Annotated in this window: 41 protein-coding genes and 2 pseudogenes (2 of these 43 running past the window's edge); 12 read left to right on the forward strand and 31 right to left on the reverse strand. The window is 64.7% G+C overall.

Going from position 1 to position 57,671, the window contains the following annotated elements:
- Both IPM49_15805 and IPM49_15810 read right to left on the reverse strand, forming a co-directional pair.
- Positions 1 to 1,036 carry the 5' portion of a class I fructose-bisphosphate aldolase gene (locus tag IPM49_15805; GenBank protein ID MBK9275987.1) on the reverse strand. It extends 38 nt beyond the left edge of the window, so only the first 1,036 of its 1,074 coding nucleotides appear in the window; it begins with the start codon at positions 1,034 to 1,036; its stop codon lies beyond the left edge, outside the window.
- A 66-nt stretch (positions 1,037 to 1,102) separates the two neighbouring features.
- Positions 1,103 to 3,502, reverse strand: coding sequence for a BamA/TamA family outer membrane protein (locus IPM49_15810; GenBank protein MBK9275988.1), 2,400 nt, complete (start codon positions 3,500 to 3,502; stop codon positions 1,103 to 1,105).
- A gap of 84 nt (positions 3,503 to 3,586) precedes the next feature.
- Here IPM49_15810 and IPM49_15815 point away from each other — a divergent pair, with 84 nt between their 5' ends.
- Entirely contained in the window at positions 3,587 to 4,333 is a 747-nt protein-coding gene (locus tag IPM49_15815) for an RNA methyltransferase (protein ID MBK9275989.1), read from the forward strand.
- Here IPM49_15815 and IPM49_15820 read toward each other — a convergent pair.
- The 5 genes from IPM49_15820 to IPM49_15840 are packed head-to-tail and all read right to left on the reverse strand — an operon-like array spanning position 4,324 to position 9,567.
- Positions 4,324 to 5,892, reverse strand: coding sequence for an FAD-dependent oxidoreductase (locus IPM49_15820; protein MBK9275990.1), 1,569 nt, complete (start codon positions 5,890 to 5,892; stop codon positions 4,324 to 4,326). The two genes, IPM49_15815 and IPM49_15820, sit on opposite strands and share 10 nt — an antisense overlap.
- Entirely contained in the window at positions 5,889 to 6,620 is a 732-nt protein-coding gene (locus tag IPM49_15825; protein ID MBK9275991.1) for a PorT family protein, read from the reverse strand. Before IPM49_15825 ends, IPM49_15820 begins: the two co-directional genes overlap by 4 nt.
- 42 nt (positions 6,621 to 6,662) lie before the next feature.
- Positions 6,663 to 7,376 carry a bifunctional demethylmenaquinone methyltransferase/2-methoxy-6-polyprenyl-1,4-benzoquinol methylase UbiE gene (gene ubiE / locus IPM49_15830; protein MBK9275992.1) on the reverse strand — a complete coding sequence of 238 codons (714 nt, stop codon included), beginning with the start codon at positions 7,374 to 7,376 and terminating at the stop codon, positions 6,663 to 6,665.
- The gene (locus IPM49_15835) at positions 7,376 to 8,377 is read right to left on the reverse strand and encodes a D-glycero-beta-D-manno-heptose-7-phosphate kinase (protein ID MBK9275993.1); all 1,002 of its coding nucleotides are present in this window, start codon (positions 8,375 to 8,377) and stop codon (positions 7,376 to 7,378) included. Before IPM49_15835 ends, ubiE begins: the two co-directional genes overlap by 1 nt.
- Positions 8,374 to 9,567, reverse strand: coding sequence for a pyridoxal phosphate-dependent aminotransferase (locus IPM49_15840; GenBank protein ID MBK9275994.1), 1,194 nt, complete (start codon positions 9,565 to 9,567; stop codon positions 8,374 to 8,376). Before IPM49_15840 ends, IPM49_15835 begins: the two co-directional genes overlap by 4 nt.
- A 109-nt stretch (positions 9,568 to 9,676) precedes the next feature.
- Between IPM49_15840 and IPM49_15845 the strand changes: the two genes are divergently transcribed.
- Positions 9,677 to 10,198, forward strand: a complete 522-nt coding sequence (locus IPM49_15845) for a hypothetical protein (protein ID MBK9275995.1) — start codon at positions 9,677 to 9,679, stop codon at positions 10,196 to 10,198.
- Here the strand turns inward: IPM49_15845 and meaB are convergent.
- From meaB to IPM49_15915, 14 genes are all read right to left on the reverse strand, one after another.
- Positions 10,170 to 11,159, reverse strand: a complete 990-nt coding sequence (gene meaB, locus IPM49_15850) for a methylmalonyl Co-A mutase-associated GTPase MeaB (GenBank protein MBK9275996.1) — start codon at positions 11,157 to 11,159, stop codon at positions 10,170 to 10,172. The genes IPM49_15845 and meaB overlap by 29 nt on opposite strands.
- Before the next feature lie 6 nt (positions 11,160 to 11,165).
- On the reverse strand, positions 11,166 to 11,750 hold the full coding sequence (locus IPM49_15855; protein MBK9275997.1) for a hypothetical protein: 585 nt from the start codon (positions 11,748 to 11,750) through the stop codon (positions 11,166 to 11,168).
- Positions 11,751 to 11,921: 171 nt separating this feature from the next.
- Positions 11,922 to 13,832, reverse strand: coding sequence for a hypothetical protein (locus IPM49_15860; protein MBK9275998.1), 1,911 nt, complete (start codon positions 13,830 to 13,832; stop codon positions 11,922 to 11,924).
- A gap of 27 nt (positions 13,833 to 13,859) precedes the next feature.
- Positions 13,860 to 15,755: a hypothetical protein gene (locus IPM49_15865; GenBank protein ID MBK9275999.1), complete on the reverse strand. Its 1,896-nt coding sequence runs from the start codon at positions 15,753 to 15,755 to the stop codon at positions 13,860 to 13,862.
- Between the two features lie 8 nt (positions 15,756 to 15,763).
- Positions 15,764 to 17,713, reverse strand: a complete 1,950-nt coding sequence (locus IPM49_15870; protein ID MBK9276000.1) for a hypothetical protein — start codon at positions 17,711 to 17,713, stop codon at positions 15,764 to 15,766.
- Positions 17,714 to 17,748: 35 nt separating this feature from the next.
- A complete protein-coding gene (locus tag IPM49_15875; GenBank protein MBK9276001.1) occupies positions 17,749 to 19,872 on the reverse strand; it encodes a hypothetical protein in 2,124 nt (707 codons plus the stop codon).
- A 219-nt stretch (positions 19,873 to 20,091) separates the two neighbouring features.
- Positions 20,092 to 22,362, reverse strand: coding sequence for a hypothetical protein (locus tag IPM49_15880; GenBank protein ID MBK9276002.1), 2,271 nt, complete (start codon positions 22,360 to 22,362; stop codon positions 20,092 to 20,094).
- A 7-nt stretch (positions 22,363 to 22,369) separates the two neighbouring features.
- On the reverse strand, positions 22,370 to 22,699 hold the full coding sequence (locus IPM49_15885; protein MBK9276003.1) for a hypothetical protein: 330 nt from the start codon (positions 22,697 to 22,699) through the stop codon (positions 22,370 to 22,372).
- 75 nt (positions 22,700 to 22,774) lie between these two features.
- Entirely contained in the window at positions 22,775 to 25,126 is a 2,352-nt protein-coding gene (locus IPM49_15890) for a hypothetical protein (GenBank protein ID MBK9276004.1), read from the reverse strand.
- Between the two features lie 42 nt (positions 25,127 to 25,168).
- A complete protein-coding gene (locus IPM49_15895; protein ID MBK9276005.1) occupies positions 25,169 to 25,633 on the reverse strand; it encodes a hypothetical protein in 465 nt (154 codons plus the stop codon).
- Positions 25,634 to 25,733: 100 nt separating this feature from the next.
- On the reverse strand, positions 25,734 to 27,686 hold the full coding sequence (locus IPM49_15900) for a hypothetical protein (GenBank protein MBK9276006.1): 1,953 nt from the start codon (positions 27,684 to 27,686) through the stop codon (positions 25,734 to 25,736).
- Positions 27,683 to 28,051: a hypothetical protein gene (locus IPM49_15905; protein ID MBK9276007.1), complete on the reverse strand. Its 369-nt coding sequence runs from the start codon at positions 28,049 to 28,051 to the stop codon at positions 27,683 to 27,685. Before IPM49_15905 ends, IPM49_15900 begins: the two co-directional genes overlap by 4 nt.
- 224 nt (positions 28,052 to 28,275) lie before the next feature.
- Positions 28,276 to 29,502, reverse strand: coding sequence for a pyridoxal phosphate-dependent aminotransferase (locus IPM49_15910; GenBank protein ID MBK9276008.1), 1,227 nt, complete (start codon positions 29,500 to 29,502; stop codon positions 28,276 to 28,278).
- A 107-nt stretch (positions 29,503 to 29,609) separates the two neighbouring features.
- Complete coding sequence (locus tag IPM49_15915; protein ID MBK9276009.1) at positions 29,610 to 30,074, reverse strand: DUF1573 domain-containing protein; 465 nt, start codon at positions 30,072 to 30,074, stop codon at positions 29,610 to 29,612.
- A gap of 199 nt (positions 30,075 to 30,273) precedes the next feature.
- On the opposite strand from IPM49_15915, the gene IPM49_15920 reads away from it, so the two are divergent.
- The 4 genes from IPM49_15920 (at position 30,274) to IPM49_15935 (ending at position 35,685) form a co-directional block, all read left to right on the forward strand.
- A complete protein-coding gene (locus tag IPM49_15920; protein MBK9276010.1) occupies positions 30,274 to 32,907 on the forward strand; it encodes a valine--tRNA ligase in 2,634 nt (877 codons plus the stop codon).
- Between the two features lie 98 nt (positions 32,908 to 33,005).
- Positions 33,006 to 33,890, forward strand: a complete 885-nt coding sequence (locus tag IPM49_15925; GenBank protein MBK9276011.1) for an exopolyphosphatase — start codon at positions 33,006 to 33,008, stop codon at positions 33,888 to 33,890.
- Positions 33,856 to 34,959: an acyloxyacyl hydrolase gene (locus IPM49_15930; protein ID MBK9276012.1), complete on the forward strand. Its 1,104-nt coding sequence runs from the start codon at positions 33,856 to 33,858 to the stop codon at positions 34,957 to 34,959. The genes IPM49_15925 and IPM49_15930 overlap by 35 nt, the downstream gene beginning before the upstream one ends.
- Before the next feature lie 246 nt (positions 34,960 to 35,205).
- Positions 35,206 to 35,685: a DUF2807 domain-containing protein gene (locus IPM49_15935; GenBank protein MBK9276013.1), complete on the forward strand. Its 480-nt coding sequence runs from the start codon at positions 35,206 to 35,208 to the stop codon at positions 35,683 to 35,685.
- 4 nt (positions 35,686 to 35,689) lie between these two features.
- Here the strand turns inward: IPM49_15935 and acs are convergent, their stop codons facing one another.
- The 3 genes from acs to IPM49_15950 all read right to left on the reverse strand — a co-directional run bounded on the left by acs (position 35,690) and on the right by IPM49_15950 (position 41,273).
- A complete protein-coding gene (acs, locus tag IPM49_15940) occupies positions 35,690 to 37,603 on the reverse strand; it encodes an acetate--CoA ligase (protein MBK9276014.1) in 1,914 nt (637 codons plus the stop codon).
- A 136-nt stretch (positions 37,604 to 37,739) separates the two neighbouring features.
- Positions 37,740 to 39,587, reverse strand: coding sequence for a hypothetical protein (locus IPM49_15945; GenBank protein ID MBK9276015.1), 1,848 nt, complete (start codon positions 39,585 to 39,587; stop codon positions 37,740 to 37,742).
- 99 nt (positions 39,588 to 39,686) lie between these two features.
- The gene (locus IPM49_15950; protein ID MBK9276016.1) at positions 39,687 to 41,273 is read right to left on the reverse strand and encodes a bifunctional GNAT family N-acetyltransferase/carbon-nitrogen hydrolase family protein; all 1,587 of its coding nucleotides are present in this window, start codon (positions 41,271 to 41,273) and stop codon (positions 39,687 to 39,689) included.
- A 28-nt stretch (positions 41,274 to 41,301) separates the two neighbouring features.
- On the opposite strand from IPM49_15950, the gene IPM49_15955 reads away from it, so the two are divergent.
- Positions 41,302 to 41,949 carry an NAD-dependent epimerase/dehydratase family protein gene (locus tag IPM49_15955; GenBank protein MBK9276017.1) on the forward strand — a complete coding sequence of 216 codons (648 nt, stop codon included), beginning with the start codon at positions 41,302 to 41,304 and terminating at the stop codon, positions 41,947 to 41,949.
- A 1-nt stretch (position 41,950) separates the two neighbouring features.
- Here IPM49_15955 and IPM49_15960 read toward each other — a convergent pair whose 3' ends face one another.
- Complete coding sequence (locus IPM49_15960) at positions 41,951 to 42,847, reverse strand: T9SS type A sorting domain-containing protein (GenBank protein MBK9276018.1); 897 nt, start codon at positions 42,845 to 42,847, stop codon at positions 41,951 to 41,953.
- 213 nt (positions 42,848 to 43,060) lie between these two features.
- On the opposite strand from IPM49_15960, the gene IPM49_15965 reads away from it, so the two are divergent.
- Positions 43,061 to 46,591: a methylmalonyl-CoA mutase family protein gene (locus IPM49_15965; protein ID MBK9276019.1), complete on the forward strand. Its 3,531-nt coding sequence runs from the start codon at positions 43,061 to 43,063 to the stop codon at positions 46,589 to 46,591.
- A gap of 55 nt (positions 46,592 to 46,646) precedes the next feature.
- Here the strand turns inward: IPM49_15965 and IPM49_15970 are convergent, their stop codons facing one another.
- From IPM49_15970 to IPM49_15995, 6 genes are all read right to left on the reverse strand, one after another.
- Positions 46,647 to 47,018, reverse strand: coding sequence for a DUF3703 domain-containing protein (locus IPM49_15970; GenBank protein ID MBK9276020.1), 372 nt, complete (start codon positions 47,016 to 47,018; stop codon positions 46,647 to 46,649).
- Positions 46,970 to 47,395 carry a heavy-metal-associated domain-containing protein gene (locus IPM49_15975; protein ID MBK9276021.1) on the reverse strand — a complete coding sequence of 142 codons (426 nt, stop codon included), beginning with the start codon at positions 47,393 to 47,395 and terminating at the stop codon, positions 46,970 to 46,972. Before IPM49_15975 ends, IPM49_15970 begins: the two co-directional genes overlap by 49 nt.
- A 33-nt stretch (positions 47,396 to 47,428) precedes the next feature.
- Positions 47,429 to 49,309 carry a cadmium-translocating P-type ATPase gene (gene cadA, locus IPM49_15980; GenBank protein MBK9276022.1) on the reverse strand — a complete coding sequence of 627 codons (1,881 nt, stop codon included), beginning with the start codon at positions 49,307 to 49,309 and terminating at the stop codon, positions 47,429 to 47,431.
- Between the two features lie 4 nt (positions 49,310 to 49,313).
- On the reverse strand, positions 49,314 to 50,693 hold the full coding sequence (locus IPM49_15985; protein ID MBK9276023.1) for an efflux RND transporter periplasmic adaptor subunit: 1,380 nt from the start codon (positions 50,691 to 50,693) through the stop codon (positions 49,314 to 49,316).
- Positions 50,694 to 50,705: 12 nt separating this feature from the next.
- The gene (locus tag IPM49_15990; GenBank protein ID MBK9276024.1) at positions 50,706 to 55,028 is read right to left on the reverse strand and encodes a CusA/CzcA family heavy metal efflux RND transporter; all 4,323 of its coding nucleotides are present in this window, start codon (positions 55,026 to 55,028) and stop codon (positions 50,706 to 50,708) included.
- 113 nt (positions 55,029 to 55,141) lie between these two features.
- Positions 55,142 to 55,507, reverse strand: a complete 366-nt coding sequence (locus IPM49_15995) for a hypothetical protein (protein ID MBK9276025.1) — start codon at positions 55,505 to 55,507, stop codon at positions 55,142 to 55,144.
- A 266-nt stretch (positions 55,508 to 55,773) separates the two neighbouring features.
- On the opposite strand from IPM49_15995, the pseudogene IPM49_16000 reads away from it, so the two are divergent.
- The 4 genes and pseudogenes from IPM49_16000 to IPM49_16015 form a co-directional block, all read left to right on the forward strand.
- Positions 55,774 to 56,061 (forward strand): annotated as a pseudogene (locus IPM49_16000) (methylmalonyl-CoA mutase).
- Between the two features lie 447 nt (positions 56,062 to 56,508).
- Positions 56,509 to 57,210 (forward strand): annotated as a pseudogene (locus IPM49_16005) (methylmalonyl-CoA mutase).
- A gap of 148 nt (positions 57,211 to 57,358) precedes the next feature.
- Positions 57,359 to 57,622, forward strand: a complete 264-nt coding sequence (locus tag IPM49_16010; protein ID MBK9276026.1) for a hypothetical protein — start codon at positions 57,359 to 57,361, stop codon at positions 57,620 to 57,622.
- 22 nt (positions 57,623 to 57,644) lie between these two features.
- Positions 57,645 to 57,671: the 5' portion of a putative toxin-antitoxin system toxin component, PIN family gene (locus IPM49_16015; protein ID MBK9276027.1), read on the forward strand. It continues 345 nt past the right edge of the window; 27 of the gene's 372 nt are visible here — the first part of the coding sequence; it begins with the start codon at positions 57,645 to 57,647; its stop codon lies beyond the right edge, outside the window.

The following is a 57,671-nucleotide window of genomic DNA, read 5'->3' on the forward strand; positions in this document are numbered from 1 at the left end:
GGATGGCGTTGAGCAGCTGCACGCCTTCGCCCATGGGGCGCTGGAAGGCCTTGCGGCCGCTGATGAGGCCCTGGCCACCGGCGCGTTTGTTGATCACGGCGGTCCGCACGGCCTCCGCCAGGTCGCTCTCCCCGCTGCTGGCCCCGCCGCTGTTGATCAGTCCGATGCGGCCCATGTAGCAGTTGGCCACCTGGTAGCGGCACAGGTCGATCGGATGCTCGGTGGTGAGGTCGCTGTACACCTTCTTGTGGGTCTTGCCGTAGCCGCTCAGTGCGGTGTACCCGCCGTTCACCTCGGGCAGCTTCTGCTTGATGATGTCCGCCTGGATGGTGACACCCAGATGGTTGGCCTGTGCGGTGAGGTCGGCGGCGGTGTGGTAGTCGACCCCGTCCTTCTTGAAGCCCGGGTTGCGGAGGTAGCACCACAGGATGGTGGCCATGCCCAGTTCATGCGCCAGTTGGAAGGCCTCGGCGATCTCGGTGATCTGCCGGGTGCTTTCGTCGCTGCCGAAGTAGATGGTGGCGCCCACGGCCACGGCCCCCATGTCCCATGCGCTCTCCACGGTGCCGAAGAGCACCTGGTCGAACTTGTTCGGCAGGGTCATGAGCTCATTGTGGTTGATCTTCACGATGAACGGGATGCGGTGGGCGTACTTGCGCGCCACGCTGCCGAGCACACCGTAGGTGCTGGCCACCGCATTGCAGCCGCCTTCGATGGCCAGCTTCACGATGTTCTCCCCATCGAAGTAGATGGGGTTGGGCGCGAAGCTCGCGGCGGCGCTGTGCTCGATGCCCTGGTCCACCGGCAGGATGCTCATGTACCCGGTGTTGGCCAGGCGGCCGCCACCATAGAGGGCCTGGATGCTGCGCAACACCTGGGGGCTGCGGTTGCTGCCCGCGAAACAGCGGTCCACGAAATCGGGACCGGGCAGGTTCAGCTGGTCCTTGCTGATGGTGGTGCAACGGTGTCCGAGGAGGCGGTCGGCGTCCTGGCCGAGCAGCTCCTCGATGCGGCCGGTCTTGGTGGTGGTGGGCATGCGGTGCGTGCGGATGGGCGGCAAAACTACGGAAAGCGGACAGGGGTGTCGAGCCGCCGGGGGCGGTCAGAAGGGATACCCGATCCCAAGGTTCAGGTTGGCCAGGTCGCTGAGGGCACGCTCCTCGCGGGTGCGTTCGAAGATCCAGCGTTCGCCGGAGGGGAGCGCGGGGTCCTTCGTCTGGAACCCCAGGTCGAAGCGGACCAGGAAGAAGTCGAAGTTCAGGCGCAGCCCGGCCCCCACGCCGATCGCCAGGTCGCTGAGGAGGTCGCTGTCGATCCCGCTTCCGGGTCGCTGGGGGTCCTCCTTCAGATACCAGATGTTGCCGGCGTCCACGAACAGGCCCATCTCGAAGAAGCCCACCAGCTTGAAGCGGTATTCGGCGTTGGCCTCGATGCGCACTTCGCCGATGCGGTCGTAGGCGACCAGCGGTGCCGCGTACGATCCGGGACCCACCGACCGTGCGCGCCAGGCCCGAAGGCCGTTCGCGCCGCCCACGAAGAAGCTCGATTCAAAGGGCAGCACGCCGAGGTTCCCGAACGGCACGCCCACCCCGGCGGCGGCCCTGAACACGAGCTGGCTCTTCTCGTGCAGGCGCCGGTAGTAGCGCAGGTCCGCATCCAGCTTCACGAACTGGGCGAAGCGCACCCCGTCGATGGTGTGGAAGCTGTTCCCGCTGGTGTCCGTGGTGCGCTCCCAGCCCAGCAGGCCCGCCACTCCACTGAGCAGGTTGCCGCTGGTCTCCAAGGTGGTGCGGAGGAAGACCACATCGCGGCCCTTGGCCGTGCCCTGCGTGTTCAGGGTGTAGAACGCCCGGGCGCCGATGATCAGGTGGTCCGTGTAGCTGTCGGTGAGCACCGGGTCGTTGGCCTGCTGGAGATAGGTCCGGAAGGCTTGGGTGAGGAAGGGGATGCGGATGATGTTCAGGTCCACGGGAAAAATGCCCACCGTGGCCCGCGGGCTCTCGGTCCATTCGAGCCCCAGGCTCGTCCGTGCCAGGGTGCGGTTGTAGTCCGGGCGCCGCTGGTAGTTGTACAGGGCGGTCCAGGTGGTGCGCGGCGCGGCGGATTTGGTGAACCAGCGGGCGGGCACGAAGGGGCGAGGGAACCGCAGGGTGAGCTCCGGACCGATCTCCACGGTGTTGAACAGCACGTCGCGGCCCACCGCCGTGCTGGTCTCGCCCGTGCCCGTCTCCTGACCGGTGATGCTCTGCTGGGCCTCCAGGCCCAGGGTCACCTGCGCTTGAAGGGACCCCATGTTGCGGAACACGTTGCGATGGCGGTAGGCCAGGCTGATGGAGGTGCCCAGGAAGCCCCCGCGGTTCGTTCCGAAGCCCTCCACCGTGAAGCCCTGCTGCTTGGCCGGGGTCAACCGCATGGTGCAGTTCACCACGTCCCGTGCCCCGGTGCCCACCGTGTCGTACAGCATGTCCACACGGTCGAAGACCCGCAGGTTGGTCAACCGCCGGAAGGTCCTGTCCGCCATGCTGGCCTGGTAGCGGTCGCCCGGATGGAAGTACACCGTGCTCAGCAGTGCCTGAGGCCGATAACGCGGTTTGTTGCCTTGGTAAAGAAAGGTGTAGCCCTCCCGCACCAGCGTGTCAACAGGCAGGGCCGACCGGCCCGCGAACGAGCCCGTGGCATCGATGGTCACCTGACCGATATGGTGGATGGTGCCCTCCCGGGAGCCTCGAAGGCCGGCATCCCTGTCCGCCATCGGTCTGGTCAGTCGCATCATCACATCCACCTGATGGTCACCCGCCGCGGTATCAGCGTCGAAGCTCACCAGGTCGCGATGGAAGTAGATGTAGCCCAGTTCCCGCAGCACTCCGGTCACACGGTCGCGCTCGGCCTCCAGATCGTCGGCATCGAACCGCGCACCACTGCGCAGTCGTGAACCGTCCCAGGTCTTGGTCAGGTAATCCTCGATGCTGGGGTCGTCCACGGAGAACCGGATGTGGCGCAGGCGATGCGGTTCGCCGGGGATCACGTGGTAGCGCAGTCGGGCCCTGCGCCCGCGATGGGCGACGGAATCGGTGACCTCGCCCTTGAAGAAGCCCTCCCGGAGGAGGTACATGCGCATCTGCGTCACGGTGCGGGCCGTCAAGGTGCTGTCCAGCACTACCGGCGGTTCACCGACCACCTCGCGGAGCCATTCGCCGAAGGTGCGCCCGGCTTCCTTGGGGGGCTTGCCCTGCTGCGCGCGACGGGCATTGGTCCTGGCGGTCCGCTCCGCGCGGTGGGCCTTCCGGCGGGCCAGTCGTTCGGGCGACGGGAGGTTGTACATCGCCAGATAGAAACGCAGTCCCAGGATCCGCTTGTTGGGCCGCTGCTTCATCAGCGACGCCAGCTCGTCCTTCTCCACACGCTTGTCCTTCACCTCCACCTTCGATCGCACGAGCAGATGGCGACCGGCCGGCACGCGCCGCGCCGGGTCGCACGCGGAAAGGACCAGCAAAAGGACCACCGGTAGCACGATATGCGTGGTCCGCGGATGCACGGAGGTGTCGCTGGTCCCTAGTTTTGGCGAAGGCCAAAGATATCCGACAGGTTGACCGAGGCGGAGTACAAGTTGACGCGGGCGCTGCTGGAACGACGGCATCGCCGGACCGAAGGGGCGTTCCTCGTTCAGGGACGCAAGCTGGTGGACGAAGCCCTGCGTTCCGGATGGACGGTGCGTTTCGTGGTGGCCACGGAAGAAGTGGCGCGCGCCGCGGACATCCCGGACCACTTGGTGCGCATCGCCCCTCCGCACCGGCTGGAGCGCTTGGGCACCTTCGAGCAGGGCAACGAGCTGATCGCCGTGGTGGACCTGCCCCGGCCCGGCACCGATGGGCCGTTGGGGGACGGTGAGCTCGTGCTCGCCCTGGACGGGGTGGCCGATCCGGGGAACCTCGGTACGATCATCCGGTTGGCGGACTGGTTCGGGGTCCGCCGCATCTGGTGCGCCGAGGGTTCGGTGGACCCGTTCAATCCGAAGACCGTCCAGGCCAGCATGGGTTCCGTCCTCCGGGTGGAGGTGTTCACCGTGCGCCTGCCGGACAGGCTGGCCCAGGCCCGGCGCGAAGGAGCGTCGGTCTATGCGGCGGACATGGCGGGTGCCCCGGTGTTCGAGGTGGGGCTGCAGCGCCCGGCGGTGCTGGTGCTCGGCAGCGAGTCCCACGGGCTCTCCGAAGCGGTGAAGGAGCAGGCCGGTGTGCGGTTGCGCGTGCCGGGGGGTGGGGGCGCGGAGTCGCTGAACGTGGCCATGGCCGCCACCGCCCTCTGCATGGAGTTCGAGCGCCGCCGTCAGCCCTGATCGACGGAACGTCCCATCCGCGCGGCGATGCGCTCGGCCACCCGCATCCCGTCCATCGCCGCGCTCACGATACCGCCGGCGTAGCCCGCGCCTTCCCCGCAGGGGTACAGCCCCTCCACTTCCGGGTGCTCGAGGGTGTCCGGATCGCGCGGGATGCGGACCGGGCTGCTCGTTCGGCTCTCCACCGCCACCAGGACGGCCTCGTTCGTGCGGAAGCCCCGCATGCGCTTCCCCACGCGCACCAAGGCTGTCCGCAGCCGCTGCATCACCGGCGGGGGCAGCAGCTCGTTGAGCGGTGCGCTGACGATGCCCGGGGGATAGCTGCACGCGGGAAGGTCGGCGCTCAGCCGTCCGGCGATGAGGTCCTCCATGCGCTGCGCCGGTGCGCACTGGGTGCCGCCGCCCATCCGCCAGGCGAGGTGCTCCACCGCCCGCTGGGTCTCCATGCCGGCGAGGGCGCCCGGGCCAGTGCGGAGGCTTCGCGTGTCGACCACCAGGCCCGAGTTCGCGAAGGGGTTGTTGCGCTTGCTCGGGCTCCAACCGTTGGTCACCACTTCGTCCGGCGCGGTCGCGCACGGGGCGATGATGCCGCCCGGGCACATGCAGAAGCTGTATACGCCATGGCCGTCCACCTGTTCCACCAGGCTGTAGCTCGCCGGAGGCAGCAGGGGGTCACGCGTGGCACAGTGGTACTGCATCGAATCGATCACGGTCTGCGGGTGCTCCACGCGCACACCGATGGCGAAGTCCTTGCGCTCGATGCGGATCCCCTTCGCGTGCAGCATGCGGAAGATGTCCCGTGCGCTGTGCCCGGTGGCCAGCACCACATGGTCCGCGGGCATCTCGGTGCCATCGAGCGTGCGAAGGCCCCGCGTCCTCCCGCCCTCCATGATCAGGTCGGTGACGCGACGGCCGAAATGCACTTCGCCGCCGGCGGCCAGAATGGCATCGCGCATGGCCGTGATGATGCCCGGCAGCTTGTTGGTCCCCACATGCGGATGAGCGTCCACCAGGATGTCGGGCGAGGCCCCAAAGGCCACCAGCCGGTCGAGGACGCCCCGCACGTCGCCGCGTTTGGTGGAGCGCGTATAGAGCTTCCCGTCGCTGTAGGTGCCGGCACCTCCCTCGCCGAAGCAGTAGTTGCTGTCCGGGTCGACCAGATGAGCCCGGTTGATCGCGGCCAGGTCGCGTCGCCGGGCGCGCACATCCTTGCCGCGTTCAAGCAGCACCGGTCGGATGCCGAGTTCGATGGCGCGCAGGGCGCAGAAGAGCCCTGCCGGACCGCAGCCCACGATGTGCAGGGTCGGGGCCTTGTGCACATCGCGGTGCACGAAGGCGGGTGGCCGCTCCGTGCTGCCATCGCCGGTCACCAAGGCCACGCGGAGCCGGATGCGCGGAGGTCGGCTGCGCGCATCGATCGACCGTCGCAGCACCTGATGCGTCAGGCCGGTGGCCGGTCCTTCACCGGCGGCCTCCAGGGCCGCGGCGCGCACGATCACCGGGTCGGCGGCTTCGCCGGGCGACAGCACCAGCTCCACCGTCCGCGCATCGCCCGTCATCCCTCGAAGGTGAAGGTCAGCACGTAGGTCTTCGTGCGAATGCTCTGCAAGGGCGTGCTGAACCGGGTGCCGTCATCGATCAGCAGGTTCGGGATGCCGATGCCGGTCTTGAGCTCGATGCCGAACTTGAAGTAGGGCAGGAAGAAATCGAACCCACCGCCCACCTCCGCGGCATAGTCGAACTTGTTCAACTTCACCACCACCTCCTCATCGATCGCATTGTTCACGTCCTTCTGGCTGGCCATGTCGATGGCGGCCTTGCCGCCCGCCACCACGTAAACCGCGAAGTTGTTGATGCGGTCGCTGCGGAACTTCAGCAGCAGCGGGAACTCCAGGTAGGTGCTCTCCACCGGCTTCTCGTACACCACCTCGGTGCCGTCGCTCCGCCGGAAGCGATACCGGAGCACCCGGTCCTGGAACGAGAGCGAGGGGATGAAACGCACGCTCAGGTTCGTGGTCATGTTCAGCGAACCGATGATCCCGAGGTTGAACCCCGGCTTGCGCAGGTGGTCGATCGCCATCACACTGTCCCGCGTGTAGGCCTGCGGGTCGAGCTTCATGAAGAAGTCGGAGGTGTTGTAGGCGAGCAGGAAGCCGAAGTGGAAGCGCCGGAGATCGAAGTTGGGCAGATGCTCGGTCTTGATGCCTTTGACCGGTCCGGTCATCTGCGACAGGGCATCACCCGACGCGAGCGCGCACAGCAGCAGGAGCGGGAGGAGGCGCTTCATGGATGCGCAACGAAGGTAGACAGCGATCCGTGCCCGTGGGCTTCAGGAGCGCGCGGTGTAAAGGGTGGCGATACCGCCGGACAGACGATCCGACGTGACCGCGCTGAAGCCCGAGGCGCGCAGGCGTTGCTCGAACACGGGTCCCTCGGGGAACGCCTCCACGGACCGCGGCAGATAGGTGTAAGCGCTGCTGTCGCCGCTCACCCATCGGCCGACCATGGGCATCACGCGGTGGAAGTAAAGGCGGAAGAGCGCCCCCATGAGGCCACGGGCCTTGGAGAACTCGAGCACGAAGACCCGTCCGCCCGGCCGCAGCACCCGCTTCATCTCGCGCAGGCCGCGGTCAAGGTCATCGAAGTTGCGCACACCGAAGGCCACCGTCACCGCATCGAAATGACCGTCCGGGAAGGGGAGGGACTCGGAGGCCGCGCGCACCAGCTCCACCCGGTCGGCCAGCCCGGCCCTGTCCACCTTCGTCCGGCCGTGGGACAGCATGCCTTCGCTGATGTCGGCCCCCACCACGGAACGGGCGTGTCGAGCACAGAGCAGGGCCAGATCGGCGGTCCCTGTGGCCAGGTCCAGGAGACGGTCCACCGGCTCCCTGCGCAGGATGCGCAGCACGCGCCGGCGCCAGGCCCGGTCCACACCCAGACTGAACAGACGGTTCAGCAGGTCGTAGCGCGGGGCGATGGCATCGAACATGCGCTCGACCTGCTCACGCTTCGAGCCATCCGGGGAGTACGGCTTCACGCTCATCACGCGCGGTCGGCTTCCGGCAGCGCGAGGCACTCCGCCAACAACAGGTCGCGATCGATGGGCACCACGCCCACCTGCTCGCAGACCAGCCCGCCGGCCAGGTTGGCCCAGGCCGCCAGGGTGCGCGCCGGGGCCTGCTGGGCGAGCAACAAGGCCGCCACGGCGATCACCGTATCGCCGGCACCGCTCACATCGGCGATGGTGCGCACATGGGCCGGGATCAGGTGGTCCTCGGCGTCCCCATGCACCAGCACGCCGTGCTCGCTCAGCGTCACCAGGGTCAACCGATTGCCCAGGGCGTTCTCCAGCGCTTTCACCGCACGACGCAACTGCCCCGCATCGCTGGCGTGCACCTCCATGCGCAGGCCTTCGCGCAGTTCCTTCAGGTTCGGTTTGAAGAGGTCCACCCCTTGGTACGCCATGAAATTGCGCTTCTTGGGGTCCACGGCCGTGGGGATGCCTTCGGCCTGGGCCAGGCGCACCACTTCGCGGATGAACGGGGGGCTGAGCACGCCCTTGTCGTAATCCTCGAACACGATCACGCCCGGTCGGGCGGACCTCACCCGGGCCTTCACGGCCTCCAGCAGGCGTTCGCTGTCACCGTCCGTCAGCACATGGTCGTCCTCCTCGTCCACGCGTACGATGTGCTGATGGCCGCTGATGACGCGTGTTTTCACCGTGGTGCGGCGGTGGGCACTGCGCAAAAGGCCTTCGGCGGGCAGGCCGAGCCCGCCGAACAGCTGGTCCAGTCGGGCCGCGTGCTCGTCATCACCCACCACGGTCATCACCACGGGGGTGGCGCCGAGGGCGCGGAGATTGAGGGCCACGTTGGCGGCTCCTCCAAGCCGTGCGCTGCGTTCCTGCACATGCACCACAGGCACGGGAGCCTCGGGGCTGATGCGGTCCACGCGGCCCCACAGGTAGGCATCGAGCATCACATCACCCAGCACAAGGGCGTTGGTGCGGGCGAACGCCTCGAAGCGGTCGTGGACCTTCTTCATGCCTGCAGGCGTTCCCCGAAGGAGCGCAGACGACGGAGGGCCTCGGTGAGCTTGTCGTCCGCGGTGGCGTAGCTGATGCGGATGGTGCCTGGGGCGCCGAAGGCATCGCCATCCACCACCGCGACACCGGCCTGCTCCAGCAGCGTCGTGCACAGCTCCACGGTGGAGGTGATCGACCGGCCGTCGACGGACCTGCCGAGCCAGGCGGACACATCGGGCAGCACGTAGAACGCCCCCATGGGCCGGTTGCATCGCAGCCCGGGAACGTCGGCGAGGCCGCGGACCACCAGATCGCGGCGCCGCAGGAAGTCGGACCGCATCGGAGCCAGCAGGGCAGGGTCTGCCTGCATGCAGGCCAGGGTCACCCGTTGTGCGATGCTGTTGGCCCCGCTGGTGAACTGCCCCTGTATGGTGTTGCAGGCCTTGGCGATCCAGGCCGGTGCGGCGAGGTAGCCCACCCGCCAACCGGTCAGCGCGAAGGCCTTGGAGAGCCCGTTCACCGTCACCGTCCGGTCCATCATGCCCGGGAACGTGGCGAAGGAAACGTGGCGGCCATCGAACACGATGTGCTCGTAGATCTCATCGCTGATGACCAGAAGGTCCGGGTGGGCGGAAACGACCCGGGCGAGTTCCTCGAGCTCCTCAGCGGTGAACACCGAGCCGGACGGGTTGCAGGGTGAACTGAAAAGCAAAAGACGCGTGCGTGAGGTGATGGCCGCGGCGATCCGGGCGATGGGCGGCTTGAACTCCTCCTCCAAGGAGGAGGGCACGATCACCGGGATGGCCCCGGCCATGCGCACCTGCTCTCGGTAGGTCACCCAGTAGGGCGCGGGGATGACCACTTCGTCGCCGGGGCCCACCAGGCCCAGAACGGCGTTCATGATGGCCTGTTTGGCACCGGTGCTCACCACCACCTGGTCGGGGTGATAGTCCAGCCCGTTGTCCCGGCGCAACTTGTCGGCGATGGCCTGGCGCACATCGGCGAAGCCGTTCACCGGGGGATACTTGTGCCAGGGACCATCGATCGCCCGATGGGCGGCCTCCAGCGCGAACGCGGGCGGGTCGTGATCGGGTTCCCCGAGGCTGAGGTCGATGATGTCCCGTCCCTGCGCACGCAGTTCGCGGCATCGCCGGGCCATCATCAGGGTGGCGGGTTCTTCGATGGAACGGACGAGCGCGGAAGGACGCATGGGCGCGGGACCTGCTTGGGCAGAAGCGGCAAAACTAGGCATGCGGCCCGGGGGTGGGCCGGGGCGGGCGGCCATCGATGCCGATATTCGTCAACATCTTTGTCCACGCATGGAGCCCTTCACCCTGTTGCTCATTGCCGTGCTGCCCTCCGTGGTGGTGTTCCTCACGGCGTTCTACCTGATCCGCCAGTTCATGCAGGCCCGTCAGGGCGAGCGGGCGGCCGAACAGCGGAAGGAGGACCGCCGGCACACGCTACCGCTCCGGCTGCAGGCCTATGAACGGCTGGTGCTCTTTCTGGAGCGGATCTCACCGGGCGGGTTGGTGCTGCGCGTGCACAAGAGCAACATGACGGCGCGGATGCTGCATGCGGAGCTCACGGCCACCATCCGTGAGGAGTACGAGCACAACGTCACCCAGCAGGTCTATGTGTCGGACAAGGCATGGACGCGGGTGAAGCAGGCGAAGGAGGAGACGATCCGCATCATCAACATCGCGTTCGAGCAGTGTGCCGAACAGGCACCGGGGACCGAACTCAGCCAGCGGGTCTTCGAGACCGCGTCCCGGTTGAGCCATCTGCCGTCCCAGGAGGCGGTCCTGATGCTCAAGGAGGAGGTGCGCCGCCTGTTCTGAGCAGGCCCATCAGCCGGTCCACGGCCACGGCCGGATCAAGGGTGCCCGCGGACACCTGGGCCTCGAGCCCGGGAAGCGCGCCGGCCAGGCGAGGGTCCTGGAGGGCGCGATCCAACAAGGCCTGTCGGAGGCCGGTGTGCAGCCAGTGCGCGGCCTGCGCGTTCCTGCGGTGCTGGAGGGCGCCCGTGGACCCGCATCGATGGCCAAGCTCCTCGAGCAGGCCCGCCAGGTCGGCGATGCCCTCGCCCGTGAGGGCCGAGCACCGCAGCACCGGCGGACGGCGGCCATCGCGCAGCGGCATCAAGTGCAGGGCGTGCTCCAGGTCGCTCACGGCAGCGTTCACCAAGGCCGGTGGGGCCGCATCCGTCTTGGTCACCACCACCATGTCCGCCGCTTCCATGATGCCGCGCTTGATCCCCTGAAGCTCGTCCCCCGCACCGGCGATGAGCAGCAGCACGGTCAGGTCGGTGACACGGTCCACATCGGATTCGTTCTGACCGGCACCGACGGTCTCCACCAGCACGCGGTCGTATCCGGCCTCCTCGCACAGAAGCAGCGTTTCGCGGGTGCGAAGGGCAAGGCCACCCAGGGTGCCACCGGTCGCCGTAGGCCGCACAAAGGCCCTGGGGTCGGTGGCGAGGCGGTGCATCCGTGTCTTGTCGGCCAGGATGCTGCCACCGCTCCGCTGGCTGCTGGGGTCCACCGCCAGCACCGCCACGCGGTGGCCACGGTCGATCAAGGCCGCACCCAGCGCATCGATCAAGGTGCTCTTTCCCGCACCGGGGATGCCGGTGATGCCGATCCTGAGGCTTCCACCGTGGTCCGTGAGCATGGCGAGCAGCGCCATCAGCCGGGACCTGTCCTCCGGCCTCCGGCTCTCCACAAGCGTGATCGCACGGGCCAGTGCGCTCCGGTCACCGCTTCGCAGTGCGGTGATCAGGTCCTCATCCTCGGTCCGCATGGTCGGTCAGAGCCCTTTCCGGTAGTTGTCCACCCATTCCGGGTCCGACACGTCACGCAACAGCCGGAACATCGCCTCCCCATGGCAGAGGTCGGTGGGATGCCGGAGGCCGTAGTTGCTCAGCAGCAGCATCTGTCGTGGAGACGGGTTCAGGGGTTGTTCCGCCCAGCCCTTGCCCACGCGCTGCCCGTCCTGCACGTGCAGCGGATACTCCCAGAAGCGCAACTTCCAGAGGTCGTCCAGCACCTCGCAATAGGGCACGATGCGGCGGCCATCCTCGGCCAGCTGCACCTTGCAGGCGTCCACACCATGCTCGGCGAACAGGTCCGCGCCGTGGGGATTGGCCTTGCTCGGCACCAGGCCCCGCACCTGCTGCAGGAACTGGTCCCTCGTCACCGGTTCGGTCCCGATCACCTCGCCCTCGAAGACCTTCACCACGAAACAGCTCATCAACTGGCTGTTGAGGCTGGTCGCCAGGCTGATACCGAAGGTGAACGAAGCATAGGCCGGGGGAGGTACCGCCTGACCCGCCGAGCCGGGCTGGGCCATCAGCGTTAGGGTGAGCGGGATGACCAGCAGGGCTCGGTTCATCGGGAGCGGCGAAGGACCGCAAAGATACCCCCACCGCCCAGGGCCATCAAGACCAGCGCACCCACCCACCACGCCCCGGAGGTCCAGCCGAGCAGGACGGACAAAGGCACGGAGGCGATGACGATCAGGTGGAGAAGCCCCTGATGACGAGGCGCGTTGATCGACATGCCATCACCGGATGGGCGCGGCCGTACCCTGGGTGCGCTGCCGCAGCAGGTGCTGGCGCAGGAGGTTCATGCGTTCGTTGAGCTCCTTGATGTAAAGCGCCTGCTCCTCCACGGTGACCCAGAGGCGGGTGTTGAGGTCGTCCAGGCTGAAGGGCCCCTGCATTTCCCAGTCGCTGCGCCCGGGGATGGTAGGCAGGTGACGTTCGCGCTCCACGTAGTTCACCATCTCCGCGATGGGCATGCGGCTGTAGCCGGCACCGCGCTGGCCGTCCTCCTCGCGGGCCTTGCCGTCGTAGTAGGCGTCGAACACGTGGTCGCTCAGGAGCAGGTTGCCGCCCCACACCCCGATCTCGGCGCTCAGGGTGCCGGGACCCTTGAACTTCTGGTCGGGCGATACGCCACTGGTGGCCCAGCCCGCGGTCTTCTCCACCATCACGGCCGTGGGGCTGTAGATGAAGTCGCCCTGGGTGAGCACCGGCACGATGGAATTGATCTGGGCGTTCAAGCGGAGCAGGGGACGGCGGTTGGCCGATCCGGTCTGGCCCACCCACTGAAAGGTGCCGTCACAGGTGACCAGGCTGGAGTTGGCCTGGAGCGCGCAGCCCGGGGAGTGGCTGTAGCCCAGGCAGAGCACGCCCGGGAAGTTCTGCGGGGAGGTGTTCGGGCAGGAGGCGAAGTAGCACGTTCCGCTGCCCGGTGTGAAGAGGTGACCGCAGGCGTCACAGTAAATACCGAAGAGCGCGGTGTAGTTCGTCGTCTCGGCGTTCACACCGATGTTGGAGGTCCAGCTGTTCAGGTCGAAGCAGTACTCCACCAGCAGGTTGCTTGCGCCATTCCACTGGAAGTTGGACACGTTGAAGTTGTGCGCGTTCCAACCCACCACGGGAACGAAACTGGCCGATGTGTGGCACACCACCCAGCCGGGTCCCATGTCGAGGGTCGTCAAGGCCGCCAGGGGTGTGTTCTTCATGCTCAGCTGGCCGTTGGTGATGGCCTGTCCGCCGCTTCCGGTGGCCTGGAAGGCCGCGCCGGTGATGTTGGTGTTCGCACAGATGTTCAATGCGGCAAGGTCGCTGGCCAGGTAGAGGTATTGGTGCCGGCCATCCTCCCAGCCCCTGCTGTAGGGGGTCTCGATCGTACTGAAGAGGCCGACGTTCGCGAAGGAACCGTTGTCGATGATGGGCCCGCCGGTGGAGGGCCAGCCGGTCTGGTAGGCGCAGGCGGGCACCGGACTGCTCAGGTATACCCGGTTCTTCTCCAGGATGAAGGCGTTCTCCAACTGGTACCAGTTGGCCGAGTTATCGATGTTGCCCTCGTGGGCGCCGGTGGTGGCGTTGAGGCGGATGCTGCCTTCGGTGTTCGTGGCCGAGGTGCCGCCGATCAGCAGGCCACCGTTCACCTCCAGTTGTTCGGTGTAGGTGGCCGGGGCGTTGACGCCGACGAGCCCCCCGGTCGACAGGGCTCCATTGGTGATCCGCATGCGCTCCAGTCCATTGGTGCGGAAGGCCAGGTCCACGTTGTCCGTGGTGCCCACGTGATCCGTGGCCGGGTTCGTGCCGGTATTGCCACCCAGTTGCCACGCTGCAGTGCTTGATACGAAGACCCAGCCTGGTGCGGGCAGCAGGTCGGTATCATAGTACCAGTAGCCCTTCGGGGCGGTCGCGGTGCTGTTGTTCTGGAAGACCATGAGGCCCTCGGCGGTGGCCAGGGCGGTCCGCTGGGCGTCGGTCATCCGGGGTGCAAGGAAGGCGCGGCCGATCTGGTTCAGGTCCAGCATGGCGTTCGTGCCGGGCGCTGCGCCGGTGTTATTGATGCCGATCTGCCCGTTACCGGACAGGCTTGCGAGCAGCGAGGCGATCAGCCCGAGGTACCGGGAAAGCCGAACCCCTGAACGGTGGAGGGGAAATGCCTGCATCGCTCAGGGGTTCGGGCCGAAGAACGGTCAGTCCTGCTTCAGCCCATCCAGCCGCTGCCGCAGCAGGTGCTGGCGCAGGAGGTTCATGCGTTCGTTGAGCTCCTTGATGTAAAGCGCCTGCTCCTCCACGGTGACCCAGAGGCGGGTGTTGAGGTCGTCCAGGCTGAAGGGGCCCTGCATCTCCCAGTCGCTGCGTCCGGGGATGGTGGGCAGGTGGCGTTCGCGCTCCACGTAGTTCACCATCTCCGCGATGGGCATGCGGCTGTAGCCGGCACCGCGCTGGCCGTCCTCCTCGCGGGCTTTGCCGTCGTAGTAGGCGTCGAACACGTGGTCGCTCAGGAGCAGGTTGCCGCCCCACACCCCGATCTCGGCGCTCAAGGTGCCGGGGCCCTTGAACTTCTGGTTGGGCGATACGCCACTGGTGGCCCAGCCCGCGGTCTTCTCCACCATCACGGCGGTGGGGCTGTAGATGAAGTCACCCTGCGTCAGCACCGGCACGATGGAGTTGACCTGGGCGTTCAAGCGGAGAAGGGGACGGCGGTTGGCCGAACCCGTCTGACCGGTGAACTGGAACGTACCGTCGCAGGTGGTCAGGGAGGAGGTGGGCAGGAGTTGGCAGCCCGGGGTGTGGCTGTATCCCGTACAGAGCACCCCAGGGAAGTTCTGCGGGGAGTTGTTCGGGCACGACGCGAAGTAGCACGTTCCGCTTCCGGGGGTGAACAGGTGGCCGCAGGCGTCGCAATAGATCCCATAGAGCGCCGTGTAGTTCGTCGTCTCCGCGTTCACGGTCACGTTGCTCGTCCAGTTGTTCTGATCGAAACAGAACTCCACCAGCAGGTTGCTCGCGCCGTTCCACTGGAAGTTGGACACGTTGAAGTTGTGCGCGTTCCATCCCGCCACAGGAGTGAAGCTCGCGGCCGTATGGCACACCACCCAGCCACCGCCCACGTCCAGGGTCGCCAGAGCGGCCAGGGGGGTGTTCTTCATGCTCAGCTGGGTGTTCGTGATCGCCGTTCCACCGCCGCTCGTGGCGCTGAACGCGGCCCCGGTGATGTTCGTGTTCGGGCAGATGTTCAAGGCCACCAGGTCACTGGCGAGGTAGAGGTACTGGTGGCGACCGTCCTCCCAGAACCGGCTGTACGGCGTTTCGATCGTCGAGGCGATGGTGGTGTTGGCGAAGGCCCCATTGTCGATGATCGGACCACCGGTGGTGGGCCAGCCCGCCTGGTAGGCGCAAGCCGGGACGGGGTTGCTCAGATACACCCGGTTCTTCTCCAGGATGAAGGCGTTCTCCAACTGGTACCAGTTGGCCGAGTTGTCGATGTTGCCCTCGTGGGCGCCGGTGGTGGCGTTGAGGCGGATGCTGCCTTCGGTGTTCGTGGCCGAGGTGCCGCCGATGAGCAGACCGCCGTTCACTTCCAACTGCTCGGTGTACGTCGCCGGGGCGTTGATGCCCACAAGGCCGCCGGTGGACAAGGCACCGGCCGTGATCCGCATGCGCTCCACCCCATTGGTGCGGAAGGCCAGGTCCACGTTGTCCGTGGTGCCCACGAAATCCGTGGCCGCATTGGTGCCGGTATTGCCGCCCAGTTGCCAGGCTGCCGTGCTGGATACGAAGACCCAGCCTGGTGCGGGCAGCAGGTCGGTATCATAGTACCAATAGCCCTTCGGGGCGGTCGCGGTGCTGTTGTACTGGAAGACCATGAGGCCCTCGGCGGTGGCCAGGGCGGTCCGCTGGGCGTCGGTCATCCGGGGCGCAAGGAAGGCGCGGCCGATCTGGTTCAGGTCCAGCATGGCGTTCGTGCTGGGCGCTGCGCCGGTGTTGTTGATGCCGATCTGGGCATGCACGGGCAGCAGGGCCGTGAGGACCGTGCCCAGCACGACCGGACGGAACAGCAGGATCGTGGTACGGGTCGAACGCATGCGCATGATCAATGGGTGGTTCGAGATTCGGTGGCGGCACGTCCCTTCAGGTCGGAGACCATCCGGGCCTTCTGGGCATCGGTCAGCTCAGGCAGCGCCTGCACGGCCGAGGTCATCGGTACTACTTCGTCGGGGCGCAAAGGCCGGTCCGTGCTCAACACCTCGAGCAGATGGGCCTGCCGGTTCAGCTCGGCCAGGTACAAGGCGTGGGTCTCCGTGGTCGTCCACAACTGGTTCGTCAGGTCCCCGAACGAGAAGCCATGCTCCCGCTCCCATGCAGCCCGGCCCTTCATGGTGGGCAGATGCCGGTTGAGCCGGGTGAACTCGGCCATCTCTTCCATGGTGAGGGTCCGGTGCGTGCCTGCGGCCTCGGCATCCGAGGGGGCCACCCGACCGTCGAAGTGCCGGTCGAACACATGGTCGTTCAACCGCACGCCATTGTCATACACGCCGTTCTGCGCATGGATGGTGCCCGGACCCTTGAAGGACCGGTACGGATCCGGCGGGTTCACCCACAACCGCCAGCCGGGGGTCTCCTCCACCATGAAGCCACCGTCGTACACCACGTAGTTGCCATTGCCGGAAACGATCGGTCCCGGGGTCGTGCTCACGGTGCCGCCAAATCGGATGACCGGGCGCAGGGTGCTCGCACCACCGAGACCGCAGGTATTGTCCATTCCGCTGCCGGTTACTGTGCCTGCGCAGGCAGGAGAAATGTTGTTACATGTACCACCAACAATCGCCACATAACGGGTGTAGCTCAAGTTTGAGCCCGTGTTCGAAACTTTAACAGGAACGTGTCCTGGCCCTGAGGGAGAACCGCTCATCACGACCTCAACAATTATGTTGCGTGCGCCGTCCCAAACGAAAGGGGTGCTTAGATTGAACACATCCCAGGCACCCGCACCAGCAATAGGCCGAGACTGGGCAGCTCCACTAAAGCCACAACCGGCACCCGGATCGGTGTTGGCCACGAACCCCCCGGCGAGGTCGTTCAGGCCCGGTGGAGCATGGAATACCGACACTTGCCATGTCCACATTTTACCCAATCCGGATTGGCCGATAAAAAAACCAATCTCATCAATCTCTTCCCCCGGGCACAGCCCCTGGGTCCAAGTGGTGTTTCCGTTCAACTGGGCCAGTTCCACGTTCAGCTCGTTCACCAAGAACATCATCTGCTTGCGCATACGAGCGCTGCCAATCCCGTTGTGATATGGGGTCACAGTTTGAACATTCGACCACTGGGGTCCTGGAGGCAAAGGGGCATTGGGAATGTTGTTGGAGATCTCCGCGAAACCGGCTCCGCAGGTCGCCTCCGCGTGATGGGAATAGGGCACCGGGCCGAAGACCTGATAATCGTTCGGCAGCTTCCGCCAGCCGGAGGCCGGCCCCATATAGCCCTCGTGCCACAGGTCCGTGGCGTTCCAACGGATGGTGCCCACGTTGGTGTTCGCGGTGGTCCCGGTCAGGCGCACTGCACCGCTGACCTCCAGGAGCTGCTGCGCGGCAGGAAGCGGGGTGGGCGCGCCCATGGCCACGCGGCCACCGGCCTCCACCACCATGCGCTCGATGTTGTTCGTGCGGAAGTTCAGCTCCGTGGCGTCCGTGGTGCCGAGGTAGTCGTTGATCGGGTTCACCAGGTCATTGCCCGTAAGGCCCCAGGCGGCGGAGCCCACGCTCACGCGCACCCACTGGGCGAGCGTGCCGTCGTAGTAGTAATAGCCGGCCACACCATCGGTCTGGTAGATGGTCATGCCATCCACCCCTGCGGGGCGCTGCGCCGTGGTCATCCGCGGCACCAGGAAGCCCTTCTTGGCGTTCGCCGGCAGGGCGCTGACGTCGATGTCCAGGATGGCCGTGGGGCTGGGGGCGGCACCATTGGCGTTGATGCCGATGTTGTTCTGGGCGGCCAGGCCCATGCTCAGGCCCAGCGTCAGTACCGTCAGGGAGGTCCTCATGGCCGTGCGGTTCTTGGGTTGCGCGTTGGTCATGGTCAGGGCTTGCTGCGTTGGTTGAGCTGCTCCAGGCGGTCCAGCAGCGCCTTGCGTTGATCATCGGTCAGGCGTGGGCTTCGCTCCACATCCTGTCGCATTCGTTGCCATTCCTCCTGGGTGAGACCATTGGAGAAGGTCATTTCCTCCAGGACGCGCAGGTCGCGCTCCAGTTCGGCGATGTACAGGGCCTGCTCCTCCACGGTGCGCCAGAGGCCGGTGCTCAACTCACCCAGGGAGGTGCGTTCCCCCGTCTCCCAATCCGTCCGTGAGGGCATCGACGGAAGGTGGCGGTTCTCGGCCAGGTACTGTTCCAGCGCGTTGAGGGGGACGAAGCGATGGTCCGCGGCGCTGCTGGCATCCTCGGGCTTCACGGCATCATCGAAGTAGCGGTCGAACACGTGGTCCGAAAGCTGCAGACCGCCGTCGACCACCCGGTCCTGGGCGCGGATGGTGCCCGGACCGCGATACACGCCTGCGGTGGCCGCCCATTGCGGGGTGCCCACCATCAGCGCGTGACCGTTCAACAGCGTGTAATCACCCGTGTTGTTGAACGGGGTCGGTTGCTTCACCTCCCCCCAGACCTTGAAGACCGGTCGGGTGGTGTTCAACCCCCAGAGCAGACCCGTGGGGAATACCGCCGGGGTGGTGTAGTGGGTGGACCCGGGGTTCACACTGGAACCCGGCATGTAGGACCAGATCGTGCTTTGGAAGGTGAGGCCGGAGGTCAGCAGGACACGGGGGCTGACCCCTAACACGGCAGACTTGAGGTAGTTGATCTCGATGATGATGTTGTCCGTGCCGTTCCAGAAATACGGCGGATTGAGCGGGAAGACCACGTCGCCGGCACCGACCCGCAAGTTGCTGGAGTTGAAGCGCACCGGGGAGGCGTTCATGCCATTGCCGGTGGCCTGGTCGATGCCCGTGGCCGGAAGGGACGCGAGCGCGGTGCTGGCCACCTTGACGTTGATGTTGAGCACGCAACCGGGCACCGGTGAGTTCGGGTCATCATCCAGAGAGGTCACCGCCAGCTGGGTGATGTTGCCCGCGCACAGGTTGAACGGCGGGTTGGCCAGTTCGCTGCCAAGGATGAGGTACTGCACCCGGCTTCCGGCGGATTGGGCCGTCTGGCTGGTGGGGAAGGGCGTCTCCCGCAATCGCTGAGGGGCGGCGGCACTGGTCTGGAAGTTGGCCACCCCGCCTTGCGTCTGGCCCGGAGCACCGCACACCAGGTTGAAGTCGGTGTAATCCTGTCCGGTCACCACGGTCTCGATGTTCTCCAGCCGCGTGAAGAGAGGCCCCACGCGCAGGAACTGGTTCTGATTGGTGGCGGTGCAATTGGCGCTGAGTTGCAGGGTGGTGGCGTTCACCACGTTCAGGATGGTGGCGCCGACGGGGATGCCCGTTCCGCTCACATACATGCCGGCGGAAAGCCCCGCCGTGGACGGGATGGTGATGTTGGCGCTGCCGTTGGTGGTGTTCATGCCTTGGATGGCGCGCACCCCGCCACCCTCGTGGTAGTTGAGCGCATCGTTGTACCGCAACACCCCGTTCGCCGTGGTGAGGCTGTACGAACTGCCCGGATAGACCGGCGCCTGCTTGAAGAGGCGCATGGCCCCGTTGACATGCAGGGCCTCCGCGGGCGTGGTGGTGCCCACTCCCACAAAGCCGTTCGTTCCGCTGATGGTGATCCTCGGGTTGGCCGCACCGTTGGTGTTGATCCGCATGTCATCGTTGCTGCCCGCCACCGTGCCGATGAAGTTGGTGGCCACGTTGGTCCCCGCATTCCCGGACTCCGACCACCCGAAGCCGGTGGCCATCCGGTTCCATGTGGCCCCGTCGTGATAGTACAGGCCCACCGCGTTCTTCGGATCATAGGTCGCCGGATTGTCGGTCTGGTAGACCCAGAGACCGGCGGTGGGGCCAGGCAGTGCCAGGCGCTCGGTGTAGGTCATCCGCGGAATGAGCAGGCCGCGGTTGGTGGCCTCCAGTTCCAGCAAGGCATTGGCGTTCGCCGGCGGAGCCCCTGTGGTGTTGATCGCCACGTTCTGGGCGGTGGCCGGAACGGCGAGAACACCGGAGAACAACAGGACGTACAGCTGGCGCGAGCGTAGCGTCTTCTTCATGGAACGAAGCGTTGGATAGCGTTTCGGTGCGGAAAAAGCCTGATGGACATCAGACAAAAGTAACGTGACCTTGGTTCGACGGCAACACCAAGGAGCCACATCGGTCCGGATGGTTGGAAGGGAGCCACGATGCGCTGCAAAGGCAGGAGGAAGACGCCAACCCCGGGGAAGAGTTGCCCGTTAGTTATCAACAGGCTGTGACTGAGGGGGATGTGCGCCTCAACGCACCAGCAGCCGACCGCGACCGAGCGGGGCGCCCAATGGGGCGCGGGTGACCACTTCATACAGCCCTGTCGGTACGGCCGCCAGTGGGATCCGGAGCGACGCAGGACCTCGGTCGAGGGGCTGGGTGCCACGCGCCAGCGGCCGACCAGAGAGGTCGAGCAGTTCCCAGGTGTAGGTGCCCGGGACAGGTGCCTCGAAGGTGAGCACGACCTGGTCATCCGCCGGATTCGGGCTGAGCATCATCGGTAGGCCGAACCCCACGATGGCCGTGACCTCATTGGAGAGGTGACCCGTTCCTCCGTCGAGGTCGAGCTGGCGAAGGCGGTACCGGTTGAGGCCGGACAGCGGCGTGGGGTCCGTGAACGCGTAATCCGTCCTGGACTGGCTGGATCCTTGGGCCTGGACCTCGCCGATCGCAACGAGCTCGCCATGCGCTCCAGCGCGCTCAATGACGAACCGGTCGCTTTCATGTTCGCTCAACGTGGACCAGGTGAGGTGGACCTGGCCACCATCCACTTCGGCCAGCGGACCGACCAGTTCGACCGGGAGAACGGTACAGTCCAGGCTGGCCCCTCCGGAGAGGGTCCAGGTAAGGTCGAATGCCAGGCCGCTGCGGCTGTAGTTGCTGACGTAGAGCGAGTAGATCTCGCCGGCCGTCACCGTAAGCTCGTTGCTGAACGGTGGCCCGCCGCCGCCTTCGGAGTCATTCGTGGCCGAGGTGGACAGTCCCGTGTTGCCGGACGTGCCGCTGTAGTTGCAACGTACCGGTGGGCCGCCCGGGGAGCACGTGAGCGAGCTCATCGGGCCCCACACTGCGAAATCGTAGTCATCGGTCACCGTATCGGGCTGGATCGTGAACTCGATGGTGCCCGAGGCGGATGGCGAGAAGTGGTACCACACACCCTGGATCTCGTCGGTGGAAAGGCAACCACGGTTGTTCACCGTGAGGTCGGCCTTCACACCGGTATGCACGGGTTGATAGTTGATGGTGGAGGAGCCGCAGACCGTCTCACCGCCGAAGCAGTCCGCGCGGTCCGGAGCGGGTGAGGTGCAACTGGTCCCCTGTGCGTGCACCAGGCCCGTGGTCGGGTTCGGGCCGTCGCTGAAGATGATCCCGTCCTCAAGCTGCAGGAGATAGCTGATCTCGTTCTCCCAAGGACTGTTCGCGGTGTAGTCGATGGTGAGCAGGTCGAATTCGTTGAAGGGGATGTAGAACACGCCCTGCTGACCATTGGTCAGGGTGAAGTTCTGCACCGGACCCGCACCGAGGGTGATCCCCACGGTCGAGCCGTCCCACCCATCACCGTAGGAGTCCTGCAGACGAAGGACATAATAACAGTCGCCGGTCAGGGCAGGCTCCTTTATGCACAGGTTGAAAGTGCCCGAGCTCGCGTTCGTCCATACCCGCAGGTAATAGGTGTCACCCGGTACGAGGTCAAGGTCCGTGAAGCTGAGGTAGGGCATGCTTCCCGGTCCGTCGGACGCGTCGCATTCGATGAGGGTGAACGTGCCGCCACAGGCTGTGGCACTATACAGGGCCATGTCGACATTGCCCGTTGATCCGGCCGCTGCTTCGATGGTGATGGCTCCGGAGGCCGGTGCCACGATCGTGAACCACACATCACGATTGGGGGTCATTCCGCAGCCCGGATCGGGAATGCCGCCTGTGGCCGTGGCGCCTGTGGTGGTGTAGGTGGAAGGGATGCATGAGGTGGATGGCGTGATCGCGATCGCGGAGCATGGATCATCGTTCGTCAGACCCTGGATGCAGATGGACCCGTTCATGCCGTTGTTCGCACCGGCTCGCTGGACGCGGATGAGGTACGGGTCACCGACGACACTGGCGAAGCTGACCGTTTCGTTCACACCGGCACCGCCTGCATTGGCGCAGGCCACCACGGTATATGGACCTCCGCATGCGCCTGTCAACACGTGCAGGATCGCATCATCCGATCCGGATGGGTCGAAGGTCACCGTGGTGGATGTGGAAAGGGCGGTGAACCAGCCGAACGCATCATCGTTGCTGCTGGCCGAACAGCCTGTTGGAACGGGAGCATTGGCCACATAGCTCCCCGGCTTGTTGAAGGTCTGCCAGGAGCAACCCACGGAAACCGCGTACTGATTCGTCCCGGCATAGCTGCATGCATCGCTGGTGGTCTGGGCCTGCAGCAAGGTCGGGAAGGCCAGGGCGCAACAGGTGAGGACCACGCAACCACGCCGCAGACGACCTATTGGATCTTGGATATGGGGCTTGGCCTGGGTCATGTCCATATCATTGGTCTTGTTCGCCGACCTCCAGACGTCCCGCGTGGTCCAGCGGTCGGTGGGTGAGGTGAACGCCCATCAATGCTGCATCCGCGATGAAGGCAGGCAGATCAAGCGGTACGTGGGTGAGCACCTTCACCGGTCCGCCTTGTGGCTTCATGGAGACCCTTGCGTCGGGGTCAGATGCACGAAGCTGCTCGATGAGCAGTTTCTGCTGCAGGGGACTGATGAGGCCCTCCTGCACGAACACGTAACTGTGTTCATCGGCGAGCTCTTGGGCGTTCACCGTTCCGATGAACGACAGCATGAGCAGCAGGGTGCCGGTGCGAAGGCGCATGCGCGGGCAGTTTGTCGCGCTTGTACGCACAAGTGCCGCCCGGGTTGCAGGTGGGCGGGGCCGCTGGTGGCAGGGTCAGTAGCGCAGGACGGGCCAGGCTTCGCGCTGTCCGGCCGCAGTTGTCAGGGCCAGGGTGTAGCTCCCTGAAGGCAGATCATCCATCGGGATGCGAATAAGGCGGGCACCTGGTCCCGGAGGGATCGCCTGAGCACGGACGGTCCGCCCCATCGCATCATGAAGCGTCAGCATGGCCGCGTCAGCGGCCGTGCCCTCGTACTGAAGGAGCAGGGGGCCGTTGGAGGGGTTGGGGAACGGCGCGTTCTTTCCGCCGGCCCGGAAGACCGCCGTGGTGGTGGCCACCCGCGTTTCATACCCGCTGTCATCCACCTCGGTCAACCGGTAGTAGTTCAATCCGTGGTAAGGTGTTGTGTCCCGGAACTGATAGGAGAGCTGCATCTGGCTGTGGCCTGCCGCAGGGACTGAACCGATGGCAGCGAAGAGCTCACCGTCCGCCGAACGCTCCAGGATGAAGCGGTCCGAAGCGGTCTCCGTGGCCGTCTCCCACGCGATGAGCACATGGTCGGTCGCCGCCTCTGCGGAAAGGCCGATCAGCTCCAGGGGCAGGACGGTGCAGTCCAGGGAGGCCCCGTTGGTCAGGTTCCAATCCAGGCTGAACTGCTGGCCGTTCGCGCTGAAGTTGTCCACGTAAAGGATGTAGATCTGGCCAACGAGGACGTTGAAGGTGCTGACCCACCGATCGCCCCCCGCACCCTCGGTGACGTCGGTGGCGCCGTTGCCGCATCCGGTGGGACCGGTCGGAGCGGCATACGAGCACCGCAAGGGTGGGCCCACGGGTGGACAGGTCACGGCGGACATGGGCCCCCATACGGCGAAGTCATAGTCAGTGGGAACAGCAGGGTTGATGGTGAAGCCGATGGTGCCGGCCGCGCTGGGGCTGAAGTAGTACCACGTGCCCTGCCGTTCCCCACTGGCGAGGCAGCCTTGGTTGCTGGCGTTCAGGTCGGCGGTGCAGCCGGTGTTGTTGGTGTTGTTGTTGAAGCTCTGGTTGTTGCAGATCGTGGAGCCGCCTGAGCAGTCCTCCGGGAAGGTGGTGCCCACGGTGGATTGGAACGCGCAGATGTTGAACGAGCCCTGCTGGCCGTTGTAGCCCCACATGCGCAGATAGTAGGTCTGCCCCGGGGTGAGCGGGTTGCACCGGCGGTCGATCCGGGGCATGAGCCCGATCGCATCATCGTTGCACTGGATGCTGGTGAACGGTCCCGCGCAACTCGGGGCCGAGTAGAGCTCCATGGCCCCGTTGGTCATCGTGCCGATGGCGGTCTCGATGGTCACCACCCCGTTGGCCGGGGCCGTGAAGGTGAACCACACATCCCCGCCGGTGTAAAGGCCGCAGCCCGGGGCCGGGGCTCCGGTGGTGGCTGTGGCGCCGATGTTCGAGTACGTCAGCGGGATGCAGGAGGACAGCACCGGGAGCGGATTCGCACCGCAGGGATCGTTCCCGGTCATCGGTGGGGGCGGTGGGATCGTGTACGCGCAGATCGAGAAGGTGCCGTTGTTGTCGCCGCCGAACTCCCAAAAGCGCACATACACGGTACTGCCCGGGGTGAGGCCGGTGGCGTTGATGTATGGCATCAAGCCGTTCGCGCTGCCATCATCATCGCAGGCCACCTGGGTGAAGGGCCCGCTGCATGAAGGGGCGGTGTACAACGCCATGCCGCCGTCGGTGATGATGCCGGTGTTCGAGTCGAGGATAAGCACTCCGCTTGCGGGCACCACCACGGAGAACCACACGTCGCTGCCGGTGTAGAACGCACAGGTGGGGGCAGGCGGCCCGGTGGTGGCCGTGCTGGACGCCGTGGTGCCGTTCTGGAAGACGCAGCTCAGGCCCGGGGTGAGCGGGGTGGCGCCGCAGGGATTGTCGTTCGCGGGCGGGGGAGGCGCCGCACCGATGCTGAAGGTGCCCGGGCATGGGCTGGCCGGGGTGGGCCAGGTGTCGAACCAGATGTAGTACTGGGTGCCGGCGTTCAGCGTGACGGTGATGGTGGTGCTGTTGCCTGCGTTGCCGTCGCCGTACACGCAGGTGCCTCCACCGTTCGGGCAGCCGGCCCATACCTGCACGGAGCTCCAGGTCTGACCCGTGACATTGATGTTATACGCACCCGTGACCGAAGGGGTCAGCACGTACAGCGCTTCGTTGCCGTTCTTGTAAGCTGCATTATCACCGGTGCCGCAGAGGGCGCCCGGCACGTTGGTGGAGTTCAGGTCGTTGGTGGCACCGCAGGTCAGCGCCTGATTGGTGATCGGCAGGCTGGCCGGGTTCAGCACGGTGGCGCCTGCGCACGTGGTGGCATGCCCGCGGTGGAACGTCGCCAGCGCCAGGACCGCCAACAGCGATCTCCGGATCATGGCGCGCCGAAATGGCGGTCGGTGCACGTGCGGGGTCATGGCTTAATGGGACCCGGAGCGGACGTACGCATCATAGAGCTTCGGATAGGCATCGATCCAGGCGCGTTTGGCGGCCGACCGAGCGGCATCATCAGGCGGACCGGCTTCCTGCAGTGACCAGTTACCATCCGGCGTGGGCACCAAGGCCCGATAGGTCGGAACACCGGGCCACATCACCTCGACCCCGAGCAGAGGCACACCGCGCACCTGAAGCACCGTCACCAACGCGTCCAGATCGAGGTCGGTCACCGGCGTGAACTTCGCCAGGGTGCGATCCGCAGCGAGGTGGAGCGGCACCACCTGGTCATGGTCGTGCAGCGTATGGATGGTCACCTTCTCCAACGTGCCGCTGAGCGGAAGGAAGAAATGCAGGAACACATCGACACCGGCCACGCTTTGGGCGGAGGCGACGCGCGGCCCGGCGGTCAGCACCGCCAGTAGGAAGAGAAAGGTTCTGCGTAGAACCATGATCGGGCAACGACTCGGAAGCGTGCAAGCAAGTTACGGAACAGGATCGGAGGACAACGATCGGAGTTATCCACAAGACGTGGATCGGCGGTGCGGTTGCTTATGGGCGTGGGTCCACCACGATCCTCGCACTGCCCAGCGGTCCGCCGTCAGCGCCCTCCAACACCAGCATGTACAGTCCGCCGGCGGTACCCGCGAGCGAAAGCTCCAGGCGGTCGTCATTCCCGTTCCAAGGCACGACACCCTGTCGGATGCACGTTCCATCCGGGGTCCGCAGCGTGTAATGGATGACCGGGGAGGCGGACCGTGGCAGCTGCACGATGATGCGGTCCGTCGCGGGGTTGGGCTGCACCACCAGGTACGGTCGGTCCCCACCCACGACGGCGGCCACCGTGGAGCTCAGCGCAGCGGTGCCATCGCTGTACAGCAGCCGGAGGCGATAGTAGTTCAGCCCATGCTCCGGTGATCCGTCCAGGAACCCGTACTCGATCCGCTCGAGGGAGTGCCCGGCCGCGGGACGCTCTCCGATGGGGATGTAGTCCACGTCATCGGTCGAGCGTTCCACGACGAAGTGGGATGAACCGGACTCGCTCTGGGTCGCCCAGGACAGGTGAACGCCGTCGGCCTGTACATCCGCCTCGGGACCGATCAGCTCCACAGGCAGCACCGTGCAGTCCAGGGACGCGCCGTTCGTCAAGGTCCAGTCCAGCGTGAAGGCCTGTCCGGTGACATCGAAGTTGTCGATGTACATGATGTAGATCTGCCCGGCGACGATGTTCAAGGGTGCCACCCAGCCATTGCCGAACTCGTTCTCCGAAGCGTCCACCGCCCCGTTGCCCATCCCCGTGAGGAACGCCGCCGCACCCGGATAGCCCGGCACGTTCGGTGGATAGGCCCAGGAACACCGGATGGGGTTTCCGACCGGTGGGCAGGTGATGGTGCTCATCGGGCCCCAGATGGCGAAGTCGTAGTCGATGTTGGCCGCAGGTTGGATGGTGAGCGCCGCAGTGCCCGAGGCCGATGGGGAGAAGTAGTACCAGGTCCCCTGCCGCTCATTGCCGTCCAGGCAGCCGTTGTTCGCCGCCGTGAGGTCCGTGGTGCACCCGGTGAAATCGGCGTTGTTGTTGATCTGCTGGTCGTTGCAGATGGTGAACGCGCCGGCGCAGTCCTCCTGCGGGGTGGTGGGCGTCGCCGGCGCACTGACGCAGATGTTGAAGATGCCGGTGCTCCCGCCATACCCCCAGACCCTGATGTAATAGGTGGTGAACGGGGTCAGTGGGGCGCAGCGGAAGTCAAGCTCCGGCATCAGCAGACCGCCGAAGAAGTCCTCATCGTCGTTGCAGCCTCCAGGCACCAGAGCCAGTGCGCCGCAGGTCCCTGTGTACAGCTGCATCGCCGCATCGCCCAAGGTGATCGCCCCGGTCTCGATGTGCACCTCCCCGTTGGCCGCCGTGGTGAACGTGAACCAGATGTCCGTGTTCGGCGCGGTGCTGCATGTCGGCGCGGGGGCCGTGCCCGAAGCGGTGGAACCGACATTGGTGAAGTGCAGCATGGTGCAGGTCGGAAGCACCGGCAGGGCGATCGCCGACCCGCAGTTGTCGTTGGTCAACGGTGGTGGTGGCGGGATGCAGCTGATGTTCAGGGGAGCGCATCCGCCCGTGGCGCAGGGATTGAAGAGGCTCGCGTAGCGATCGACCAGGACACGCAGCTGGCCGGTGAAGTTCGCCGCCCAGGTGACCTGCGATTGCAGCCCGCAGTAGTCGTCATTGGTCGCGAGCGACCCGCCTCCCGCATTGTTGTAAAGCGTGATCTGCGTGTCGTAGGTGGCCCCACAGGTGTTGAACGTGTAGATGTTCCCTGCCGTGACATTCAGCAGCGCATACTGGCCTCCGTTCACACAAGGGACCGTCATGCTGCCCGGACAAGGAGGTGTGATCGCCCCCCCGGCGATCACGGTGTTGTTGTTCGGGCATTGGGCCGAAGCCCTGAAGGGAACGCCGGAGAGCGCCAGCGTGATCAGCAGGGAGCACGGTCGGTACCAAGGTGTCGTCATGGTGCTCCGCTTCGTTGCCCTTGGAGCTCCAACATCCGCTGGTAATCACCGGGATGTTCATGGATGTAGGCCGCCTTGCGCACCAGCGCGTCGTCGACCGGCGCCATGTCGCCCATCGGAGAGGCCGTGGAGGTACGCATTGGCAAGGGGCCATCACCGCTGATCTGGATCAGCTGAAAACCGTGTTCGAACAGGAGTTGTGCCAGCTGGGCCGCCTGGACGACCTCTGGGCCGTGGAAGTGCAGGGTCCTTTTCGGCTGGTCATAGTGCACTTCCGTACTTGGGAGCCAGTTGACGACCGCCCCGAGCATCGGCTTCACCCCGGCCCCCGGATGCAGAGGTGCGATCACCGCTTCGGCATGCATGCCATCCTGAGCGTGAACAGGTGGGGCGCACGCCAGGATCAGGCAAAGGCTCGAACTGCGGAACAGCCGCTTGGCGGCTGCATGCACGCTACGGCCCGATCGAACGGCGCACCTCCTTGGATCCTTCATGGCTCCCTGTCCCGAAGCGGGATCAACGCACCAAGCTACGGTGCGATGCCCATGAAGGTCAAGCCCTTTGGGGGGCGATCATCAACAGCTGGTGTTCAAACCGATGCGCTCGCTCCCAAGGCCAGCACCATGCGCCCCGGGTATTGTTCCAGCGCCGTTCCGAGGCATTCCACCGCTTTGCGGAGCTTGTCCTGCTCCAGCACATAGGCCAGCCGCACCTGCCGTTTTCCCGTGGCCGGTTCGGCATAGAACCCGCTGCACGGGGCCATCATCACCGTGTGGCCGTCGTGGCTGAAGGACTCCAGCAGCCACTGGCAGAAGGCGTCCGCATCGTCGATGGGCAGCTCGGCCACGCAGTAGAAGGCGCCCTTGGGCCTGGGGCAGAGCACACCGGGGATGGCGTTCAGTCCGTCCACGAGGATGTCGCGGCGCTGGCGGTATTCACCGATCACCTCATTGAAGTATGAAGGGGGCGTGCGGAGGGCCGCCTCGCTGGCGATCTGGCCGAAGGTGGGAGGGCTCAACCGGGCCTGGGCGAACTTCAGCACGGTGTCAAGCAGTTCGGTATTGCGGGTGATGAATGCACCGACCCGGGCGCCGCACATGCTGTAGCGCTTGCTCACGCTGTCGATCAGGATCGCGTGCTGGTCGAGGCCCTCCAGCGACAAGGCACTGATGTGGGCCGCCCCATCGTAGCAGAACTCGCGGTAGACCTCGTCGGCGAAGAGGAAGAGGTCGTGCTTCAGCACGATCTCACGCAGGCGTTCCAGCTCGGCCTTGCTGTAGAGATAGCCGGTGGGGTTGCCGGGGTTGCAGATCAGGATGCCCTTGGTGCGCGGGGTGATGAGGGCCTCGAAGGCGCTGATGGCCGGCAGCGCGAAGCCTTCCTGGATGGTGCTGCGCACAGGCACCACCTTCACGCCGGCGGCCAGCGCGAAGCTGTTGTAGTTGGCGTAGTAGGGTTCGGGAATGATGAGCTCATCCCCTGGCTCGAAGCAGGCCATCATGCCGAAGAGCAGCGCCTCGCTGCCTCCGTTGGTGACAATGATCTGCTCGTGGGTCACCGGGATGTGATACTCGGCATAGTAGCCGGCCAGTCCTTTTCGATAGCTCTCGAAACCGGCGCTGTGGCTGTACTCGATCACGCTGCGGTCCAGCTGACGGATGGCGTTCAAGGCCACCTCCGGGGTTCGGATGTCGGGCTGTCCGATGTTGAGGTGAAGGACGTTGACCCCGCGTTTCCGGGCGGCCTCGGCGTAGGGGACGAGCTTGCGGATGGGGGAGGCCGGCATCAGGCGGCCCTTGGTGGAGATGGCGGGCATCGGGGTCTGGCGAGTGTGGCGCGAAGTTCGGCGTTCCGTCGGCAAGGTCGACCAACGAAGAAGCCCCGCCGGTATGGCGGGGCTTCCAAAGCGGATCCGAGGATGGATCAGTTCGTCTTCTCCACCGGGGCCATGGGGCTCTGCTCCTTCACCGGCGAGGCGGGGGTCTCAGGACCGGCCTCCACCGTGCCCTTGATGCGCACCACCTTCTCGGGGGCGTTCGTGGCGTTGCTGCTGATGGTCACGCTCTTGTTGATCGGGCCGGGACGCTTGGTGTCGTACTTCACCGTGATGGTGGTCTTGGCGCCGGGCTTGATCGGGGCGGTGTCGCACTTGGGCACCGTGCATCCGCAGCTGCCTTTGCAGTTGGTGATGATCAGGGGCTGATCGCCCGTGTTGGTCACGATGAACTCGCAGGTGCCGTTCGCCCCGTTGGCGATGGTGCCGTAGTCGTGCACTTCCTTGTCGAGGCTGATCTGCGGACCGGTGCCGCCCACGGGCTTGGCATTGTCCTGGGCCATGGCGCCGAGGAAGAGGGCGCTCAGACCGAACGAGAGAAGGAACTTCTTCATGGGATGGGTCGGGTTTCTTGCGTTACTGGATCAAAACTACGGACCGGTCCCTGCGGGGTTCCGACATTAACAAGACCTTAACAGGACCCGGGTCCGCGTGAAGGAGAGCTGCCGATCGCGTGCCGATCCGATGCCCAGGGCTACCTTTGCCGGCCTCGAAGCCAAGACCGGCGCGGCTTTGCTTGAAGCACATGCCCCGATGAGCACCACCGAGATCCCCAAGCGATACGACCCCAGCCAGGCCGAAGGGCGCTGGTATGCCCACTGGATGGACAAGGGCTACTTCCGCAGCGTGCCCGACGGCCGCGAGCCCTACACCGTGGTGATCCCCCCGCCCAACGTCACGGGCGTGCTGCACATGGGGCACATGCTCAACAACACCATCCAGGACGTGCTGGTGCGCCGCGCCCGCATGCTGGGAAAGAACGCCTGCTGGGTGCCGGGAACGGATCACGCGAGCATCGCCACCGAAGCGAAGGTGGTGCGGTTGCTCGGCGAGCAGGGCATCAAGAAGAGCGCGATCGGCCGGGAGGAGTTCCTCAAGCACGCCTTCGCGTGGAAGGAGAAGTACGGCGGGGTGATCCTGGAGCAGTTGAAGAAGCTCGGCGCCAGCTGCGACTGGGACCGCACACGCTTCACCATGGAAGCCGACCTGAGCGATGCCGTCATCGACGTGTTCATCGACCTGCACAGGAAGGGCCTGGTGTACCGCGGCCTGCGCATGGTGAACTGGGACCCGCAGGCCCTCACCGCCGTGAGCGACGAGGAGGTGATCTACAAGGAGGTCAACTCGAAGCTGTACCACCTGCGGTACAAGGTGGAAGGCACGGCCGACGAATGGGTGACCATCGCCACCACGCGCCCTGAGACCATCCTGGGCGACACCGCCGTGGCCGTGCACCCCGAGGACGAGCGCTACGCGCACCTGAAGGGCAAGCGCGTGCTCGTGCCGCTGATCGACCGCAGCATCCCGGTGATCTTTGATGAGTACGTGGAGCGCGAGTTCGGCACCGGTGCGCTGAAGGTGACGCCCGCGCACGACGTGAACGACCACGAGCTGGGCAAGAAGCACGGGTTGGAGACCATCGACATCCTGGAGCCCAACGGCACGCTCAGCGCCGCTGCCCAACTGTACGTGGGCGAGGACCGCTTCGTGGTGCGCAGGAAGATCGCGAAAGAGCTGGAGGCGCAGGGCCATCTGGTGAGGACCGAGGACATCCAGAACAAGGTGGGCACCAGCGAGCGCACCGATGCCGTGATCGAGCCGCGCCTATCACTGCAGTGGTTCGTGAAGATGGGCGAGCTCGCCAAGCCCGCATTGGAGGTGGTGAAGGACGGCCGCGTGAAGCTGCACCCGCAGAAGTTCGCGAACACCTACACCTACTGGATGGAGAACGTGCGCGACTGGTGCATCAGCCGCCAGCTGTGGTGGGGCCAGCGCATCCCGGCGTGGTACAACGAGGCCGGTGACGCGGCGGTGTGCCGCACCGAGCAGGAGGCCATCGCCCAGTTCAAGGCCGCCGGCCAGAGCACCAAGGGCATCAGGCAGGACGAGGATGTCGTTGACACCTGGTTCAGCAGCTGGCTGTGGCCCATCAGCGTGTTCGACGGCTTCAAGGACCCGGACAACGCCGACATCAAGTACTACTACCCCACGAACGACCTGGTGACCGCGCCGGAGATCCTCTTCTTCTGGGTGGCGCGCATGATCATGGCGGGCATGGAGTACCGCGGCGAGGTGCCCTTCAAGAACGTGTACCTCACCGGCATCGTGCGCGACAAGCTGGGCCGGAAGATGAGCAAGAGCCTGGGCAACAGCCCCGACCCGCTCGACCTCATCGCGAAGTACGGCGCCGACGGCGTGCGCACCGGCATGCTTTTCAGCAGCCCGGCCGGCAACGACCTGCCCTTCGACGAGAGCCTCTGCGAGCAGGGCCGCAACTTCAGCAACAAGATCTGGAACGCGTTCAGGCTGGTGAAGGGCTGGACCGTGGCCCAACAGGAGCAGCCTGCCGCGAACGCAGCCGCCGTGGCCTGGATGCGCAGCCGCGTGGAACGCAGCACCGCCGAACTCGATGGGCTCTACGACCAGTTCCGCATCAGCGAGGCGCTGATGACCACCTACAAGCTGATCTGGGACGACCTGTGCAGCTGGTACCTGGAGAGCATCAAGCCCGCCTTCGTGGACGGTGTGGCCCAGCCCATCGACGCGGCGACCTACGAGGCCACCATCGGCCTGTTCGAGGACGTGCTGAAGCTGCTGCACCCCTACATGCCCTTCCTCACCGAGGAGCTCTGGCACCACCTGCGTGAGCGGAAGGAAGGCGAGGACATCATCGTTGCGGCATGGCCGAAGGGCGGTGAAGGCGATGCCAGGCTGGAAGCCGAGGTGCAGCATGCCTTCGACCTGGTGAGCGCCGTGCGCAACACCCGGAACGAGCGCGGTATGAGCCCCAAGGAGAGCCTCGACGCGCAGGTGCAGGGCTCAGCCCCGATGCGGGCTTCCGTGGCCGCCTTGGTGAACAAGCTGGCCAACGTGGGCGCGATCAACGCAGTGGAGAAGGCCAGCGAGGGCAGCGTCACCTTCCTGGTGGGCACCACCACGTACGCCATCGACCTGGGCAGCAACGTGGACGCCGCCGCCGAGGCGAGAAAGGCCGAGGAGGAGCTCAGCTACCTCCGCGGCTTCCTGGCCAGCGTGGACAAGAAGCTCGGCAACGAACGCTTCGTGAGCGGCGCACCGCCGCAGGTGCTGGAGAACGAGCGCAAAAAGAAGGCCGACGCCGAGGCCAAGATCAAGGCGCTGGAGGAGCGGCTGGCGGTGCTGAAGTGATCGAGCGCTGAGGCATATGGGGGCGTCGATCGTCGCGCTACCTTCGCTTCATCGAACGCGACCTGAAATACGCCGCCATCGACATCGGTTCGAACGCCGTGAGGCTGCTCATCGGCGACGTGATCGAGCGGGAGGACCATCCCGTGGTGCGCAAGACCTCCCTGGTGCGCGTGCCGATCCGTCTGGGTGAGGACGTGTTCGCCAGCGGCGCCATCGGAGCCGCCAAGCGCGACTACCTGATCAAGAGCCTGAAGGCCTTTCGGCTGCTGATCGACGTGTACGGTGTGCCGCGCTATCGGTGCTGTGCGACCAGTGCGATGCGCGAGGCCTCCAACAGCGCGGAGACCATCGCCCGCGTGGAGATGGAGACCGGTGTGGACATCGAGGTGATCGGCGGGCGCGAGGAGGGCGACCTGATCTGCAGCACGTTCTGGACGCAGGACCTGCTGAAGGACCGCAGCTACCTGTTCATCGATGTCGGGGGAGGGAGCACCGAACTGACCTGGCTGGAGAAAGGACGCCGCGTGAAGACCGCGAGCTTCAAGGTGGGCACCGTGCGCATGCTGGCCGGCAAGGTGAAGGCACACGTCTGGCCGGACATCGCCGAGTTCCTGGGGGAACTGCGCGCGCAGCATGGTCAGTTGATGGCCGTGGGCACCGGCGGGAACATCAATCGCATCTTCAAGGAGAACGGCAACCGCTACGGTGAGCCGCTGCAGCGGGCGGACATCCAGCGTCATCGCGACCGGATCGCCGGGTACAGCCTGGAGGACCGGGTGAAGCTGCTGCGCTTGCGCGCCGACCGGGCGGACGTCATCATCCCTGCGGCCGACATCTTCCTGCGGGTGCTGGACGCGGCGGAGATCACGGAGATCTTCGTGCCCAAGGTGGGCCTTGCGGACGGGATCGTCTACGACCTGTACATGAAGCAGTACGGACATAAGCGGTATGCGCCTGCGGATCCCGTCGGAGTTCCGGCCTGAGCGGCTGTTGGTGGTGGCGGCCCTGGCCGGCTGCGGCACCGGCCGAGCGGCGTCCCCTCCCTGGGCCATCGGACTGCGCGGGCATGTCGGCTTCCTCTGGCCGCACCGGCCCAGCAGCTGGATCCTCGTGGAGGACCATTGTGTCGCGCCGGAGCTCTTTCTGGAGCGCCGACTTCCAGGCGACAGGCCCTGGCAGCGCCACTATCGCGCACCGTCCTTCGGCGTCGGTGTGCTGTACACGGGCCTGGCCAATCCGGACCGCATCGGGGCCGCAGTGCGGCTGCTTCCGTACCTGCACCTGCCGTTCACCCGCGGTGCGCGAGGCGACCTCGGCATGCGGCTGGGTTGGGGCGTGGGCCTGGTGACCCGGCCTTACGACCGGCGGGAGAACACCAAGCAGATCGCCATCGGTTCGCGGATCAACACCGCCATCCAGCTCATGCTCGCGTATCGGCACCGCTTCGGCCGCACCGAGCTGTCCGCCGGATTCGGCATCGACCACTGGAGCAACGGGTCGTTCGCCCTGCCCAACCTGGGGCTCAACCTGCTGAGCGCGAGCCTGGGCGTGGCGCAGGCCTTGGGACCGGTCGCACCGTACGTGCACACCCCGGACACCGTGCCGTTGGACCGGCCGCGACGGGAGCACAGCGTGGTGGGCGCGCTGTTCTGGAGCGAAACAGGCCGGCCGGAAAGCGGCCGGTACAGCGTGTACAGCCTGATCGGGCAGGTGCAATGGCGGCTCACGCGCAAGTCCGCCCTGGCCGTCGGGGTGGATGCGTTCAACAAGGGCGCGTTGCGCACCGACCATCCCGAGCTGGAGGCCAAGGGACGTGCAGCGCTCACCCAGGCCGGCGTGCACGCAGGCTACGCGCTGCTCTTCGGGCGCGGCGAGCTGTTCCTGCAGATGGGCGTGTACGTGTACACGCCGGTGCCCGAGCAGGCCGCCGTGTTCCACCGGCTGGGTTGCCGGTACCGGATCGCCCGGCATCTTCTGGCGCACATGGCGCTCAAGAGCCACTATGCCGTGGCGGATCACTGGGAGTTCGGATTCGGATACCGATGGTCATGAGGCGCGTGTTTCCCCTGCTGATGGTGCTCCTGGCCGCGTGCGAAGCGGAGCAATGGGACGACTGCGTCACCAGCACGGGTCCACTGCGGGAGGAGGAACGTGCGGTGGGACCCTTCCATCGCGTGGTGCTGGAGGACCGGGTGGACCTGCTGTTGGAGGATCGCACGGCGGGCACGGTGAACGTGGTGGCGGGCGGCAACCTGCTGGACCAGGTGGTGACCGAGGTGGAGGGGGGGGACGTTGACCGTGAGGAACGAGAACCGGTGCAATTGGGTGCGCAGCTTCAAGCCGCGGATCACCGTGCGCGTGCCGATGGATGCCGTGGTGGAGCTGGAGCTGCGCGGAACGGGGAACGTGAGCGCGACGGACACCGTGCGTCAACACGTGTTCCGCATCGAACAGCGGAACGCGCAGGGAACGGTCGAGCTGCAGCTGGCCGTGGATACGTGTTACGTGGGGCTGCACACCGGCGCCGGCGATGTGCGGCTGTCCGGCACCTGCGGCGTGGCCTATCTCTACAACGGTCTCATGGGGCCAATCGATGCGGGCGCGCTGGTGGCGCAGGAGGTGAACGTGAACAACAGCGGCGTGGCCGACATCATCTGCCGTGCTCAGCAGCGCCTGAACGCGCAGCTCTTCGATGTGGGGGACGTACGCTACTACGGGGATCCCGTGCTACAGGCCACGGTGACCGGAAGCGGGTTCGTGGTGCGGTTGGGGCCCTAGGGGCTCATACCCGCCCCCCCTTGATCTCCTCCACCACCGCGGGGTCCAAAAGGGTGGAGGTATCCCCCAAGCTCCCCAATTCATTCTCCGCCACCTTCCGCAGGATGCGCCGCATGATCTTGCCGCTGCGCGTCTTCGGCAGGCCGCTCACGAACTGGATCTTGTCCGGCTTGGCGATGCGGCCGATGCCCGCCACCACGGCCTCGATCACCTCGCCACGCATGTTCTCCACCGCGATGGCGTCGTCGGTGGGGATGGGCTTCTCGCAGACCACGTAGGCGTAGATGCCCTGGCCCTTGATGTCGTGCGGGTAGCCCACCACGGCGCTCTCCACCACGCCCTTGGCCTGGTTGATGGCGTTCTCGATCTCGGCCGTGCCGAAGCGGTGGCCGCTCACGTTGATCACATCGTCCACCCGACCGATGATGCGGTAGCGCCCGTCGGCATCGCGCTTGGCGCCATCGCCGGTGAAGTAGTAGCCTTTATAACTGCTGAAGTAGGTCTGGCGGCAGCGCTCATGGTCGCCCCAGGTGGTGCGCAGGATGCTGGGCCAGGGGAACTTCATGCACAGCAGACCTTCCACTTCATTTTCGGTGATCTCCTTGCCTTCAGGCGTGAGCAGCACAGGTTGCACGCCGGGCAGGGGCCACGCGGCGTGCGCGGGCTTCTCGTCGTTCACGCCTGCCATGGTGCTGATCAATATGCCGCCGGTCTCGGTCTGCCACCAGGTGTCCACAATGGGGCAGCGGTCCTTGCCCACGTGGATCTTGTACCAGTTCCACGCCTCCTCGTTGATGGGCTCGCCCACGCTGCCGATCACACGCAGGGAGTCCAGCGAGTAGGCCAGCACGTGGTCCAGTCCGGCGGCCATCAGGCTGCGGATGGCGGTGGGGGCGGTGTAGAAGATGTTCACGCCGTGCTTGTCGATCACCTGCCAGAAGCGGCCCGCATCGGGGAAGGTGGGCACGCCCTCGAACACCAGGGTGGTGGCGCCGTTCAGCAGCGGACCGTAGATGATGTAGCTGTGACCGGTGATCCAGCCCACATCGGCCGTACACCAGTACACGTCGCTCTCCTCGTATTGGAACACGTTGCGGAAGCTGTAGTCCGTGTACACCATGTAGCCGCCGCAGGTGTGCACCACGCCCTTGGGTTTGCCTGTGCTGCCGCTGGTGTAGAGGATGAAGAGCGGGTCCTCCGCGTCCATGATCTCGGCAGGGCAGTGCTTGTCCACATGGGGTAGTTCCTCGTGCAGCCACACATCGCGGCCTTCCACCATGTTCACGCTCCAGCCCAGGCGCTCGGTCACGATCACCTTCTGCACGGTGGGGCAGGTCTCCAGCGCCTCGTCCACCACGCGCTTCACGGGGATCTGCTTGTGCCCGCGGTTCAGGCCGTCGCTCGTCAGCACCATCGTGGCCTCGGCATCCTGGATGCGGTCGCTCAGGCTCTGTGCACTGAAGCCGCAGAACACCACGCTGTGGATGGCCCCGATGCGCGCGCAGGCCAGCGTGGCGATCACCAGCTCGGGCACCATCGGCATGTAGATGCAGATGCGGTCGCCTTTTTTCGCACCGTTCCGCTTCAGCACGTTGGCGTACTGGCACACCTGCTCATGCAGTTCGCGGTACGTGAGGCGCACGAAGCGTTCCTTCGGGTCGTTCGGCTCCCAGATGATCGCCAGCTTGTTGCCGCGTTGCTTGAGGTGGCGGTCCAGGCAGTTCTCGGTGATGTTCAGCTTGCCACCGATGAACCACTTCACGTTGGGCGTTTCGAAGTCCCATTCGAGGACCTTGTCCCAGTGGGTGTGCCAGGTGAAGCCGGAGGCGATCTCATCCCAGAATCCTTCCGGGTCACGGATGGCTTCGGTGCAGGCGTCGTCGTATTCGGTTCGGGTGCGGATGCGGTTCAGGGCCATGCAGGAAAAGTAGCATGCGGTCGGGGAATGAGGCGGCGACGTGGAGGACGCGGGAGGCCGTCGCAGAGTGGGCCTTCCGATCGTCCTCGACAGGATCCGAACAATGGGGCTGGGGCAGGCCGGTCGGGAACGGCCGCTAGTCCCGCACCCAGGTCACGGTGGGTGAGCGTTCGCCGGAGGGCAGCAGGACAACCGCACCGTAGACCCCACGGGCCAGGTGGGAGACATCGAACGATGAGCGTGGGCCTTCAGGACGCGTGCGCCAGACCTCACGGCCGGTGGCATCCATCATCACGAGGATCGAGCCCGGTCCGATCGGGTGCCAGAGCAGGTCCACACGTCCTGACCCCGGGTTCGGCATCAGCACCGGAGCGCCGTGGGTGTTCTGGACATGCACGACCCGCACGGGTGAATACGCGTGATGACCGTCCAGGTCCACCTGGCGCAAACGGTAGTAATTGAGCCCTACGCGCGGCTTCGGGTCGAAGTGGGTGTAGTACCGGGGGTGCGTGCTGTTCCCGGCGCCAGGCACCGTGCCGATGTGCTCGAACTCCGCGCCGTCGAAAGAACGCTCGACCTCGAACCGGTCGTTGTCGACCTCCGTCGCGGTGGACCAGTCCACGTTCACGCCACCGGGCACGGCATAGGCCTGCAGGCTGAGCAGTTCGATCGGAAGCACGGTGCAGTCGAGGGAGGCACCGTTCTGCAGGTTCCAGTCCATGGTGAAACCGATGCTGCTCTGGCTCCAGTTGCTGATGTACATCAGGTAGACCTGTCCAACGGTCACCTGTATGCCGGGGACCCAGCCGCAGTATTGCGGCGGCACGAGCGGACAGGCGTTCATGGTGGCGGGGAGGCCGTAGGTGACCGCGGTGCTGGCGAACTGGGGCGGCGAATAGGTGGCGTGGCCCATGCCGGTGGCATAACTACCGGTGCTGTTGAACGTCGCGGGACCGCTGGAAGCGGCGCAACGGATCGGCGGACCGGGTGGCGGGCAGATGCTGGACGGCGTGGATCCGGGCGGGTAGGGCCCCCAGATCGCCCAGTCGTAGTCATCCGGACCAAGGGGGGCGATGGTGAGCCCCAGGTCACCCGAGGAGCTTGGCGAGAACACATACCAGGTGCCTTGATATTCGACGATGTCCAGGCATCCGGAGTTCGCGGCGGTGATGTCAACGATGTTCCCCGTGTTGTTCGTGTTGTTGCTGAAGGCGACGTTGCTGCAGATGGTGACCGCGCCGAGGCAGTCCTCGGGTGCCGGTGGGGGCGGGATGCAGGTGACCGTGCCGGCATAGACGACACCTGCGACCGGCGGTGACCCGGAGTTGAAGATCGTGCCACCGCCCAGCGAGACGATGTAGGAGTTGTCCGTCTGCCACGCGCCGGAGGCGTTGTAGGTGATGATGACCGCATCGCCGATGTTGACCCCGAGCTGCACCGTCACCGAAGGCACGCCGGCAGGTACCGTGTAATTCGTGGCCACGCCATTGATGGTGATGGTGACGAACGAGGTGCCCCAGCCATCGCTGAAGCTGTCGAACAGGGTGAGCGTGTAGACGCAATCACCCGCCGGAGGCGCTGCGCAGGCGATGACCAGGGGTGCGCAGACCGCATTGGTCGCGCAGATGTACTGGTCCACCAGCACGCGCAGCTGACCGGTGAAGTTGGCCGTCCAGGTCACGGAGGATTGCAGCCCGGTACCGCATGCATCGTCGTTGTACCCGAGCGATCCGCCGCCGGTGTTGTTGTACAGCGTGATCTGCGTATCGAAGGTGGCCGCGCAGGTGCTGAAGGTGTAGGTGTTGCCGCTCACCACGTTCACCAGGGCGTACTGACCGCCTTGAACGCAGGGTACGGTGGTGCTGCCCGGGCACGGAGGGGTGACGGCGGCGCCTGACAGCACATTGTCGTTGGGGCACTGGGCCACCGCACAGGTCGAAAGGCCTGCGGCCAGGACGACGATTGGTGACCGGCATGAACGCATCAGAGCCAGGGCAAGGTAGGTACTTCCACGGATGGCCGGAGCCGTCCGTCCGGGGACGGGGCCTCGGGCACCGGGATCCAAGGATCACGCCGGGGCCGATCAGGTCCTGTCGCCCGTCCTGGTGCCGCGCTTCGCCTTCGCAGGGATGCCGTTCGCGGAGTCGTTCTTCAGCAGCTTCACCTCGTAGAGATCGGTGCGGCGGTCGCGCATGATACGCACGCTGCCATGCGCGTTGAGCTCCTTCAGCAGGTCGCGGTCCACGTCCACGATGAGCGTCATCTCCGTGTTCGGCGTGGCCTCGCTCTTGATGCCGTTGGTGGGGAAGGCGAAGTCGCTCGGCGTGAACACGGCGCTCTGCGCGAACTGGATGTCCATGTTCTCCACTTTGGGCAGGTTGCCCACGCTGCCGGCGATGGCGACGTAGCATTCGTTCTCGATGGCACGGGCCTGTGCGCAGCGCCGCACACGCATGTAGCCGTTCTGTGTGTCGGTGAGGAAGGGCACGAAGAGGATCTGCATGCCCTGCAGGGCCAGCAGGCGCGAGAGCTCGGGGAACTCCACATCGTAGCAGATGAGGATGCCCACCTTGCCGCAGTCGGTGTCGAACACGCGCACCTCATCGCCACCCACCATGCCCCAGTACTGCACTTCGTTCGGGGTGATGTGCACCTTCTCGAACTTCTTCCAGGTGCCGTCGCGCCTGCACAGGAAGCCCACGTTCTTCAGGTGCTCGCCGTCCAGCATCGGCATGGACCCGGTGATGATGTTCACGTTGTAGCTGATGGCGAGGTCCACGAACTTCTGTCGCAGCGGCTCGGTGTGGCGCGCCAGTCCACGCATGGCCCGGGCCTCGTCCAGGTGGTTGTACTCCGCGAGGAGCGGGGCATTGAACAGCTCGGGGAAGAGGCAGAAGTCGGCCTGGTAGCTGCTGATCGCATCCACGAAGAACTCCGCCTGGTCACAGAGGGCATCGAAGTTCGCCATGGGCCGCATCTGCCATTGGACCAGGCCCAGGCGCACCACATCATTGGCCCGTCCCGCGATCTTCGGGCGCTGGTCGTGGTAGATGTTGTTCCATTCCAGCAGGGTGGCGTACTCGCGTGAGCTGCTGTCGCCCTCCAGATAGCCCTTCATCACCTTCAGCACGTGGAAGTCGTTGCTCAGTTGGAACGACAAGGTGGGGTCGTACAGTTCCTTGAGCTTCACCTTCTCGATGTACGCACGCGGGCTCAGCTGATCCGCATACTTCGCATAGTTGGGGATGCGCCCTCCGGCGATGATGGACTTCAGGTTGAGCCGTTCGCACAGCTCCTTGCGCGCCTCGTACATCCGCCGGGCCAGCCGCATGCCGCGATACTCGGGATGCACGAACACGTCGATGCCATAAAGCACATCGCCGGACGGGTCGTGGGTGCTGAACGTGTAGTTGCCCGTGATCTGGCGGTAGGTATGGTTGTCGCCGTACAGGTCATAGTCCACGATGATGGAGAGCGCGGAGGCCACCACCTTGCCGTTCACCGTGACGCAGAACTGCCCTTCGGGGAACCGGGCGATGAGGCTGCGGATGTGGTCTTCCCGCCAGATGGACCCGGCCATGTCCGGATAGGCCTGCACCATGGCCTCGCGCAGGTGCTGGAAATCCTCGAGTTTCAGGTGGCGAAGGCGTATGCGGATGTCCTTGGGCATGCCTCAAAGGTACCTTCGTCCCATGGGCATGAACGTGATCCTCACCGGCGCCACCGGTTATGTGGGTGAAGGCGTGCTGCTCGAATGCCTCGAGAACCCCGCTGTGGTCCAGGTGCTCGTGGTGGGCCGCCGGAGCTGCGGTCGCAGCCATGCGAAGCTTAGGGAGCTGCTGGTGCCCGACTTCCTGAAGCTGGACGCGGTGAAGGACCAGTTCACCGGGTATGATGGCTGCTTCTTCTGTGCCGGCATCAGTTCGGTGGGCATGAACGAGGCGGACTACACGCGCGCCACCTACGATACCACCATGGCCTTCGCGAAGGCCGTGCGCGCGGGTTCACCCCAGGCCACCTTCATCTACGTTTCCGGCAGCGGCACGGACAGCACGGAGAAAGGACGCCTGATGTGGGCGCGGGTGAAGGGACGCACCGAGAACGAACTTTCGCGGCTCGGGTTCCGGCAGCAGTTCAACTTCCGTCCGGGCATCATGACGTTGAGCCCCGGCATGAAGAACCCGAAGTGGTGGATGCGCGCACTAGTACCGGTCTTCGGTCTGGTGATGCCCTGGGTGACCTGCAGCATGAAGCAGGTGGGCTTGGCCATGATCCACGCCGTGCAACGGGGCTATCCGAAGAACGTGCTGGAGGTGAAGGACATCAAGGCACTGGCGAACGCGTAGCCTATTCCTTCACCCACGTCGCGCCCATCACCCCGCCCTGCTCATCACGCACCGAGATGCTGTAGAGCCCGTCGGGCAGCGCTTCCGTGGCGATCACCGGACGGGTATCGGAGGTGCGTTGTTGCAGCACCACACGGCCCGTGGCATCGAAGAGGGTGATGGTGTGTGGGCCGGGGGAAAGCTCAAGGGTGAAGTGGGTGCTGCCTGGGTTGGGGAAGGCATCGACCTCATCATGGAGGCGCTCCTCCACTGCCAGGCCAAGGTCACAAGCGGCTGTCCATGTCGGGGCCTGGTAAGAAATGGTGCTGTCAGAATAGCATCGGATCTGCTCATAACCACCGTCCACCAAGCACCACGGGTCGATCCGGAATCCCTGATGGAGCCCGATACGTTCGGTGAAGTGAAACCATGGTGTACCCATCAACACCCCACCAGCCAGAACGGCGTCCAGGGTGACGGAGCGCAGGGCGGTACCATTCAGCCAGACCGTACTGGTATCAACCACTTCATACATCCCGGATGGAAGGGCTCCGCAGGGTTGGTTACCAATACCCGGGGGGAACCAGCGATCACCGGGCACCGCGTCGAAACGGATCAGGGTATCCCATGCGGCGCCGATCCAGATCAGGAGCAGGTCACCGTCCAGCGATGTAAAATGTGTTCGCTGAACGATAGAGTGCACCGGGTAGCCATTGAAGGTGCTGATCTGATGGCCACTATCTGTTAGGCGTTGTGCATTTCTGCCTCCGACGATAGTGTCCGCGACATATGTTCTTTGCAAGTAACCCTCGAACAGATACCCGCCGAACGAGAAATGCCACGTCGCCCCCGGCGGGCACCAGCTCTGGGCGGCGGCCAGCAAGGGGAGCAATACAAGGGCGAGGAGGGCGGCGCGCATGATGAACGAATCTAAGGAGGAGACCGGGGAAGTCAGGCGAATGCTGCCTTGGCCTACTGCAGGTGCACTACGAGAAGCTGCCCCACTTGGAATGAAGAACGCAGAACGTAGAGCGAAGAATATGGAACGACCTGAGCGTCAGCGGTGACCGGCCCGTAACCGCCCCTCCGGTAACTTCGCCCCTATCCCGGGCACCAGCCCGCCGTCCTAGCCATGTCCACCTTCGTCCAAGCCGCCCCCTACGTCCCCAAGAACAAGATCCGCGTCGTTACCGCCGCCTCGCTGTTCGACGGCCACGATGCCGCCATCAACATCATGCGGCGCATCATCCAGAGCACCGGCGCTGAGGTGATCCACCTGGGCCACGACCGCAGCGTGGAGGATGTGGTGAACACCGCGATCCAGGAGGATGCCCACGCCATCGCCATGACCAGCTACCAGGGCGGGCACACCGAGTACTTCAAGTACATGTTCGACCTGCTGAAGGAGAAGGGCGCGGGGCACATCAAGATCTTCGGCGGGGGCGGCGGCACCATCCTGCCCAGCGAGATCGAGGAGCTGCATGCCTACGGCATCACGCGCATCTACCACCCCGATGACGGCCGTGCGATGGGCCTGCAGGGCATGATCAACGACATGCTGGAGAAGGCCGACTTCGACCTGAGCAACAAGGTCAATGGGGAGGCCAAGAAGTTGAGCCCTCAGAACTGGCCGGCCATCGCCAAGCTGATCAGCACGGCGGAGAACCACCCCGAGGTGTTCGGCAAGATCGCCGACGAGATCCACAAGAAGGCCGAGGCGAGCAAGGCCCCGGTGCTGGGCATTACAGGCACGGGCGGTGCGGGGAAATCATCCATGGTGGACGAGCTCATCCGCCGCTTCATCCTGGACCAGCCGACCAAGACCATCGGCGTGATCAGCGTGGACCCGAGCAAGCGCAAGACCGGCGGTGCGCTGCTGGGCGACCGCATCCGCATGAACAGCATCCGCGGGGAGCGCGTGTACATGCGCAGCCTCGCTACGCGCCAGAGCAACCTCGCGCTGAGCAAGCACGTGAAGGAGGCCGTGAGCATCCTGAAGGCCGCGGGCTTCGACCTGATCATCCTGGAGACCAGCGGCATCGGCCAGAGCGATACCGAGATCCTGGACCACAGCGACGTGAGCCTCTACATCATGACGCCGGAGTTCGGCGCGGCCACGCAGCTGGAGAAGATCGACATGCTCGACTTCGCCGACGTAGTGGCCATCAACAAGTTCGACAAGCGCGGCGCCCTCGATGCCCTGCGCGACGTGAAGAAGCAGTACAAGCGCAACCACCAGCTGTGGGACGCCGACGATGACACGCTCCCCGTGGTGGGCACCATCGCCAGCCAGTTCAACGACCCCGGCACCAACACGCTCTACGCCCGCTTGATGGCCAAGATCGCCGAGAAGACGGGCGTGGACTTCAAGAGCACCTTCCACGGGATGGACGAGATGAGCGAGAAGGTGTGGATCATCCCCCCCGCCAAGAGCCGCTACCTGAGCGAGATCAGCGAGAACAACCGCCGCTACGATGCCCACGTGCGCAAGCAGGCGGAGATCGCGGACAAGTTGTATGGGCTGTACAGTGCGGTGTTGACCTTCGGGGGACCGGACTTGCTCAGTGGGCAGTCAGCAGTTGGCAGTAGGCAGTCCACCAGCGGTGGTGATCAACTGCCTACTGACAACTGGCAACTGCCGACCGGTTCCACCGAAGTGAAGAGCTTGATCGATAAGTTCGAAGAGCTGCGCAAGGATCTGGATCCCCACCTCTGGTCCATGCTCCAGAACTGGAAGGCCGAGGAGGAGAAGTACAGCGGCGAGTTCTACACCTACCAGGTGCGCGGCAAGGAGATCAAGGTGCCGAACCACACCGAGAGCCTCAGTCACCTGAAGATCCCGAAGGTGGCGCTGCCGAAGTTCAAGAGCTGGGGCGACAAGGTGCGCTGGGCCATGCAGGAGAACACGCCGGGCTTCTTCCCCTACACCGCGGGCATCTACCCCTTCAAGCGCCAGGGCGAGGACCCCGCGCGGATGTTCGCCGGCGAGGGCGGACCCGAGCGCACCAACAAGCGCTTCCACTACGTGAGCCAGGGTATGCCGGCCAAGCGCCTCAGCACCGCCTTCGATAGCGTAACACTCTACGGCCACGACCCCGGCCGCCGTCCGGACATCTACGGCAAGGTGGGCAACAGCGGGGTGAGCATCTGCTGCCTCGATGATGCCAAGAAGCTCTACAGCGGCTTCGACCTCACCGCGCCCAACACCAGCGTGAGCATGACCATCAACGGTCCCGCGCCCATGCTGCTCGGCTTCTTCATGAACGCCGCGATCGACCAGAACTGCGAGAAGTATATCCGCGAGCACAAGCTGGAGAAGGAGGTTGAGAAGAAGATCAAGGAGAGGTGGGAGAAGGCGAATGGTGAAATGCGAATGGCGAATGGGAAAGGCGGATCCACCCATTCACCAGCTTCCATTCACCATTCACCTCGACCACGTTACCACGGAGAAGTACCTGCTGGAAATGATGGACTGGGATTGATGCTCCTCGGCATCACCGGCGACCAGGTACTCCCCGCCGACGTCTACGCCAAGATCAAGGCCGACACGCTCCAGCAGGTCCGCGGCACCGTGCAGGCCGACATCCTCAAGGAGGACCAGGCGCAGAACACCTGCATCTTCAGCACCGAGTTCGCGCTGCGCTTGATGGGCGACGTGCAGCAGTACTTCATCGACCAGAAGGTTCGCAACTTCTACAGCGTCAGCATCAGCGGCTACCACATCGCGGAGGCCGGCGCCAACCCCATCTCGCAGCTCGCCTTCACCCTGGCCAATGGCTTCACCTACGTGGAGTACTACCTCAGCCGGGGCATGGACATCAACGCCTTCGCGCCCAACCTGAGCTTCTTCTTCAGCAACGGCATGGACCCCGAGTACGCCGTGATGGGCCGCGTGGCGCGCCGCCTCTGGGCCAAGGCCCTCAAGCATCGCTACGGCGCCGACGAGCGCAGCCAGATGCTGAAGTACCACATCCAGACCAGCGGTCGCAGCCTCCACGCGCAGGAGATCGACTTCAACGACATCCGCACCACGTTGCAGGCGCTGTATGCCATTTACGACAACTGCAACAGCCTGCACACCAACGCCTACGACGAGGCCATCACCACGCCCACCGAGGAAAGCGTGCGCCGCGCCATGGCCATCCAGCTCATCATCAACAAGGAGCTCGGCCTGGCCAAGAATGAGAACCCGCTCCAAGGCTCCTTCATCATCGAAGAGCTCACCGACCTGGTGGAAGAAGCCGTGCTCACCGAGTTCGACCGGATCACGGAGCGCGGTGGTGTCTTGGGAGCGATGGAAACGATGTACCAACGCAGCAGGATCCAAGAAGAGAGCTTGTACTACGAGACCCTCAAGCACACGGGCGAATACCCGATCATCGGCGTGAACACCTTCCTCAGCAGCAAGGGCTCACCGACGGTATTGCCCAAGGAGGTGATCCGCGCCACCGAGGAAGAGAAGGAAGCGCAGATTGCGACGGTGGAGAACCTACGCGCGGCCTACAGCGCGGAAGCGGCGAAGGCGATCAAGGACCTGCAGCAAGCGGCCATCCGGAACGAGAACATGTTCGCCGTGCTGATGGAGGCGACGAAGTATTGCTCGCTCGGGCAGTTGACTGCGGCGATGTTCGAGGTGGGGGGGCAGTATCGGCGGAATATGTGACCCGCGAAGGGCCCGATACTCCATTCACTCTCGGACACGGTGATCGCACTATCGATCACACGGCAAAGGTGTCATTGAGTATCGCTGCTAGGTCGTCTGGTAACGCCAGCGGCTTCAGCGCCGGCACATTCGCTCCGCCCGTATTCCCGATCGGCACCGTGCCCACGAAGCTCTTCACCCCACCGAAGACCAGACGCGGCAACTGTCCGATGATCTCGCGCATGTTCTTGGTACGGAACCCGAACTTCAGCATGCGCCAATGCACCGCGTTGTGCTCCAAGGGCCAACGCTGGCCGAGAATATGGGCCCGCTCGAGATGGTGCCATTCGAGTTGCAGATCGCCGAGCGTGCGAGCCTCTTCGCTCTTGCGCAACTCTGCTACGTAGTATGGCCGCACCTGCGTCGGCATGGCCCAATGAAGCTTGATTGCTTCACCGGCAACTTGCCGCAGCCTTCATTCTGGCAGCACTGGGGCAATTTGGCAAAGGCGGCTGCATCACCGGGTGTGCCATCGGCGGAGTACCCCAGCTTGGTGAGCGCTGCACGCAATTTGTCCGCGTCGGTCTTGCGCGGATCGTAGGTCACGCTCACGGCAGCGGTGCTGAGGTCCACATCCACCTTCTTCACGCCCTTGGTATAGACGAGTTCGGTCTCGATGGTCTTCTCGCACATATCGCAGATGCCAGTGCTCTGGATGGCGATGGTGGCGGTCTTCTTGCCTTTGGCGGGCGGGGAAACTGCACCGGTTTGTGCAGATAGGCCTAGTGTGCAAAAGGCAAAGAGCAGGGTGGTCAGCTGTTTCATGTTCGTAGCCACGCAAGTTATGTTCCAGAACCCTCACCGCATCCTGCTCGCGTTCAGGATCGCCAACAGCGCCACGCCCACATCCGCGAACACGGCTTCCCAAAGCGTGGCCAAACCTCCCGCGCCAAGCACCAGCACGATGGCCTTCACTCCAAAGGCGAGCACGATATTCTGCGTGACCACCCGCTTGGTGGCCTTGCCGATGCGGATGGCCTCGGCGATGCTGCTGGGCTTGTCGTTCTGGAGGACCACGTCGGCGGTCTCGATCGCCACATCGCTGCCCAAGCCCCCCATGGCGATCCCCACATCGCTGAGGGCCAACACGGGTGCGTCGTTGATGCCGTCGCCCACGAAGGCGACCACGGCGGTGGGGTCCTTCTTCGCTTCTTGCAATTTGGTCACCTTGTCCTCGGGTAGCAGATCGCCGAAGGCTTTGGTTATGCCAAGTGCAGCAGCCACGCGGTGGGTTATGGCCGTCTTGTCGCCGCTGAGTATCACGATATCCCGGATGCCTTGGGCCCTCAGCAGGCCGATCGTCTCCTTCGCATCGGCCTTGATCCTGTCGGCCACGGTGAGGTAACCCGCGTATGCACCGCCGATGGCGCAGACTACGATGGTGTCTTCCACAGCATCCACTTCTGCTGGATAGGCCACGTTGAACTTCTTCAGCAAGCGCGTGTTGCCCACGAGCACCTCCTTGCCTTCCACGATGCCACGCATGCCATGCGCACTGATCTCTTCCACGTTCGTCGCATCGCCCACCACATCGCCCTGCGGATGTTTCAGTACCGCCTGCGCAATGGGGTGCGTGCTGTGCGTCTCCATCGCTTTGATCACACCCAGCAAACGGTCTTCGGTGATGTCCGTAGCTGGCTTCACCTCCTGCACGGCGAACACGCCTTCGGTGAGCGTGCCGGTCTTGTCCATCACGATGGTGTTCACCTTGGTGAGCACGTCCAGATAATTGCCGCCCTTGAGCAAGATGCCTTTTCGGCTGGCCGCGCCGATGCCACCAAAATAACCCAGCGGAATACTGATGACCAGCGCGCAAGGGCACGAGATCACCAGGAAGATGAGCGCGCGATAAAGCCATGTATTGAAAACGTAAGGTTCCACGATGAGCATGGGCACCAGCACGATGCCCACGGCCAGCGCCACCACGATGGGCGTGTAGATGCGCGCGAAGCGGCGGATGAAGAGCTCCGTAGGCGACTTGCTTTTCGCCGCGTTCTGCACAAGGTCGAGGATGCGTGCGAGGCTGCTTTCGCCGAAGGGCTTGGTCACTTCCATATCCACCACCTTGTCCGTGGCGATCATGCCCGCGAGCACCGGTGCTTCCTTCACGATGGTACGCGGCACGCTTTCACCGGTAAGGGCCGCAGTATCGAAGGAGGCCTGGTCGCTGAGGAGCTTACCGTCCAACGGCACGCGATCGCCCACGCGGATGCGGAGGATGTCACCGACCTTCACCTCAGCAGCGGGCGTTTCCACCGGGATGCCGTCGCGCAGCACGTTCGCGGTATCCGGACGTACATCCAGCAAGGCCTGGATATTGCGCTTGGCCCGATCAACGGCGGCGTTCTGGAACAGTTCACCCACGGCATAGAACAGCATCACCGCCACGCCCTCGGGGTACTCGCCGATGTAGAACGCGCCGATGGTGGCCAAACTCATCAGGAAGAACTCGCTGAAGACCGCGCCCTTCGCGATGGTACGTACCGCATTCACCAGCACCGGCCAGCCTACCGGCAGGTACGCGGCCAAGTACCAGGCGAAACGCCACCATGCCTGTTGCCAGAGCTGCGGTGCCAGCTGGTCGATGGCGATGCCGCTGAGGAGCAGGATGAACGAAACAATAGCAGGCAGGTAGGTCCGCCAGGTGGAACGAGCAGCGAGGGAATGATGGGTGCTCATGATCTTAATGCTCGTGTCCTTCACTCGTGTTCATCATCGCGATCAGGTAGTAGGCGCCACCGGTCACCACTTCGGCGTCCGGGTCCACCGGTTGCAGGAAGGTTACTGCTGTGTACGCGCCATCGGTCGTTCCACGCTTCACTTCGATGCGTTGGAAGCTCATGCTGCCGGTTGCGGCCTCGTGCGCATGTTCATCGCTATGGTCATGTTCGTGCACCTCACCTTGTGCATGGGTTGCCTTGTTCTCCTTCGCGTGATCGTGTGCTTCCCCTTCGGTGTGTTTGTGCGCCGGTTCCTCCTTGTGCGCGGGCTCTTCATCATGCCCGTGCCCATGCTCCTCTTCACCTTCGGTCCTGATGAACACGTAGTCCTTGCCTTCCATGTTCACGATGGCCTCGGTGAGCACGGCGGTGGTGGTGGCGTTGCCTACGCTGATGCGCCCGGTAACGCCCATGCCGTCGATCAGGCCCACTTTGTCGCCGGTGATCTCCGCGTGCACCGGGATCGTCTTCGTCTCGCGTTCGAAGGCACTGCCGATGGCGAAGACCACGGCCGTGTAGTTCTTGCCCGGCAGGTTGGTGAGGCTGAGGTCGATGGTCTGGCCCACCTTCACGGAGGCGATGTCCTGTTCGTAGAGGAAGAGGTCCACGTGGAGCTTGCTGTTGTTCACCACGCGGAACATTGTGGCATCGTTGCTCACCTTGCTTCCCACGTTCACCGCGATGTGCGCCACGGTGCCATCGATGGGGCTTACGATGCCCGCGGCTGAGCGCAGTGCATTGGCAGTGAGCTTCTCGGGGTCGATGTTGATCAGGCGCAACTGCTCGGCATGGGCGTTCACGCTGGCCCGCAAGGAGGCGTGTTCCGCCGTGACCTGTTGCAGGGTCTTCTGCGCGCTCACGTTGGCGCGGGCCAGTTCGGTCTGGCGTTCCAATTCCGTTTCGGCGTACACCAGTCGTGCTTTCGCATCGAGGTAGTCGCGTTGCAGTTGGATGATCGAAGGGTCGGTGACCGTAGCGAGCACCTGCCCCTTGTTCACATGGTCGCCTTCCTGCACCAGCACTTCGCGCACGGTGCCTCCCATGGCCACGGTGATGTCGGCGACGTTCTGCGGCGGCACTTTCAAAAAGCCGACGGCCTTGAGGGCGGTGGTGAGGTCCTTCATCTCCACCTTGCCAAGCTTGCCCTCGATGGCGGCGAATTGTTGCGGCGAAACGGTGACGGTGCTCCCACCGCCGTGGCCCTCCTCTTCGCCGTGGCCATGGCCTTCTTCTTCGCCGGAGGCCGCGCCACCGCCACAGGCGGCCAGTGCGATGGTGAGCAGGAGCAGAAAGAGCGTATTCGGCATGCGCTGAAGAGCGCTGTTGATCGGTTGCGTTTTCATGTCTATGCGGTCTTAGAGCCCATTGAGGGCACGGAGGTGGAGGACGGTAAGTGCGAGCTCGTAACGCACGCGCAAGTGCTCGGCGTTGAGTTGAAAGGCCTGCTCGATGCCTTGAGTGAATTGGAAGTAGTCGGCTTCGCCCGCGCGATAGGCACGCAGGGCATCGTCGCGCAGGGTAGCACCCAGCGCGGCACCGGTGCTTTCATAGAAGGCGAGGCTCTCGCGCAATTGAGTGAGCTGCGCCTGCGTGGTGGCGCGCTCGCTGCTGCGCTGTCGGCGTGCGGCTTCCAGTTCCTGCGCGGCGATCTCGCTGCGCAAACGTGCCGCCGAGGTGCGACCGCCCTGGCCGCTGCCGGGCAGGGGGATCGAAGCACCGATGAGGAAGCCCGAAAAGGGCGACGTGCCATCGAAGGTCTGGTAGAAGCCGCCGCCCTGCAGGCTGGGTGCCCATTGGCTGCGTTGCAGTTTCCATTCGGCCTCGGCCACCTGCGTGCGCTGCTGCAAGGAGAGCAGGAGCGGGTCGTTGCCGCCGCCGGGATCCGGCGCTCGTGCGGTGTTGAGCAATTCCTCGGGCACCGGCACGGCACCACTGAGCGGGCCCGTCCAGCGTTCTACTTCCACCTGGTAGGCCACCAGATCAGCCTGTGCCTGGCGCAAGCGCACCTTCACCTGCTCGGCGCGGCTTTGCGCACTGGTGCTTTCCAAGCGGCCGGTCTCACCGAGCTCGAAGCGCTGCAGCGCGAAGGCCGCCATGGATGCGTACGCGCTGTCCAGCTGTTGCAGGATACGCACCTGTTCAAGGCCCATGGCCCATTGCAGGTAGGCCCCTCCCGCGCTCTCCTTCACGTAGGCCGCCGTGTTCAGCTTTTCGTTCTCCGCAAGGTGCAGGCTTTCCTTCAGGTAGGCCGCGCGTCGGGCAATGGTGGTGGGAAATGCGAACCCGGTATTGGCTTCCAGGATAATGTCCTTGGGATACGGCCCCTGGGTCTGGCCATGGGAGAATTGCGCGTTGAGCGGCTGCAGCCCGAAGGCCGTGCCACGCAGGGCATCCTGTTCCTGCACACGCAGTTCCGCAGCGGTCATGCTCGGATGGGTGCGCAAGGCGCGTGCGATCGCCGTGTCCATCGGCATCGGTTCCTGTGCGCTGCTGGTGCCGCCGATCATGATCAACAGCACGGTCGCGACGATCAGCGGTGCGTTCGCCTTGCCGCCATTGGCATCGTTGCGCCTCCTGCCTCCGCCCATGAAGAGCAGATAGAGCACCGGCAGCACCATGAGGGTGAGGGCCGTGGCGGTGATGAGGCCACCGATCACCACCGTGGCCAGGGGGCGTTGCACTTCCGCGCCCGCGTTGCCGCTCAAGGCCATGGGCAGGAAACCGAGCGAGGCCACCGCCGCCGTCATCAGCACGGGACGCAGCCGTGTGCGGGTACCTTTCAACACGCGCTCCTTCAGGTCGCTGATGCCTTCCTTTTCCAGTTGGTCGAAGGTGGCGATGAGGACGATGCCGTTGAGCACCGCCACGCCGAAGAGCGCGATGAAGCCCACGCCCGCGCTGATGCTGAAGGGCATGCCGCGCGCCATGAGCGCAAGCACACCGCCGATGGCGCTCATGGGGATGGCGGTGTAGATCAGCAGGGCGCGCTTCACGCTGTTGAAGGTGAAGAAGAGCAGCAGGAAGATGAGGGCCAGCGCGATGGGCACCGCCAGCATCAGGCGTTTGCTAGCTGCCTGCAGGTTCTCGAAGGTGCCGCCGAAGGTGTAGTAGTAGGCCGCGGGCATTGGCACTTCGGCATCGATGCGGCCTTGGAGCTCTTCCACGAAGCTTTCCACGTCACGGCCACGGATGTTCACGCCCACGGCGATGCGGCGCTTGGCATCCTCCCGGCTGATCTGGGCCGGGCCGGGTGTCAAGGACACATCGGCCACCTGCTGCAACTGGATCTGTCCGCCACCGGGCAGCGCCACGAAGAGGGTGCGCACATCGTCGATGCTCTGCCGCTGTTGGTCACCGAGGCGCACCACCAGATCGAAGCGGCGCTCGTTCTCGTAGATGACGCCGGTGGCCTCGCCCGCGAAGGCCGTGCGCACGGTGCGGTTCAGTTCGCGGATGTTGAGGCCGTACTGCGCTACCCGTGCACGATCATAGGTGATGGTGATCTGTGGCAGGCCCACCACCTTTTCCACCTGCGGTTCACCCGCACCTTGCACTTCGCCGATGATCGCCGCCACCTTGTTCGCGATCACCGCGAGGGTGTCCATGTTCTCACCGTAGATCTTCACGGCCACGTCCTGCCGTATGCCGGTCATCAATTCGTTGAAGCGCATCTGGATGGGTTGGGTGGCTTCGTAGAACACGCCGGGTACCTGCCTCAAGGCTTGCAGCATGGTGTCCTGCAAAGCCTCGCGGTCGTGCGCGGTGGTCCATTCGTCCTTGTCCTTCAAGATGATCATGAGGTCCGTGGCTTCGGGGGGCATGGGGTCCGTGGGGATCTCGGCGCTGCCGGTGCGTCCCACCACCTGCTTCACCTCCGGGAATTGCAGCAGGATCTTCTCCACCTTGGCGTTGTTGGCGATGCTCTGGCTGAGCGATGCGCCCTGCGGCAGGATGCTGTGGAAGGCGAAGTCGCCCTCTTCCAAGGTGGGAATGAACTCGCCGCCCATGCGTGCGAACAGGAAGACCGAGCTGATGAAGAGCGCCACGGCCACACCCACGGTCTTGATCCGGTTGCGCAAGGCGAAGCCGATGATGGGATCGTACCACTTCTGGAAACGGTCCATCATGCGGTCGCTGAAGTTGGGTTTGTGCGCCGTGTTGCGCGGCAGCACCAGCGCGCTCATCATGGGCACATAGGTGAGCGAGAGCAACAGGGCACCCAGGATGGCGAAGCTGACGGTGATGGCCATGGGGCGGAACATCTTGCCCTCGATGCCCACCAGTGTGAGGATGGGGATGTACACGATCAGGATGATGATCTCGCCGAAGGCCGCGCTCGTCCGGATCTTGCTGGCGCTCACGAAAACCTCGCGGTCCATCTCCTCGCGGGTAAGGATCCTTCCCTTGAAGCGCGCATGCAGGTGGTGCAGGGTGGCCTCCACGATGATCACGGCGCCGTCCACGATCAATCCGAAATCGATGGCACCAAGCGACATCAAATTGCCGCTGACGCCGAAGGCGTTCATGAGGATGATGGCGAAGAGCATGCACAGTGGGATCACCGAGGCCACGATGAGGCCCGCGCGCCAATTTCCTAGAAAGAGCACCAGCACGAAGATCACGATCAACGCGCCCTCGATCAGGTTCGTCTTCACCGTGCCGATGGCCCGCCCCACCAGTTCGCTGCGCACCAGATAGGGTTCGATCATCAGCCCTTCCGGCAGGGCCTTCTGCACGTTCGGTATGCGCGCTTCAATAGCCTTCACCACTTCGGCGCTGTTGCCACCCTTCAGCATCATCACCGTGCCGCCCACCGCTTCGCCTTCGCCATTGCGGGTGAGCGCACCGTAGCGCGGGGCCGCACCGAAGCCCACCTCGGCCACATCGCCCACCAGGAGCGGCACACCGCCGGGCGGGATCTTCACCACCACCTTGCGGATGTCGTCCAGCGTGCGCAGCAGTCCTTCGCCCCGGATGCTGTAGCTGTTGGGCCGTTTCTCGATGTAGGCGCCGCCGGTGTTCTCGTTGTTGCTCTCCAACGCGAGCAGTAGCTCACCGATGGTGACGCCCATGCTTTGCAAGCGCTTGGGGTCCACGCTCACCTCGTACTGCTTCACCTCGCCGCCGTAGCTGTTCACCTCGGCCACACCGGGTGTGCCCAACAGCTGCCGCACTACGATCCATTCCTGGATGGTGCGCAGCTCGCTGGGGCTGAAGGTGCCCTCGTACCCTTCCTTGGGGTGCAGCACGTATTGGTACACCTCGCCCAACCCGGTGCTTACCGGGGCCATGGTCGGTGTGCCCACCCCGGGCGGTATCAGTGCGGCGGCCTCGCCCAGGCGCTGGTCCACCAAGGTGCGGGCGAAGTACACGTCCACGTCCTCATCGAATACGATGGTCACAAGACTTAGCCCGAAGCGGCTGATGGAGCGGATCTCCACCAGATCGGGCAGGCTGGCCATGGCCCGCTCGATGGGCGCGGTAACGAACTGTTCCACCTCCTGCGCGGCCAGCGTAGGCGTGGTGGTGATCACCTGCACCTGGTTGTTGGTGATGTCGGGTACCGCATCGATCGGCAATTGCGTGAGCGAGTACGCCCCGTAAAGCACCAGCACGAGCGTGAAGAGCCCGATGATGGCCTTGTTGTGTATGGAGAACCGGATGATCCTGTCGATCATGGATGGAAAAACTTGGGAATGGAAGGAAGGACGAATGCGGAACGCGGGTACACAATGGCCCCGGACCGTGCCGAAGCACGGTGCGTTCCCGTTCCGCCGAAGGGCGGATCAACTCAAGCCTTGGGAGGGATCCACACGTTGCCCGTGAAACCACTGGGCGCAACGTTGAGGAATTGCGCACCCACCTTGGTGGTGAGCGGCTGTAGGGAGATCAGGAGAGACCTGTTCACCGGTGAAAGCGCGACCAGGCCACTGCACGCGCAGAACTCGCCGTGGCAATCCTCGCTGAACGGATCGTGGTCGTGCTCATCGTGTTGCTGATCGTCGGTGTGCTCGTTGTGGAAGAGGTCGTGGAAGTCCTCACTGGTATGCTGCTCCAGAAAGTGCATCACCACTTGCGGCACATGCAGCCACTCGTGCAGTTCCAGGGCACTGAAGCCATAGACCGTAAGGGTGAGCAGGAAAAGGAGGCGACGCATTTTCCGGGACGAATGTAGGCTTCAACGGTTGAGATCGCAAGCGTGTTCTCCGCGTGAGCGGGCGAAGCGGCAGCCCGGCGCAGGAAGGGCATTGCGGATGCGAGCAACGAGGCGGCACGACGCAGGCGTGACCCCGCAGTGCCGCAGCCGCTGGCCCTGACAAGACCGGCTAAAGCGCAGCACGCGACCCGGCTGCATTTGAGCCGGGGCACGCCCAACCCTTCGACAAGCTCAGGGCGGGCATAACCACCAGGCGCAGAACAACGATCTTCAGCACCGAGTTCGCGCTGCGCTTGATGGGTGACGTGCAGCAATACTTCATCGACAAGAAGGTCCGCAACTTCTACAGCGTCAGCATCAGCGGCTACCACATCGCGGAGGCCGGCGCCAACCCCATCAGCCAGCTCGCCTTCACCCTGGCCAACGGCTTCACCTACGTGGAGTACTACCTCAGCCGGGGCATGGACATCAACGCGTTCGCGCCCAACCTGAGCTTCTTCTTCAGCAACGGCATGGACCCAGAGTACGCCGTGATGGGCCGCGTGGCGCGCCGCCGGGGTGCCTCGGAGTTCGCCGGGCAGATGCCATGAGTGACGATCGTTCGGCCAGACAAGGCGCGACGAAGGGAGGCTACCCATAGGTAGCTGACCGAGGTAGAGATCCCGCAAAGCGGGATGAAGTATGGGCGGGCGAGCGGCGCTCACCCGAAGGGATGCGGCTCCGCCGCAGTGGCGCTGCTCGGTGGACTTCGTGGCACCCACAGGGCCAAGGCGCTCAAGCATCGCTATGGTGCCGACGAGCGCAGCCAGATGCCATGGTGCCTCTGTGGGCCTCGAACGGCAAGCACGAGCGATGATCCTTGTGCCAGACAAGGCGCGACGAGGGAGGCTACCGTAACCGGTAGCTGACCGAGGATGCAACGCCGTATGGCGCAAGGAGCGCGCTCGCCCGAAGGGCCGCCGAAGGCGGTGATGCCGGAGCGAGGCCCGCAGTGGCACCCACGGTACCACATCCAGACCAGCGGTCGCAGCCTCCACGCGCAGGAGATCGACTTCAACGACATCCGCACCACGTTGCAGGCGCTGTATGCCATTTACGACAACTGCAACAGCCTGCACACCAACGCCTACGACGAGGCCATCACCACGCCCACCGAGGAAAGCGTGCGCCGCGCCATGGCCATCCAGCTCATCATCAACAAGGAGCTCGGCCTGGCCAAGAATGAGAACCCGCTCCAAGGCTCCTTCATCATCGAAGAGCTCACCGACCTGGTGGAGGAGGCGGTATTGGCGGAGTTCGATCGCATCACCGAGCGCGGCGGCGTGCTGGGCGCCATGGAGACCATGTACCAGCGCAGTCGCATCCAGGAGGAAAGCCTCTACTACGAGACGCTGAAGCATACGGGCGAATACCCCATCATCGGCGTCAACACCTTCCTCAGCAGCAAAGGCTCACCCACCATCCTGCCCAAGGAGGTGATCCGCGCCACCGAGGAGGAGAAGGAGGCCCAGATCGCGACGGTGGAGAACTTGAAAGCCGCGTATGCGGATGAAGCGGCGAAGGCGATCAAGGACCTGCCGCAGGCTGCGATCCGCAACGAGAACATGTTCGAGGTCCTCATGGAAGCGACAAAGTATTGCAGTCTGGGGCAGCTAACCGCCGCTATGTTTGAGGTCGGTGGACAGTACCGACGTAATATGTGATGAGGCGTATGCTGAGCGACGAAGGAGCGAAGTCCCGCCGACATGACCGTTGCCGAGGAACGAGGCATACGGGCATTCGAGCGGGATTCGAGGTGGGGGGGCAGTACAGGCGAAACATGTAAGGCCAGTCAGCGCTTACCTTTGGGTCATGTCATTCGACCGCGGTTTCCGGATCGACCTCACCCCTGACCAGGTGGTGGAACTTGCCAAGCAGTTGCCCGGCAAGGAGAAGGAAGCACTGCTCAGGAGTTTCGAGCGCGAGCGCGCGCTGGATCGCCTGAAGGTGATGATGGAAGCGCTCAAGGACGTGGACATCGACGAGGAGACCATCCGCAAGGAAGTGGAGATCGTAAGAGCCAGGCGTTATGCGGCGTCCAAGAAGAAGTCAGCACGCCCGGCGCGTCGTCGTTGACGTCAATATCCTCATCAGCTTCTTGATCGGCAAACGATTGGGCGGATTC

The organism is Flavobacteriales bacterium, assembly GCA_016715895.1.
In the GTDB taxonomy this organism is placed as follows: Bacteria; Bacteroidota; Bacteroidia; order Flavobacteriales_F; family PHOS-HE28; genus PHOS-HE28.

Coding starts and splice junctions, on each gene's coding strand:
- IPM49_15820 (MBK9275990.1), bottom strand. CDS start 5,892: ATGACGGGCGATGCGCGGACGGTGGAGCTGGTGCTGTCGCCCGGCGAA.
- IPM49_15825 (MBK9275991.1), bottom strand. CDS start 6,620: ATGAAGCGCCTCCTCCCGCTCCTGCTGCTGTGCGCGCTCGCGTCGGGT.
- ubiE (MBK9275992.1), bottom strand. CDS start 7,376: ATGAGCGTGAAGCCGTACTCCCCGGATGGCTCGAAGCGTGAGCAGGTC.
- IPM49_15835 (MBK9275993.1), bottom strand. CDS start 8,377: ATGAAGAAGGTCCACGACCGCTTCGAGGCGTTCGCCCGCACCAACGCC.
- IPM49_15840 (MBK9275994.1), bottom strand. CDS start 9,567: ATGCGTCCTTCCGCGCTCGTCCGTTCCATCGAAGAACCCGCCACCCTG.
- IPM49_15845 (MBK9275995.1), top strand. CDS start 9,677: ATGGAGCCCTTCACCCTGTTGCTCATTGCCGTGCTGCCCTCCGTGGTG.
- meaB (MBK9275996.1), bottom strand. CDS start 11,159: ATGCGGACCGAGGATGAGGACCTGATCACCGCACTGCGAAGCGGTGAC.
- IPM49_15855 (MBK9275997.1), bottom strand. CDS start 11,750: ATGAACCGAGCCCTGCTGGTCATCCCGCTCACCCTAACGCTGATGGCC.
- IPM49_15860 (MBK9275998.1), bottom strand. CDS start 13,832: ATGCAGGCATTTCCCCTCCACCGTTCAGGGGTTCGGCTTTCCCGGTAC.
- IPM49_15865 (MBK9275999.1), bottom strand. CDS start 15,755: ATGCGTTCGACCCGTACCACGATCCTGCTGTTCCGTCCGGTCGTGCTG.
- IPM49_15870 (MBK9276000.1), bottom strand. CDS start 17,713: ATGAGGACCTCCCTGACGGTACTGACGCTGGGCCTGAGCATGGGCCTG.
- IPM49_15875 (MBK9276001.1), bottom strand. CDS start 19,872: ATGAAGAAGACGCTACGCTCGCGCCAGCTGTACGTCCTGTTGTTCTCC.
- IPM49_15880 (MBK9276002.1), bottom strand. CDS start 22,362: ATGACCCAGGCCAAGCCCCATATCCAAGATCCAATAGGTCGTCTGCGG.
- IPM49_15885 (MBK9276003.1), bottom strand. CDS start 22,699: ATGCGCCTTCGCACCGGCACCCTGCTGCTCATGCTGTCGTTCATCGGA.
- IPM49_15890 (MBK9276004.1), bottom strand. CDS start 25,126: ATGATCCGGAGATCGCTGTTGGCGGTCCTGGCGCTGGCGACGTTCCAC.
- IPM49_15895 (MBK9276005.1), bottom strand. CDS start 25,633: ATGGTTCTACGCAGAACCTTTCTCTTCCTACTGGCGGTGCTGACCGCC.
- IPM49_15900 (MBK9276006.1), bottom strand. CDS start 27,686: ATGACGACACCTTGGTACCGACCGTGCTCCCTGCTGATCACGCTGGCG.
- IPM49_15905 (MBK9276007.1), bottom strand. CDS start 28,051: ATGCATGCCGAAGCGGTGATCGCACCTCTGCATCCGGGGGCCGGGGTG.
- IPM49_15910 (MBK9276008.1), bottom strand. CDS start 29,502: ATGCCCGCCATCTCCACCAAGGGCCGCCTGATGCCGGCCTCCCCCATC.
- IPM49_15915 (MBK9276009.1), bottom strand. CDS start 30,074: ATGAAGAAGTTCCTTCTCTCGTTCGGTCTGAGCGCCCTCTTCCTCGGC.
- IPM49_15920 (MBK9276010.1), top strand. CDS start 30,274: ATGAGCACCACCGAGATCCCCAAGCGATACGACCCCAGCCAGGCCGAA.
- IPM49_15930 (MBK9276012.1), top strand. CDS start 33,856: ATGCGCCTGCGGATCCCGTCGGAGTTCCGGCCTGAGCGGCTGTTGGTG.
- acs (MBK9276014.1), bottom strand. CDS start 37,603: ATGGCCCTGAACCGCATCCGCACCCGAACCGAATACGACGACGCCTGC.
- IPM49_15945 (MBK9276015.1), bottom strand. CDS start 39,587: ATGCGTTCATGCCGGTCACCAATCGTCGTCCTGGCCGCAGGCCTTTCG.
- IPM49_15950 (MBK9276016.1), bottom strand. CDS start 41,273: ATGCCCAAGGACATCCGCATACGCCTTCGCCACCTGAAACTCGAGGAT.
- IPM49_15955 (MBK9276017.1), top strand. CDS start 41,302: ATGAACGTGATCCTCACCGGCGCCACCGGTTATGTGGGTGAAGGCGTG.
- IPM49_15960 (MBK9276018.1), bottom strand. CDS start 42,847: ATGCGCGCCGCCCTCCTCGCCCTTGTATTGCTCCCCTTGCTGGCCGCC.
- IPM49_15965 (MBK9276019.1), top strand. CDS start 43,061: ATGTCCACCTTCGTCCAAGCCGCCCCCTACGTCCCCAAGAACAAGATC.
- IPM49_15975 (MBK9276021.1), bottom strand. CDS start 47,395: ATGAAACAGCTGACCACCCTGCTCTTTGCCTTTTGCACACTAGGCCTA.
- cadA (MBK9276022.1), bottom strand. CDS start 49,309: ATGAGCACCCATCATTCCCTCGCTGCTCGTTCCACCTGGCGGACCTAC.
- IPM49_15985 (MBK9276023.1), bottom strand. CDS start 50,693: ATGAAAACGCAACCGATCAACAGCGCTCTTCAGCGCATGCCGAATACG.
- IPM49_15990 (MBK9276024.1), bottom strand. CDS start 55,028: ATGATCGACAGGATCATCCGGTTCTCCATACACAACAAGGCCATCATC.
- IPM49_15995 (MBK9276025.1), bottom strand. CDS start 55,507: ATGCGTCGCCTCCTTTTCCTGCTCACCCTTACGGTCTATGGCTTCAGT.
- IPM49_16010 (MBK9276026.1), top strand. CDS start 57,359: ATGTCATTCGACCGCGGTTTCCGGATCGACCTCACCCCTGACCAGGTG.